Source organism: Streptomyces sp. RKAG290 (genome assembly GCF_023701695.1).
GTDB lineage: Bacteria > Actinomycetota > Actinomycetes > Streptomycetales > Streptomycetaceae > Streptomyces.
On the sequence record NZ_JAJOZC010000001.1, the window covers coordinates 7,753,823 to 7,811,493 of the forward strand.

Genomic DNA, 57,671 nt, shown 5'->3' on the forward strand with positions numbered 1-57,671 from the left:
GTCGTAGCGACCTTCGTTCAGGATGCGGTCGACCGTACCTGTCGTGAAGGCCGCAGTCCCCTGCTCCAGGACGGTGGAGACCAGTCGCATGTACGGCGGCATCACGCTCGCGATCAGCAGACCACCGGGTCTCAAGACTCGATGAGCTTCTCGTAAAGCCCGGCGACGGTCGGCGCTGGTGGGCAGATGGTAGAAGGGCCCCAGGCAGAGTAGGGCGTCGAACGCATCATCCGCGAAAGCGCTCAGGTCACGCGCGTCGGCCTCTGTAACTGCCTCCACATTCGCAGCATGCTGCTGGCGAGCCCGCGCAATGCGATCACGGGCGAGACCCAGCAGGGCCGGCGACAGATCGGTGAGTGTCACCCGGTAACCGCGCTCCGCGAGCCATAGGGTCCATGTGCCGGGGCCCCCGCCGTTGTCGAGAATCCTCGCGGGGCAGGAGGCAAGTGCTCCTCAAGCGCCCGCGCATGCAACTCCTGCTCGATGGCGCCGTCTGCCGGCCGGCTCAGCCTCTCGGCCTCACGCTTCGCTGACTGCTCGTAGTAGTCGCGCACGGCGGCTACCGAGTCGGGTTCCGACGCTCCTGTCATGGCTCTCATGATCGGTACCTGACGGTGCGGCTGTCACGGCTTTCGACCAGCTTTCATGCCGTGTACATCATGCTCTCGCAGATCCAGACGAAGCTGCCTGGGTGTTGCGGGTCGGGGCGTTGTTGACGGTTGACCGCGAGGCGGGAGATACCGATGACCTTGAAGGCCGGTCCTGCTGTTCAGCCTCGCCGGGGCAGGATGGTGTCGAGCAGGCCGGGGCGGCCGTGTCGAGCTCCTCTTCTTGGTCGAGCTCGTCTTCTTGGAGGACGTTGAGGGCGGCGGTGCTCTCGCGGTGAGTGGCAATCACTCCAGCATCCCGGAGTGTCTTGAAGTGGTGGGACAGGGTGCGTTCGAACATTAGATGCGGAACGGCGCGTCGACCCCCGCAACCTCACCCCTGCCCGAAACACGCCCCACCACGACCGGCCCCTGACACACTGGGACCGGCCTCGCCGCCCCCGTCAGCGAGGCTAACCACGGGAGGCACGATGCAGTGCGGAAACTGCGGCGCAGCAGCAAGCCAGGGCTCCGACGGCTCCTGGATCTGCGCCAACCAATGCGGCTGGTTCTCCACCACCCCCGCCTTCACCATCCCGGAGATCACCACCACGCGGTGCCGAGGTTGCGAAGCCGAAGTCCACGGACTCGACGGACGCTATGCGTGCGGACTCTGTTCCTGGTCGAACCACTGGGACGAAGGACACCGTCCCCTCCCCACCGCCGACACTGACCCGGACGTCAGGGCCGCCAGAACCATGCACTGAAGCGTAGAGAAGATCTTTTCCGGCCCCGGTGCAACTCCCGGAGTCGTCCATGCTGAGCCAGCGAGCAGCGAATAAGGGCGAGTCCGTCACCGTTGGGCCTTGGCCCGTGTTTTTCATGGTCCATGCCGCACGAACTCGAACCGGCAACCCAGGATCCGGTCGGCAGCTCGCCGGCGATCCGTGCCTGGCTTCAATTCGCCTCGCCAACACCCAGGCAGGCCCGCAACACCTGCCAGGTCCGCCCGCACCCGGACGGCCTGGCCGCCACGTATCCGGCAGCCGGAGGAGTGACCGTCACAGGCGCCGGGAGCGTGGGCGTGGCAGGAGCCCGAGCTCGGAGCTCCGACGGACCTCGACGAACTCCAGCGGAGGCTGACCAGGCTGGAGCAGCAACAGGTCGAGCTCACCTCCGAGCCGGGGGAGTCCCGGTCGGACCTCGCTGCCGCGTGAGCGGCGAACGGGATCCGACCGTGGCCCTCAACCAGCGAGTCCGGGGCGCTCTTTCGGCAGTGCCTCTTGCGTGCGACCTGCCCGATGGCTGAGGCCACGAATGCCGACAGCCATCGCCCACAACAGGAGAGGGAAAGCGGCGACGCGTTCCATGCCTCCCATCCCCAGTGCGAGGTAGTGGTGGGAAAGGAAGAGCCCGAAAGCCGTAATCGCTGTGACTCCCAGCAGGCTGGAGCCCCACCGCAAGGGCGCCGGAACGTGTTCGGCCAGACCGGACCCCGCCAGGACGAGACCGATGTTGCCCGCTGCCATGATGAGGAGGGCGCCCAAGACATGCTGGTCCTCGTTGACGTCCGCAGGAGCCAGCCCCGCCAACACGAATCCCACGCCGGCACCGGCGAGCAGCAGACGGGCCACGGCAGCGGCCCGTCCCCTGCGCCACAGGACACCTCCGGTCAGGGCGGCGCCAACAATGAGCAGTACTCCCAGGGCAACGAACGACACGTTCATCAGGTCGTGGCTGGGAGAACAGATGTACCGCGGTTCAGGATCGGACTGGAGAGCGCACTGAGCGTTACCCAAGTCGCTGATGTTGTTCCGCGCCCAGCTATATGGTCTCGCCCAAGCCGACTCGGCGAGCGCCTGGACGACGAAGAACTGCACCACGCCCACGATCCATGCCAAGTACCCGAGCCTGACTCTCACTTGTCCCACCCTCCGTCACGCGAATCCCGTGCGGACAGCCGATCATGCGGCGCCGGACTCAGGCACTCCGACGAGCCCCTGAACAGGGTGGGGCAGACCCTAGCTAGTGCTGTGACCGCATAGGTCCACCGGGTTGGAAGGTGTGTCCGTGCACTAATAAGACTGATCAGCAGTCGAGAGCGGTTCGGTACGATAAGTCGCTTCGGCTGCGCATCAGATGGCGCATGGCCTGCGTCATTTCGAGGGGGGACTCGCTGTGTCACCTGCTGTCGTCCATCAAGGACGTGTACGACGGGCGTTGTGAAAGACACTCTTCTTCCGAGATCACGACGACCGCGAGACCGGGCACGCGCGCGCATTGCGACCTTGGTGCTCGCGCTCAGCCTGTCCGCTCTGACCGCGCCTCTGGCCGCAGCACAAACGGCTGGGGGCAGTGAGGTCCTGGCGTGGGGCCGTAACACCTTTGGGCAGTTGGGCAACGGGACTACCGCTCCCAGTACCACGCCGGGCAGTACGGTGCCCATCCCGGCCTCGCTGCCGCAAGGCACCCGCGTCACGGCGGTGTCCGGGGGCTACGGCCATTCCGTGGCCCTGACCTCAACGGGCAAGGTCCTGGCGTGGGGACAGAACACCGAGGGGCAGTTGGGCGACGGGACGTTCGCCAACAGCACTGTGCCGGTCGAGGTGCACCTGCCCGCAGGCGTCACGGTCACGGCGATCGACAGCGGCGACGACTTCGTCCTGGCTCTGACCTCCACGGGAAACGTCCTGACCTGGGGTTACAACGAGTGGGGTCAATTGGGCAACGGCACCACCGGCATCGACAGCGATGTGCCGGTCGAGGTCGACCTGCCCCAGGGCACCACGGCCACGGCGATCAGTGCCGGAGCCGGTCACGCCCTCGCGGTGACGTCCACCGGCGATGTCCTGGCCTGGGGGGACAACGACTTGGGCCAGCTCGGCGACAACACCAGCACCGCCCACAACGTCCCGATCGAGACGCAAATCCCCGCCGCCAGCGGCACCGTCACCCGGATCGCCGCAGGCGACGATCACAGCCTGGCGCTCACCTCCACCGGAGAGGTCCTGGCCTGGGGATACAACGCCGAGGGGCAGTTGGGCGACGGCACTACCACCACCCGCAGGCTGCCGGTCGAGACACACATCCCCTCCGACGTCACAGTCACCTCGCTCGCTGCCGGGAGCGGCTTCCAGAGTTTCGCGCTGACCTCCACGGGCGGCGTTCTGGCCTGGGGAGACAACACCTACGGTCAGTTGGGCGACGGCACCAACACACGCAGGACCCAACCGGTCGAGGTTCTGCTCCCCGAAGGCACAGTCGTGACCGCGCTCGACAGTGGCGATGACCACGCCGTGGCTCTGACCTCTACGGGCGGGCTTCTGGCCTGGGGTATAACCGCTACGGCCAGCTCGGCGACGACACCACCACCAACAGCAATGTCCCGGTCGAGGTCCACTTGGCCCAGGGCACCACTGCTGTCGCCGTGGGCACCGGGAGCTACCACAGCCTGGCCGTGGCCGAGGGGCCGTCGAGCACCACGACCCTGACCGCCGCACCGACCACGACCCGCCCCGGTGAGCCGGTCACCCTTACCGCAAAGGTGACCTGCACCGCCGGCACGCCTGGTGGCGAGGTGACCTTCACCAACGGCAACGGTGCAGAGATCGGCACCGCCCCGGTCAACGACGGCACAGCCACCCTCACCGTCAGCGACCTCTCCGAGGGCACGCACACCATCACCGCCCACTACGGCGGCGAAGACCGCTGCCCCGCTCCATCTCCGAGCCGGTGACCGTCACTGTCGAAGCCAACGATGACGGCGGCGACGGCAACGGGAACGGAAACGGCGACAACGGCGACGGCAACGGGAATGGGAACGGCGACAACGGCGACGGCAACGGAAACGGGAACGGCGACAGCGGGAACGGCAACGGAAACGTCGAGGGCAACGGGGGCGATGTCAACAACAACGGAGGAACCAACGACAACACCGTCACCGGGTCCGGACAGAACTGCTCCGTGACGAACTCGGGCACGTCGCTGCTGACACTGGCTTCGCCGACCATCGTCAACTGCGTCAACGCGCCCAAAAACACTTCCGGCTGAGCCAGCTCTACCTTGCCGCGCTGTCCTGCATGGGGCAACGCGGCAAGGCATATGGTTCAGGCGGATCGTCACGGCAGGATGACGACTCCGTGCACCTGTAGCCACACGGCAGAAGCCCCACCGGGTCGAACTGTGCTTCGCCCCGACCTACGCCTCCTGGGCCAATCCCATCGAAGCCCACTTTGGACCGCTGCGGCAGTTCACCATCGCCAACTCGAACCACCCCAACCACCCGGTGCAGACCCGGGCCCTGCATGCCTACCTGCGCTGGCGCAACGCCAACACCCGCCACCGTGATGTCCTGGCCGCCGAACGCCGCGAGCGCGCCCGCATCCGCAGTGAGAAGGGCATCCGCTGGGGCGGCAGACCAGCCCTCGCCGCCTGATCAGACAGCCGGATCTGAACTCTTCTCCGCGAGGCTGATTCCTACCCGCCGTCTCAGAGCGCGCCGCAACTCCCGAACCTGGTCTTCCGTGCGCGCAGCACCTCGCACCGCCTGCTGCAACGTGCGCTCCGACTCTTCGAGGGACCTCTGAAGTCTGGCAGCTTCCTCTCGGACGACAGCGCTCCAATCCCTGACGGGACCGCTGGACCTGACGAAGTCGGCCAGCGCACTCCGCTCCCCGTAAACCGATACCTGAAGAACCACGAGAGCATCCGGCACCTGCATGGCGACATCCTGACACGCGACAGAACGACAGCCCTGCCCATCGCTCAATCAGGCAACCCGGCGAACCTATGCGTTCACAGCACTAGTGCGGTCGGCGAGGTGTTTGCGGAGCGAGTCCCATCACGTACAGCGCCGCAGGTGTTGCGCACGATCTGGTCGCGTACTCCGGCGCGGATCGACGCAGAGCTGTCCCCACTCGCCGGGCGTCACACGGTTGCCCCAGAGAACACGGCAGGCAGCCATGGCTTCCTGCTCTGCGTTCTTGGCGAGAGCTCAGCGCCCTCCGCGTCGGTCGACCAGCCAGGTGGCAGCGTTCACGGGCTGCGCCCATTTCCGCGAAGGTACGGCGGGCACGGCGGCCGGCTTTCGTGGCCCGGGAATCGCTGTCGGCCACGGGGTGGCGGACGGGCCGGGAGCTGTTCGTCCTCAATCGCCGGACCGGCTGGTGGAAGGAGTCGGTCTCGTCCCGCTCCGGGCCGCGCTGGTTGTCGCCGTCGTCCTCCGCGTTGCTGTCGAGGCCGTCAGCCGGGGGAGGGGATGGTGCGAGTCATGTGCTGGGCATCAAGTCTTCCGAGCCAGGCTCTGGACAGTCCCGGGGCCGTGAATCCCTGGGCTTCTCGCATTCACGTCCCAGCCGCACTCACCTGCCGTATCCCTCAGTGGTCCCGGACAGCGGCCCTCGAACGCCCCGGGGGGTTGCCCTGCGCGTACCAGCCCCACGGACGCGCACCTACCCGTTTCAAGCCGCGTGACTGAAAGTGATATTCCGATGACGTTTTGTCAGTGGCGACTGCTTTGATGGAGTGGTTGCGCAAGGGGGCGCGGCCGGTGGGGGAGGGGACGTTCGTCATGCCATGGGTGAGAACGTACGTGCGCAGGGACGGAACGAAGGTGCGGGGCTATTCCCGGTGGGCAGCGGGCGGGCGCCGGGAGATGGCGATCCTGGTCACGGTGGGGCTGGCGGTCGTCGTATTGGGTAACCCCTCGAGTTCGGCTGACGGAACGGGCACCTCGCCGCGTCCGGCCGCCAGCGCGGCGTACCCGGTGAAGTTCCCTGAGTTGCGTAAGGGGCAGCCCCGGCAGGGGCCCAAGCCCTCGGTCTCGTACCCGATCAGATTCCCGGAGGCACGGAAGACACCATCCCGGCCACGGCCCGGGCCGACGGTGACGTACCCGATCCCGTGGGACCGGAGCGCACGATGAAAGCGCGCCGCCCTGCCCGGCGACGCCGCCCGGCTCGCTCACGCAAGCGCAAGCAGGCGTACACCGGTGGCGAGATGCTCGTGGGCATCGCCGTCCTCGTGTGGTTGCTCTCCCGGCTGGCGGACTGGCTTGCCGCGCATCCCTGGGTCCTCCCCCTCACCCTGCTGACGGCGGTGGCCGGCGCGATCCTCTGGTTCCTTCCCCGCGTGCGGCAGGGGCTCCAGCGGCAGACCCACGCCCCAGCGCTGCGGTATCCGCTGGACCGCCTGGACGGTCTGCACCACCGCGAGTTCGAGCACGCGATACGCGACCTCATGCGGCGTGACGGCTGCCGGAATGCCGTCCAGGTCGGCGGCACCGGCGACAACGGAGCCGATGTCAAAGCCACCGACCCCTTCGGCCGTCGCTGGGTCATCCAGTGCAAACACCGCCGCGCCGGCCTCGCGGGAGCCGCCGTCGGAACACCCGACCTGCATGTTCTCAACGGCACCGGACGCCCCGTCCACAAGGGCGACGTCATCGTGCTGGTCACCAACGGCCGCTTCACGAAACCCGCCGCCGACTTCGCTCGATCCCAGCACCTGCACCTCGTCGACCGCCACACCCTGGCCGCATGGGCCGGCGGCTCACGACCCCTGTGGGAGCTCCTGCGAGCGGTGCCACCTCCCCGTAGACCGTCGCCGCTGTCGTGAACACCGGCACGAGACAGCGCCCCTGCCGGATAGCGCCCATCCACCACTTCTCCGGAGGGACTCGTGATCGCCAAGTCGCGCCCGCCACCACTCCAGCAACGCGACTGTCGCCGCACTCATGACGCTTGGCAAGGGCGACGGCTACCGGAGATGAATCGCAGTGCACCGGGCTTTGGCCCGGTGGTGAAGCGATTCTGAGAAGTGCTCTGACCCGCAGGTCAAAGCGGACGATTCTGCTGCTCGATGTACGGACGGTCGACAGCGGAGCGCCGCCTATCGACCCGGCGAAGTGCGAGCCGGACCACAGGCGCTGCGCCTGCCAGTAGTGCTGGACCAGTTCCGGGTATTCCTGGCGGAGCCTGCGCGAGGACACGCCCTTGAGGGAGTTGACCAGCTTGGACAGGGGGGCCTTGGGTGGGAAGTTCACGAGCAGGTGGACATGGTTGTTCTCGCCGTTGAACTCGACCAGCTCGCATTCGAAGTCGGCGCACACCGCCCGCATGATCTCCTCCATCCGTTTCAGGTGGGCGTCGTTGAAGACTCGATGCCGGTACTTCGTCACGAAAACCAAGTGCGCGTGAAGGGCGAAAGCACAGTGCCTACCAGTGCGGATATTCTGCATATCAGTCATAAACCAAGTGCAGTACGATCACGATATGCAGCTCCGGTACAACTTCCGCATCAGCCCGACGCCGGGTCAGCGCATCGCGCCGGCCCAGGCGTTCGGCTGTGTGCGGGTGGTGTACAACGACGCCCTGCGGATCCGCGAGGACGCCCGCAGGGCGGGGCTGCCGTTCGTGTCCTCGGCCCTGCTGTCGAAGATGCTCACCGCGTCGAAGAAGACCGAGGCCCGCGCCTGGCTCGGCGAGGTGTCATCGGTGATCCTCCAGCAGTCGCTCCGCGACCTGGACACCGCGTACAGGAACTTCTTCGACGGCCTCAAGGGCAAGCGGCCCCGCATGGGAGCACCGCGCTTCAAGTCCAAGCGCGACAACCGGCAGACGATCCGCCTCACCGCCAACGCCCGGTGGAGGATCACGCCAGGCGGAAAGCTGTCCCTTCCCAAGATCGGCGACGTCCCGGTGAAGTGGTCGCGCACGCTGCCCTCGGCGCCCTCCACGGTGACCGTGACTAAGGACGCGGCAGGCCGGTACTTCGCCTCGTTCGTCGTGGAGAGCGACCCGGCCGCGGACCTGGACCGGTTCGAGGACACCGGCCAGGCCGTGGGCCTGGACCTCGGCCTCACCCACTTCGCCGTGCTCTGCGACGGACGGAAGGTCAGCGCGCCGAAGTTCTTCCGCCGCGCCGAGCGCAAGCTGAGGAAGGCGCAGCGGAGCCTGAGCCGGAAGGCGAAGGGCTCGGCAAACCGCAAGAAGGCCGTGATCAAGGTCGCGCGGGCTCATGCCCGTACCGCCGACGCGCGCAGGGACTTCCACCACAAGCTGTCCACGACGCTGATCCGCGAGAACCAAGCGGTGTACGTCGAGGACCTCGCGGTGAAAGGCCTCGCACGCACCCGCCTGGCCAAGTCGGTGCATGACGCCGGATGGGCGGCGTTCGTGAGCGTGCTGGAGTACAAGGCCGCCCGGTACGGACGGACCTTCGCGAAGGTGGACCGGTTCTTCCCGTCCTCGCAGCTCTGCTCCGCCTGCGGGGTGAAGGACGGACCCAAGCCGTTGGCCGTCCGTGAGTGGATCTGCGGGAACTGCGGGACCGTCCACGACCGCGACATCAACGCCGCACTCAATATCAGGACCGAAGGACGCAAGGTCGCCGCCGGACAGGCGGAGACCGTAAACGGCCGTGGAGCGCAGGTAAGCCCGGTACCCGTACCGGCATCGCGCGACGAAGCAGCAACCCACCCGAAGCAGCCCACCGCCCCGCGTGGTGGGAGCAGACGGGAATCCCCGGCCTTTAGGCCGGGGAGGAAGTCAATGGCCCGACAGCAACGAGCCCACCGTCCGTTTGATCAACGGGCTCCCCGCTGGCCCCCTGAGACTGCCCATAGCTGGGCGTCCAAGAGGGCGGCAACCGGTTACGCCAGTGCACGGCTCCGGAGTACTCGATTCGTTTACCGCGCCGGGGCCCGACCACCGCGCGATGCGCCGGGGACGCGCGTGATCGAGCACGATCTCATGCGGCCGGCGTGACCGAAGTCCACACGCCGAACCACTGCTCGGCGCCGTAGTCCTCGTACCGCTCCACCTCGGTGAACCCCAGCTTCTCCGCGAGGCGCATCGAGCGCTCGTTTGCCGTCTGGGTGCGCAGCACGACCGCCTCGCCGGGAAGTGCCTCAGCGAACCAGCCGAGCGCCGCTGCGCACGCCTCAGCGGCGTACCCGTATCCCCAGACCTGCGGCAGGATCAGGTAGCCGAGCTCGGTCTTCCCGATGTCCGGACGGACGTGTCCCGGACGCTCTTCGTGCGGATCGAGCATGATTGTGCCGATCATCGCCCCGTCGAGATCGATCACGAAAAAGCCGGGGCGTCGCCCGGGCCACTCGGGCACCGCGCGTTCGAGTTCGGCGCGTGTCGGGGAACCGCCGAGGTAAGTACCCACCTCGGGAGCCGCGTTGAGCTCAATGACCGCCGCACGGTCCTGGGCTTCCGACTCGCGGAGTACGAGCCGCTCGGTCTTGATCGGGGCAGGTGGCCAGGCGAGGGCTCTGGGGTCAGGCATGCCACCCAACCTATCCAGCAGATTCAGCAGCGATCAAGGCGCGTGCTTGAGCACTTCGACCAGCGTCCCCTGCCGCCCCCCCCGCTCCCCCCGCCGTCGTGGCGGGCTGCCGCGCGTGATGCCACCCCGCCGTCCCGAGAGTAGGCGAGGCCGCTTACCGGCGGCGGCGGGTCAGCGAGCTCTCGACACCGCCGGCGTGACTGGCCGCGGGGAAGGAGCCGCCCGATGGCCAGCGAGCGGTACGTCAGCTGGGTTCAGCGGCGCCGGCGTCGAGGGTTTTGCGCATCAGTTCGTCGATGGCTCCGTGCCGTTCGGCCATGGAGTCGAACAGGTCTGCGAGCAGCCACAGCACGAAGCTGTGCACCAGGGCTTCCTCCGGAGGGATCTGTCCGAACTGGTCGCGCCACGCCACAGTGTCCATACCCATCGCCGCGGCCATGAGGACACCCGTGACCATCGGCACCTGAGCCGGATCGGCCATCTCGAAGGCAGGGAGCCTACGGATCACAGCGGGGATCAGATCACTGAGCGGGTCAATACGATCCTTCCCACCACTCTGCTCAACCATCAGGAATCCGGTCAGCACGCCCACCAGGAAGACCGTGCCCCGGGACACCTCCTCACGCCCGCAGGCATCCATCGCAGCCTGGACCCGCTGCTGAGCCTGCCGGCGTTCCTCGGGGTGGTCCGCTTCTCCAGGACCCGATACGAGTCCCACGCTGCCCGGATCGCCTCATCCGCGACTACACCATCATTCGTCATGAGCCGACCCTACTGAGCCGGGCCGAGGGTGCCTGCCCGGTTCTGGCCTGGACAGCGGTCGGGGGTGCGAGGGTGTCGTTATGTTGATCGTGATGGCGGGGTTGCCCGGTGCGGGGAAGAGTTCGGTTGCCGAGGCGTTGGCGCGAAGGCTGGCTGCCCCGGTCGTCTCTGTCGACCCGATCGAGGCGGCGATGTGGCGTGCGGGGGTGGCGCGTAACCAGCCCACCGGCCTGGCCGCGTATGTCGTGGCCGAAGCCGTGGCCGGCGGTGTTCTCGCCCTTGGCCAGACGGTGATCGCCGACGCTGCCAACGCCGTGGAAGCGGCGAGGGAGCAGTGGCGGTCGCTGGCGGTCGTCATGGCGTCCCGGTGGCGTTCATCGAGGTGGTGTGTTCGGATCCGGTAGTGCACCGTCAGCGGCTGGAAGGCCGCTCCCGCGGGATCGAGGGCTTCCTGGAACCGACGTGGGACTCGGTGGAACGGCTGCGGGAGGAGTTCGCCCCGTGGACCGATCACCGCTTGGTGCTGGACGCGATGATCGACGTGTCGTCCAACGTGGCGGCGGCTCTGAATTTCCTGGCGGGGGCTTCCTGAGCTCGGCGGACTCACGACGGGAGCGTGGGTCCATCATGTGGCAGTGGCCTGCTCCTCGCGCTCGATCAAGACGCGAGCATCCGTCGGGCGCCTTCGCGGACGATCTCGTCGATCAGGGAACCGGACTCGGCGGTGCCGCCGGCATTCACTACGCTGAACACGGGCGTGGCTTACCGGCCCGCGCGCCAACTCGGTGACCATCACAGGATCATTCGGGAGGGTACGCCCTTCGCGTCCCGCCCGGAGCTGATCCACAGGTTTTGGGCATTGCTCGATGAGATCTGCGTCCACCCGCATACGAGAGGCTGATCAGGCTGCCGCGGTCGTGCTCGACTACTACTTGTCCCTGTGCGCGCCCTGATCGAAGTATCCGGCCGCAGCGGCGACGACGCGAAGCGCTGCTCCCCACCGCGTCGGCTGAAACAGCCCCCGACGTACCGCTCTGCCGCACCCGGCACCGGGCGGCGGAGCGATGGTGTGCACCGCGACATCCTGAGTGGACGCCGCCCACCCCGGTGCGGCGGTGAGCGCTTTTCAACCTGCGGTAGAGCGCGCGGGTCGTTGCCTGTTGTGCACGACTGCTACTTGGGCAGTATTGAGCTGGCTGCCAACGCCTCGATGCCGATGAGGCAGCCCTGCCAGTCGAAGTCCAGGTTGATCATGCCGTCGACAGATCGCTCTGAGAGAGCAGTCGATCGTGCGTGGTCGCGGTCGGTACTCTGCGCCCATGGATCAGGGACAGCAGTCGATCTACGCCAGGGAGCTCTTCACGTCCTTGCGTGACCACGTGGGCCACGATCCCTACGCTGCTGTGGTGGTTCCCTGGCTCAGTCGGGCCGAAGTCGGCTATCGAGGCAGACTGGCGGACGCCGCCGAACGGTTGTGCGGCGAGACCTTCGACGGGCCCGCCACCGTGCGCGCAGACCTGAGCTGGGAACTGTACGCGCTGAGCCGGGTCAGCGACGTGTTGCTGCTGCCCTTTCAGCCGCCCGCCGCAACGGCGGACGAGGCGCCTTGGGCTCGGAGGCTTCACCCGCTCGATCAATGGCCGGGCTTGGATATGACGCAGTACCTGCAGATTTTCACCCACCTGGGGCTGGCGCCCTTCGACGAGACGGGCACGTTCGACCCCTTTCTCCACGAGGTCGTGGAGGTCGAACAGGCTGAAGACCCCGACGAACCCGCCCGCGTCACCGGACTCGTCTGGCCCGGGCTGTGGCTGGGAAGGTTGCTCTTCAGTCGTGCAGGTGTGCGGATTCGAGCCGGGATCCACCATGCCGAACGCGGCGTGGCCGACCGGTCCCCGCTCTACTGGACCTTCGTGCGCCGTCACCGGCCCACGGTCGACTTGTCGCACGGGTGGGGCCACAACTCGCAGTGGCGCACGGAATTTCGCCTGGACTACCGCACAGAGACTGGCGAACTCCTCAACGCCGACGGGTGCGAGGACATCGACGCGAACGAGGACGTCGATTCCCCCAGCGCGCTGCTGACTCCTGAAGAGCGGCGTCACCTCGTTCGAAACCGATGTCTGTTGCGGACGCCGGTGAACGCGGCTGCGTTGGCGGCTACTTCCTCTTGGGAGATGGAACTCTTCCCGTTCGACTGGCGGCTGCCGGCCTCGGAGGCGAGACATTCCGCCTGATCGCCGGGTCCTGGCCTGCGTTGTGCTCCTCGCCGACGGCGTAGTGGAAGGCGGCATGGGTGACGTAGCCGTGGCGGGAGCTGGATGCTCACCGCGAGTTGCTGCCCCAGTCACCGATCCAGATCAGGGAAAGTACAGGCCGGACTTCTCCAGTACATGACTCGTGAACATGCCGCCCCAGACGACCCCGCCCCGGTACATCGTGGTCCGGACAGTGTCGTCCGGGGCGGTTTCGACAGTAAGGGGACGGCTGATCAGCTTCGTGTCGAGGATCCGGGCGTCCTGCGCGGCCCATTTGGCCGCCTCAGGTCGGACGCGCGCACTTGCCAGGGCCGGAAGTACCAGCGCCGCGTTGCGGGCACCGGGTATGCCGCCGCGCAGGCTCTTGGCGAAGCGCATCGCCCACGCTGTGAAGTCCGCCAGAGCTGCCGCGTCGATCTCGGGGACGGCGGTCGCGAAGACGAACAACTCTGCCTTCGTTCCGAACCAGCGGACCTTGCGGTCGGCGCGGCACCCGGCTATTACACTGCGGTCGTTCCAGCGCGGCGAGGTCACCGTGCAGCCATCGGCCGTCAGCCGGTCGTGGAGCGCTGTGAGGTAGGTACCCGCCGCGTCGGCGGTCGGAACGCTCGCATCCGGGTTCATGCATGAATTCTTCAACACCCTTGCTGAATAAGGGAAGAGGAGTGCAGGGTGCCGTGCTCCCCGGGCCGTGCCGAAGGGCGACGAGGGGTGATCGCCGGTACAGCCCGGAGATGGTGGCGGTAAGGCGTGGTGTGAGCGGTCCGGCGGGAGATGGGGTGTGGTCAGGGGACCTTTACCCAGTCGAGGGTGCGTTCCACGGCCCGCTTCCAGCCTGCGTAGCCTTGCGTGCGCTGTTCGTCGGTCCACTGCGGCGACCATCGTTTCGACTCATGCCAGTGGGTGCGCAGTTCGTCGGTGTTCTGCCAGAATCCGGTGGCGAGTCCTGCGGCGTATGCGGCGCCGAGAGCGGTGGTCTCCGCGACGACGGGGCGGCTGACCTGGACGCCGAGGACGTCGGACTGGATCTGCATGCAGAGATCGTTGGCGGTGACCCCGCCGTCGACCTTGAGCACATCGAGGTGGACGCCCGAGTCCTGTTCCATGGCTTCGACGACGTCACGGCTCTGATAGCAGATGGCTTCCAGTGTGGCCCGTGCCAGGTGGGCGTTGCTGTTGTACCTGGCCAGGCCGACGATCGCGCCGCGGGCGTCGGAGCGCCAGTACGGAGCGAAGAGGCCGGAGAATGCGGGAACGAAGTACATGCCTCCGTTGTCCTCGACGCTGCGGGCCAGTTCCTCGCTCTCGCCCGCCGACTTGATGATCTTCATCTGGTCGCGCAGCCACTGCACTGCGGATCCGGTGACCGCGATGGAGCCTTCGAGCGCGTAGACCGCGGGGCTGTCGCCGAACTGGTAGGCCACCGTGGTGAGGAGGCCGTGCTGCGAGCGGACCAGCTCGGTGCCGGTGTTCAGCAGCAGGAAGTTGCCGGTCCCGTAGGTGTTCTTGGCCTCGCCGGGGGCGAAGCAGACCTGGCCGACGGTGGCCGCCTGCTGGTCGCCCAGAACACCGCCGATGGGGATGGCGGCACGCAGCGGCCGGGAGGTGCGGGTGGAGCCGTAGGCCTCGGGGTGCGAGGAGGGGTTGATCTTCGGGAGCATCGACCGGGGGATGTTGAAGAACCCCAGGAGTTCCTCGTCCCAGTCGAGGGTTTCCAGGTTCATCAGCATGGTGCGGCTCGCGTTGGTCACGTCGGTGGCGTGGATGCCGCCGTCGGGGCCGCCGGTGAGGTTCCACAGGACCAGGCATCGGTGTTGCCGAAGATGGCGTGACCGGCCTCCGCCGCTTCCCTGACGCCGTCGACGTTCTCCAGGATCCACTGGATCTTGCCACCGGAGAAGTAGGTGGCCGGCGGCAGCCCGGCCTTGCGGCGGATGATCTCGCCCTGTCCCGAGCGTTCGAGGTTCGCCGCGATGGCGTCGGTACGGGTGTCCTGCCACACGATGGCGTTGTAGTAGGGCCGCCCGTTGCGCGGGTCCCAGACCACCGTCGTCTCGCGCTGGTTGGTGATCCCGATGGCCGCCAGGTCGCTCGGCGACAGACCGCCGTACCGCAGGGCGTTCTGCATCACCGAGTTGGTGCGCTCCCAGATCTCCACGGGGTCGTGTTCCACCCAACCGGAGCGAGGCAGGATCTGCTCGTGCTCCAGCTGGTGCTTGGCGACCTCGTTGCCGCCGTGATCGAAGATCATGAATCGGGTGCTGGTGGTCCCCTGGTCCACCGCGCCGATGAAGTCCGCCATGATGTGCTGCCTCTCCGGCCGGTGTCGTCAGTCCGTGGGTGCCGGGGTGCGTCCCGGCGGTTCGGGAACGGCGGACGGCAGGAACCGACCGACGAAGCCCTTGTAGAGGCCCGCGCCGAGCAGGCCGCCGACGAGCGGGCCCACGATGGGTACCCAGAAGTAGAGATTTCCGTACTGGTCCCGCCATGCAGTGTTGTAGCCGGTGATGAAGCTCGCCAGCCGGGGGCCGAAGTCACGGGCCGGGTTGATCGCGTAACCCGCGTTGGTTCCCCAGGCCATACCGATCGCGACCACGACCAGGCCGATGATGAACGGACCCATGTTCGAGCCGGGCGGGGTGTTCAGCAGGTCCGTGATGGCCATGATCAGCAACAGCAGGATGGCGGTGCCGATGACCTGGTCCCGGAACGCGCCCCACTCATGGACCGGCAGTGCCGGATTGCCGTTGGCCGGCAGCGTGGAGAACACGGTCTGCGTCTTGAAGGTGTGGCCGGGGTCGGCCTTCGCCAGCGCCTCGCTGTAGTTCCATCGGACCAGGAGTGCGGCCACGAACGCGCCGGCCGTCTGCGCCGCCGCGTACGGAGCCACCTTGCTCCACGGGAACCCCTTGAACGCGGCCAGCGAGAGAGTCACCGCAGGATTGAGATGGGCCCCGCTCAGCCGCGCGGCCACGTAGACGCCGAGCGTGACACCCAGCCCCCACGCCCATGCGATGCTGTCGTGGTCCCCAAGGCCGCCGGCCGGATCCGTCAGCGCACCGCCCGCCACCACTTGGGCCACGACACCGCACCCGAAAAGGATGAGGATCATCGTGCCCGCGAATTCGGCGGACAATTCGCTGACCAATCCGGACATTCTGCGTGGCTCAGCCATGGAAGCTCCCTCCGCCGACGGAGCCGGCTGTCAACTTTCCGAGCAGGTGTCAGCAGGCTAAGACACTTCACAAAAATGGGCATATCGGGATGACTTGAATGCCGAGGCTGAGCGCGCAGGACCCATCACGGCGACAGACGGCCGAGGGGCGGTGCGTCGGAAGGTCGACGGACTGCTCGGGCGGGGTGGATCCGCCCGGCTGCGGACGGCGAGAGCGCTGACCCGATCGGGTGAGATCGGGGGCACCTCGCAGAGGTTCGGTCGCCTTCTGAGTCGGACCCCTGAGCCGTGCCTCCGTGCTGGGGCGGCGCTGTGACGCTGCTGGGGAATCTGCACCCCCGTCCCCTTCCCTCTGCGGGTTCCTGCCCCGCTGAGCACGTTCTGGCGCCGGTGAGACTCTCCCGGACCGGCTCGAAGGACGTTGCTGCGCGCGAGTGAGTGGGGGCGCTGCCCAGCGAGACGTGCGCGTACGTTGCGCCGGTGTAGGGGGGCATGCGCTGAGCCAGTACGAAACGGGGCTGTCGATGGCGCGTGGGGTTCAGCTGCGGAGGAGCTCCTGCGGGTGGCTGGGGTGTGGCGGTCGTGTCCGGGCCCTGCCCGGGCCGGGCCGGGCTGGGGTCGGGCAATTCGTGGTGCCGCCGCCCGCCCATGCCCGTCCCCTCCCGTCCGGACTTGGGTGGGCGGCGGAAGCCGGGGGTGAGGGTGCCCTGGCTGCGCGGTTTCCTACACTCGCGGGATGAATAGCTACGCGTGCACGCATTGCGGCACTGTCGGCCTGGTGGATGGTTTCGTCGAGGATGCCGGGGAGTACTCGCGCGGGTACGCGCGCTGGATCGAGGGTGCGTTGGAGCGGGGGGTTTTCGGGGCGCCAAGCGGATGGGCCGGCCTCGGCGACAGATAGAGGCGTTCCGTTGCCCCAAGTGCGGGCACCTGGAGCTGTTCGCCACCGGCGAGGTGTAGGTGGGGCCTTGTTGTCCGAGGCCGTCTGCGCGAGCGTCCGCACAGACGGCCTCTTCGGGTTCCTGATCGTCTCAGCGTGCGTTGGGGTGTCGGTCACTCGTCGTCGGGTCGCTGAAGTACGTGCCTGAAGTCACCGGCGTAGAGGAGGCCGGCCAGCAGTACCTGGATCATGGTGGCGATGCCGGGATCCCGGAGGGTCAGCCCGTCAGAGCACCATAAGCAGGGCCGTCCAGGATCCTCATGTTCCGCATACGACCCGTCACATAACCTCGTGCGGGGAGACCTCACATGAGGGCGTCTGTCTCCACTCAGAGGAGGCGAAGGTGACCGGAACCGGCGCGCGGTGGCTCGCTGGCGCGCTGATCATTGCCTGCGTGCTGCTCGCCGGCTCCAGCGCACCGAACGGTGCCCACATTGCCAAGCCGCTGCCGGCCGACGCCCCCAAGGAGGTCGTGCCTAACCGGGTCATGACGTGGAACATCTGCAATCCCTGCAAGGGGAGCGGCCAGAACATCGGCCGAGCGGCGGAGATCGCCACGTACGCCCCGCAGGTCATCGGCCTGCAAGAAGCGTGCGTGGGCGATGTCGAGAAGATCCGGGATCATCTGCAGTACTCGTACGGGCTGATCTACCACGTCGAGTACGGATCGGTCCTGCAGAGTTGGAGCCGCTGCGGGGGAGCGCCCTGGGATCCGGGCGGCTTCGGCCAGGCAATTCTCTCGGCCGCTCCGATGACAAATCTTGTGAACGTGGAGTACCCGAAGGCGGTTCCGAGGACCGCGGGTACATGGCCGTCACCACCGTCGTGGACGGCCGGCCCGTGCGGGTCTTCAACACGCACCTGGCCGAGCGGAGGCAGGAGTCAGTCCGCGTGAAGCAGGCCGGCGTACTGGCGAAGGCGGTCGCCGGGCATGAAGGCACGATAGTTCTCGGTGACTTCAACGCGGTGCCGAACGCCGCCGAACTCACCGGGATGTGGGGCCTGGCCGCAGACGCGGACCCCGAGTGCGGTCCCTCGGCGGCGGGTACGTGCGAGCCGACCACCGATTGGCGCAGCAAGTTCGACTACATCTTTCTGCGTGGCTTCGACCCGCTCGACCAAGAGGTGCATCTCACTCCGTACTCGGACCACGATCTGGTGCAGGCCGATCTGAGGCGGGCGTAACGAGGTCCGGCGCTGTCAGCGCGTTCTGTTGGCGCCCTTGGCGCCCAGGGGAAGGAAGCGAGCGCCTACCTGGTTGGTGTCACGGTCGACGGCGAGCTACCGGCCCGGTCACCCTTTCCCTGCCGCTGATCGCAACTCCTACCAGGACGCCCTAAGCGCCTGGAAGGAACAGGCAGAACGGATGGCCGTGTGGGTCGCGGAGGACCCTCACGTCCTTCTGGGGCTGGTGCTCCTCCAACGTTGCTCCGAGGGCGCAAGCCCGCTCCGTCTCCGCTTCCAGGTCATCGACCTGTACGTCCAGGTGCGCTTGCATCTGCTGCGTGCCCGAGCGCTGCGGCCACGTCGGAGGAACGTGATCGGCTTCCAGCTGGAAACTGAGGCTGGGGCGTTCCTGGCCGAGAGCTTTCAGCCGGACCCACTCCGGACTGCGCTCCACTTCTTCCCAGGCGAGGAGTGCCCGATAGGAGTCGGCCAGCGCGGGAGGATCGGGCGTACCGAGGACAAAGGCACCGAGTGACGTCGTCATTGCTTCCGCCTTGCCCGGATGCTCCATCTCAGGCATCCGTAGCCAACTATCCGCCCGTGGCGCAGCGGATACCGGCAAGGGTGCCCGGCCGCCTGCCAGGGCGAACCCCGGGGCGGGACCCTGGCTATAGCCGGGTCAGCGCCCGGCCTCCAACCTCAAGTCCGGCGGGGGAGTGCGTGGCCGTCCAAGTCTACGGCGAGGGTGCGCGGCCTGGCGCCGGCGCGCGCTCGGCGTGGTGAGGGCTCAGGTCCCTGGAGCCGTGCCGGAATCCGGTGGCCGAGCTGCACCTGGAGGACTTCCTGCCCGCGGACCCGGCCACCGGCGAACTGCTCCGCCGCCGCGAGGACGCCCGGGGGACAGGCGGTCGTCACGTCGGCATGATCAGCCCGGCGGACCCGTGGAGCCGGTTCGGGCCGAAGCTCCGCCACCGTGCAGTCGGCAGTGGAAGCCCAACTCGCGGCCGCTCCGAGGAACACCCATGAACTGGAGGAGGAACGCGAAATCCTCGCACGCCGGTCCGGCATTGCTGGCCGAGAGAACGTGCTCGTGAGCCGTTGCCCGTCCGTTGACGATCACCAGGGCCGTTTTGGCTCACGCAGTTGTGCTACTTGATGAGGGCGGGCAGTTCACGCATGTCGTGGAAGACGACGACGTCGGGACCCTCAAGTCGTTGCGCCGGGGTCAGCCCGCCTGCGTAGCCGAAGGCCCGCATGCCGGCGGCTCGGGCGGCAAGGACGCCGGGCCGGCTGTCCTCGACCACCACACAGGCGGCGGGATCGGCGCCCATCTGTCGCGCGGCGTGCAGGAACAGGTCAGGTGCCGGCTTCCCGCGGGAGACCTCGGAGGCGCTGTAGATGTGGCCCGCGAAGCGTTCGTAGAGTCCCGTGCGACCCAGGGTGTGCCGCATCTTGTCGTGCGAGCCGCTGGAAGCCACACACATCGGCAGAGTGAGCGCGTCGAGCGCTTCCGGCAGACCCGGGACGGGGGTGAGCCCGGCGTCCACGGCCTCCTTGTGCAACTGCTCGAACTGTTCCGACCAGATCGCGGCTGTCTCCTCGCCAAGCCGTGCGGCGACCTGCTCGCGGATGTCGGCGTGCGAGCGCCCTATGAACCGGTCGACGACCTCGTCCTCGGTGAGCGGCCAGCCCAGCTTCTCTCCAAGGGCGACCTGTACGCGTGCGGCGATGCGTTCACTGTCGACCAGCACGCCGTCGCAGTCGAATATGACGAGTTCAATCGGCTTGATCATCCCGCAGCATATGACTTGACGCGTCACCGGCAGCATGGAGATGACCGGTTCGCCGACTGCCACTTCCGGGGCACGCCGAAGGCGCCATGCCACGCAGTGGCGGGGCATGGCGCCTTCGGCGTCGTGGCCAGGATGCTGAACGAACAGGTCAGTAGATGTCGTCGTAGATGTTCCAGCCGTAGCCGATCTCCACGCGCTTGTTGATCTTCCCGGTTCCCGTGGACGTGTAGCGGTACAGGTCGCCCTTGACGGGACGTCCCACCGCCTACCGTGCACGAGGTCGTTCGGCTCAGCTCTTCCTCGGCACTTCGATGTCGTAGGCCAGCGCATAAACGATGTCCCGGGCTTGGCGTAGGTCGTAGCCAGTCGCGTCCACGATCACCTTGAGCGCGCGGAAGGTGTCGCCGCCCAGCATGAACATGCGTGCGTCGGCCTGCGCCTCGGCCGGCACCGGCAGGGCGCGGGCTCGCCGTGGATCCACGCTCCGCGGGATCTTTGGCAGCCCGCCTCCTTTTTCCTGCCCCGAACACCTTCAGCCCCTAACCCCTCTACCGCACGACCAGTTCGTGGACCGCATCCTATCCGGACGGTGAGCGGGTTCCGCTCGACCGTCTGACCCGGCCCCCGCCCCAGGTCCCGGCTCCGTCCTCGTCCGCTCATTGCGCGTCAGAGCCGGGCCGGCGTGGCGGCACGTGCCGGCAGCTGGAGCCCCAGGTTCTCGCGCAAGGTGGTGCCGGTGTAGTCCTCCGCGACGATCTTCCGCCGGCGCAGCTCGTGGAGCAGGCCGTTGACGGCGAAGTCGTGCTGCTGCGGGTCCGCGAGGCCGTTGAGCGAGATCACGTCGAGGACACCTGCCCGGAAGCGTTCCTCGACGGCGTCGGCCAGCTGCTCGGGTGTTCCCGCGACGGCCCAATGGCCCGTGTCCTGGGCCGCGATGACGAGCTCGCGCAGCGTGTAGCCCTGTCGCGCGTAGCGGGCGAAGATGTCCACCCGGCCGCGGCGGCGGTTCACCGAAGTGACGTCGGGCAGCATGCTTTCCGGCAGTTTCGAGTCGAGCGGTAGCTCCGACAGGTCGACGCCGCCGCCGAGCATGTCGGCCACCTGCGTCCGGCCGCGTTCGAAGTCGATCGCCTCGCGCCTCTCGTGTACGAGCCGCTGGGCCTCCTGCTCGGTGGCGCCGTACGTGGCGTGGAACGAGCTGAAGATCAGGGGCAGACCGCCGGCCCGCCCCAGCTGCGCGGCCCGGTCGCGGATCTTCCGGGTGAAGTCCACCGCGACGTCGAGCGTGGGGAGTGAGGTGAAGACGATCTCGGCGTAGCGGGCGCCGAGTTCCGTGCCCGCCTCGGACTGCCCTGCCTGGATCTGCACGGGGCGCCGTTGCGGCAGCGGCGGGATGTTCAGCGGACCGGCGACAGTGAAGTAGGGGCCCGAGTGGTGGATCGGACGCACGCGCTCGCGGTGCAGTACGGCCCGGCCGTCCGGCCCGACCGTCAGCGCACCGGGTCCCCAGCTGTCCCACAGTGCGTTGACCACCTCCAGCGTCTCCGCTGCCCGGGCGTAGCGCTCCTGCGGGCTGGGCAGCTCGCCGGGGCCGAAGTTCTCCTCCCCGAGGGAGGAGGTCACCAGGTTCCAGGCCGCCCGGCCGTTGCTGACGTGGTCGAGGGTGCCGAAGAGCCGGGCAAGGTTGAACGGGTGGTGGAACGTCGTCGAGACTGTGGCGATCAACCCGATTTGCGACGTCACCTGGCTCAGCGCCGACACGAAGACCAGCGGCTCCTGCGATCCGATGGCGCCCTGGGCGTGGAAGCTGAGCAGATCGGCGGTGAACAGGGCGTCGATCCGGGCCTTCTCGGCGAGCTTCGCCACCCGTACCGCGGTGTCCAGTGTGGATCGCGTCGGGTCGACCGCCAGGTCGTACGTCTCCGACGTGCCGCCTGCCGCGGTCACCGTCTTGAGCGTTCTGGGCCGTACTGCGCTCACAACTTTTCTTCCCTTCTCGCCAGGTTGGGGTGGTAGGTGCGGCAGGCGGGCCCCGCGCCCAGGTCGTGCGCGGCGGGGCCCGCCCGGTGGAGTGGGCAGTGCTGGTGCGAGGCGTCGTCCGTTCGGGTGGCGGCGCGCCTCGCGGATCGCTGCCGGACCGTTACGGAACGAGCCGGAGCAGCTTGTTCGGTGAGCCCGCACCGATGCCGCTGAGGACGCCGTTGGTCGCGCCGTTCACCACTGCGGCGGCCACGGTCGCGGGAGAGGCGCCGGGGTGGGCCGTCAGGTAGAGGGCCGCCACGCCGGAGACGTGCGGAGCGGCGAAGGAGGTGCCGTCGCCCGTGTAAGTGGCGGTGTCGGAGGTGTTCCAGCCCGCCGTGATGCCGGAGCCGGGGGCGAAGACGTCAACCCTGGGACCGTAGTTGGAGTAGCTGGCCCGCGCGTCGGTTCGGGTGGTGGCACCGACCGTGATCGCGTTCGCCACCCTGGCGGGCGAGGAGTTGGACGCCAGGGCGCCCGAATTGCCCGCGGCGATCGAGTAGGTCACGCCGGAGGCGATCGACTTGTCCACCGCGCTGTCGAGCGTGGCGCTGACCCGCCGCCGAGGGAGACGTTGGCGACGGAGTTGGCGACGTGGTGGGCGGTGATCCAGTCCACGCCCGCGATCACGCCGGCCGTGGTGCCGGAGCCGTCGTTCCCGAGGACGCGGACGGCCACGATCTTGGCCTTCTTGGCGACGCCGTACGTGGTCCCGGCGACGGTGGTGGCGACATGGGTGCCGTGGCCGTAGCCGTCCTGCGCGGTGGCATCGTTGTCGACGAAGTCGTAGCCGTACGAGGCGCGACCGGCGATCTGCTGGTGGGTGATGCGCACACCCGTGTCCAGGACGTAGACGGTCGAGCCGCCGCCACCGCTGTCGGGGTAGGTGTAGGTCCCGCTCAGCGGAAGAGCTGCCTGGTCGATCCGGTCCAGGCCCAGGGCGCGTTGGCCTGGGTACCGAGCGCGCGGACGACCTGGTCCTGCTCGACGGACGCGACCGCGGGGTCGGCCGCCAGCCGCCTGGCCTCGGCGCCGGTGAGGGCGGTGGCGTAGCCGTTCAGGGCCGAGGTGTAGGTCCGCTTCACCGTTCCGCCGTAACGGGATATGAGGCTTCTGCCCTGGGAGGCCGTCGCCTTGAAGCCGGCGCCGCTGCGCAGTGTGACGAGGTAGCTGCCGGGTACGGCGTCGGCGGCATTGGCGTTCAGCACGGTGCCTTCGGCCGGTGCGGCCGCTGCGGGAAGTGCCGAGACGGAGCCGGCGACCGCCGCCGCCGCGGCCGTGGTGGCGATCGCCGTGGCGATCCGCCGCTTCATGGTGCGTAATGCTGACATGGGGAGGGTCCTCCTCGAGCGGCACGCGCCATGAGGTTCGGACGCATGCTCAGCCGGACGCGGCACACCGGATCGGTGCCGCAGAGCGACGATGCGCCGACGCCGAGTAGCGCGGCAAGGATTTCCCGCCGCATGTCATGGACAAGACACAGAGGGCCATCATGCGCAGCACTGCGGCAACATGGGATCCGCGCGCGACACAATCACCACCGCGTCGGCGGCCGCCGAGCGGCCCGGTCGTGGAGTTGGTGAAGTACGTGCCCGTGCGTTCCTCCCACCGGACCTGTGATGGTCGAGGGCTGATACCGCAAGGCCGCTGCCCATACGCGGCCGAGGGGGCAGCGGCCTTGCGGTATCAGCTGCAGTTGATGACCGGTGAGGTGACTGGCGGCGCACGTGCAGGCGGCGGTGTCGGTGGTGGGGTTGGTGTCGATCGGGGTGCTGCCACTTCCCTCCGCGGTGACGGTGTACGGCAGTGCGGTGCAGGGCAGTGTCAGGGTGAGCCGGCCGATGGCTACGGAGGTACGCGTGGTTCTGGCGCCGGAGCCAAGGCGCCCGACGGTGCGGGCGAGGTGGCCGCTCGTGGCGATGCAGGAGTTGCTGTGAGGTGTCATCGAGCCGGGAGGGCGGCGGTGACGCTGGTGGACGTCAGGCCCGAGGAGTCGTTGTTGGGAATGGTGACGCTGCAGTCGATGCGGCCGTGAGCACGGTAGGGCCTGCGTAAGCGCGTGGGAGGGGCCGTGGGGCGGTGGGGCCGGGGATCCTCGGGGCCTGCCGGACGGAGTCGTTGCAGTTCACTGTCCAGAGGCCCGCCCAGAGGCTCGCCATTCCGGAGCAAGGACCGCCCACAGCTGCTTGTCGTAGCGTGTGCCTTCGTACGGCCATGCCTCGCGCCGGACACCTTCCAGTGTCATGCCGAGCCGTTTGGCCACTGCGGAGCTGCGGTCGTTGTCGGCCCGGCAATGCCACTCGGCCCGATGCAGCCCCCGGGACGTGAACGCCCAGTCCAGCAGTGCGCCACACACCTGCGTGATCAGGCCGTGGCCCTCGGCGGACGGTTCCAGCCAGCACCCGATCTCGCACGAGCCCAGAGCGGCATTGAAATCCGTGAACATCACGCCGCCGGCCAGCTCTCCGTCCCGCCAGATGCCGTACAGGCGAGCGCCGTCGTCGGCCTGACGTCGGGCATACCGTTTGAGTGTGGCCTGCGCCCCGTCCACATCATGGGTGACGAACCCGGACCCGACCCATGGCCGGATGTGCTCGCGCGCCCGATCCAGATGAGCCGCGAACTCCTTGGCGTGCCAGACCTCCAGTGGAGCGAGGCGGCCAACTTCGGTCGCCTCCTGCGGTCCAGGGTGGGCGCCGTGGGGCAGCGAGAGTGAGAACATGGGACCCCCATTTACATAACAAGTGTTATGGCAATGTAGCGTGGCGGGATGCCACGTACCAAGGGGGATCACGAAGCCCGTCGCCGCGATGTCTCCGAAGCGGTCTGGCAGGTCATGGCCGCGCGCGGCTTCGCCGGCCTCACTCTGCGCGCCGTAGCTGCCGAGCTCGGCGCGTCCACCGGCCTGCTCACGCACTACTTCCCCACCAAGCGTGCCCTCGTCGCGTACGCCCTCGACCTTCTCGAACAGCGGACCCTCGCCCGCCCGCGGCGCCCCGAGGGCAAGGGGCTGACTGCTCTGAGGCACACGCTGATGGACATCCTGCCGCTGACCGCTGAGGCCGCCGACAGCAACCGGATCTGGGTCTCGTCCTGGGATGCCGCGCTCTGCGACGGCGAACTGAGCGCCGACTACGCCCGCAAGTACGCCCGAAGCCGTGACAGGCTGCGCGACCGGGTGGCCGCGGCTCAGGAACTCGGCGAGCTCCTTCCCGGCGATCCCGCGTACATCGCGGCCGGTGCCCAGTCCTTCGCTCTCGGCCTGGTGGTCCAGGCGCTGTTCGATCCAGCGGCGTTCGCGCCGCAGCGGCAGGTCGAGCTGCTGGACGGCTACCTGGCCACCCTGACCGCCCCGAGCTCGCCCGGCAACGACCACTCGGCCCGATCCTGACGGCGGGGCGGGGTCGGCCCTGTTCCTGTACCGCGGGGCATGGTGTCCTGCGGTGGCCGGCGCCGCTCACGTCATGGTGAGGCGGGAACAGCAGGCGTGGTGACAGTGACAGCGACGCGCGTTCGGCGGTTCTGAGCGGCGGCGGCGGCGGCGGGCCGGGCGGGTGCGGCGAGCGGGGGTGCGAGCCTCGGTTGCCTCCACCCGGTCCTGATCGCGTCGGCCTACCCCGATCGGCACCGAAGCGTTGCCGGTGACCCTGAACAACGCCGGCGACACCTCCGCCAGCTCCCGGGACGAGTTCCGCGGGGTCCTCGGACATCCGCGGAACCATCGGGACCTCCGCCGTGATCGAACGTGTACGTGCTTCCATCGTTGTCTCCTCCACATCGCGGGCGGCCGGCGCGCTTGTTGCTGTGCCGGTCAACGTCCGTCACTGCATGGCCGGATCGCGGCGCGAGGATGTGACAGGTGAGCGCCGGCTCCTTCCCGGGAATTCGAACCGGGCATGCCGTGGTGACCGAATCGTTGCCGCGCCGCGTACAACCGTGTGCAGGTCTCTGCTGTCCCACAGTCAGCCGAGAGGGTAGGCCTCCGGCCGGTGCGCCTACGCGTATCGGCCCAGGCTGCAGGGGAAGGGGCGAGCTTGAGAATGGGCAAGACGATGTGGAGAGCGGTGTTCGCCGGTGGAGCGGCGCTCGTGTTCACAGGGGTGGCGGCGGTGCCGGCGGGGGCGGCGGAGGGAGGGGTCTCCTTCTCCCGGGTCTCGGTGAACGGCGGGAAGCCCCTCGTGATCGGAATCCAGGAGGAGGTCGAGGTGCATGCGACCTTCCGGATGACGACCACACTCAAGTACGAGTACGGGCCGACGGTGTTCCCTTACCGGGGGAAGCTTGATAACACCGATACCATCCAGAGCGCCATCATCAGCAGTGACTGCGAGGTTGTGGACAGGGCGAAAGGGATCTGCGACTTCGAGGAGTGGCTGTACATCGACCCGCGGCACATTGACTTCGGGAACGAGGACGCAGGTACTTGGCGGACCGCTGCTGAGATCGCGATCCTCGCAGGTGGCGCCCACGACATCGACGACATGAACATCCCGTTGCAGGTCCAGCGGGCCACGCGCGTCACGGTCAACGCCTCGCCGGAGCCCGTCGTGAAGGGGAAGACGATCACCTTGACGGGCCGGGTCACCCGGGCGAACTGGGACACGCACACGTACCAGGGGTACGCGGGCCGGACGGTCAGCCTGCAGTTCAAGGCGGACGGCGCGTCCTCGTACGCGACGGTCAAGAAGGTGACGTCGAGTGCGACGGGGGCGCTCAGGACCACCGTAAAGGCCGCCAAGTCGGGGACATGGCGGTGGACGTACTACGGGAATTCCACCTCCGGGGCGAAGGCGTCGACCGGGGACCGCGTCGTCGTATGGTCCGGGATCCGCGTGATGCACGCGGCGTAGAACCCTGAGCGCGCTACTTGACCAGCCTGGCCGGGTAGCGCGCTCAGGCACAAGTGCGGACGGCGGCGGTGACCGCAGCCGTCGTGGCCGCCGACGGCGCGTCGTTCACCGACCACGAACGCGGGCCGATCCCGCTCAGAACCTTCCACGGTGGCTACGGCCTCGACCCACCCACGGGCACTGGCTGGGGTGTCGGTAGCGTCCGTGCCGTGATCGCCCTCGATGCGCTTGTCCGACTCTGCCCGCCGCCCGCTGATCCGCCGCCCGTGGTGGACTGGGCGCAAGTCGAGCGAGCGCTCGGGCTGGCTCTGCCTGACGACTACAAGCGGCTCGTTGAGACATACGGCGACGGCACCTTCGACGAGACGATCTGGCTGCTCGTTCCCGACTCCGCCTACGACGACTGCGACCTGCTGGCGCAGACTGCGGAGCGGGACGAGACCCTGGCCGGCCTGTGGGAGTTCGAGGACAAGCCCGTCGGCCTGCAGGAACCGGGGGCGAGGGTCCTGCCGTGGGCATTCGAGGAGGGCACGGGGGCGTTCCTGTACTGGCTCGCGCGGCCCGGTCAGCACCCCGACGAGTGGACCGTCCTCTACAACGAAGGCCGCGGTCCGCTGTGGGAGCACCACGACACGGGGTGCTTGGCCTTCCTGCTGGCGGTGCTCACAGGAACGGCGGAAACGGAGTACTTCGGCCACCTCTACGAAGTGCTGAAGCCGACGGAGCACCGCTTCGCGACGGCCGGCCAGACCCTCGGAACAACGGGGCAGTGACGCCGTCCAGCGTGGCCCGGACGCATCCTGCGTATCGCCGACGGCAACCCGGCCGAGTGCGCCTGGGTACCCGTCAGTTCAGAAAGTTTCTGCCGGCCGTCGGCCGTTCGCACAGCTCATCCGGGCGGGAAGTGGTCTAGACCACTAATGAAACGGGAAACTATTTACTACGCGTGTACTCCTGTGGCTCACTGTGTCGTGTTCGCGACAACTGGACGCGCGTAGACCGTCGCGGACCCGCATCCCCCCACAAGCAGGAGGCCGCCTTGTCGACCCGGAGCATTTCCCTCCAGTCCGTCCAGAAGAGACTCACCGTGGCCGGTGTCGTCGGTACGACCGCTGCACTGCTGGTCGGTCTGATGTCCGGCACCGCGTCGTCGACGCCCGTGCCGGACAATCCCGTGTCCTACGGCAAGGGGTACATGGGCGTCGGATACATCCAGGACAGCAAGGACTTCAAGCCGGACACCCGCCAACTGCACCTCGGCGCCCAGGCGGGGGCCGGCCTCAAAGCGAACCCGAGGGTGTCGACGTCTCCAGCTGGCAGGGCGGCATCAACTGGAGTTCCGTCCGCGGCGCGGGCATCGAGTTCGCCTGGATGAAGGCGACCGAGGGCCTGACGTACAAGGACCCGACCTTCAGCGACAACTACCTGAACGCCTACAACGCCGGTGTGATCCGGGGCGCGTACCACTTCGCGCGGCCGGACGTCTCCGGTGGCGCAGCGCAGGCGGACTTCTTCGCGAGCAACGGTGGCGCCTGGTCCCGCGACAACCTCACGCTCCCCGGCGTGCTGGACATCGAGGGCACCTGCTACGGGTACTCCCAGGCGGACATGCGGCAGTGGGTCCTCGACTTCTACAACACGTACAAGGCCCGCACGGGCCGTGACGTGGTGATCTACACCAGCCCGAGCTGGTGGAACTCCTGCACCGGGGGCTGGGACGGCATGTCCGCCCTCAGCCCGTTGTGGGTGGCGCACTGGACCTCCGCCGGCAGCCCCAGCATTCCCTCGGGCTTCCCGTTCTGGACGGTCTGGCAGTACAGCTCCACCGGCTCGGTGAGCGGCGTCTCGGGCAACGTCGACCGCGACCGCTTCAGTGGTGACCGCTCCCGCCTGCTGGCTCTGGCCAACAACACCCCGTGACGTCGGGTACCGGACCACGGTGACCCATCCGCGTGGCATCCGCGCGAGTGCGGGGGCCGGAGCGGCCGCCTCGGCCGCTGCGGCCCCCATGCTCCGGCCCCCATTCCCTGCCGAGGTCCGGCCCGGCCCCACGACCGTTCGCGAAGGAGTAAGTCATGAGTGCGACACCTCCCCTCAGCAGGCGCGGCGCCCTGATCGCCGGAACGGCGGCCCTGGCCGGAGGCCTGGGACTGGCGGGCAGTTCGGACGCGGCCGCGCGGATTCCCGAGGGCGCACGCCTCCACGCCGCCGCCCTGACCTCTGAGCAGCGCGCCGGGCAGTGCGTCATCCACTCCTACCCCGGACACACACCACCCGCCTCCCTGATGAGCGCCATCAAGGAAGGCCGCACGGCCGGTGTGATCTTCTTCGGGGAGAACATCGAGAACCTGAGCCAGATCGAGAGCGTCATCCAGTCGATGAACGCGGCGCACGCCTCTTCGCCCGTGAAGAAACCACTGCTCCTGATGACCGACCAGGAAGGCGGCCTGATCCGCCGCCTGCCCGGTGAGCCCGTCATGTCCGCCAAGGACGTAGGCGCCTCGGCCGACCCGCACCAGTGGGCCGACTTCACCGGCAGCGGCGCGGGCATGAACCTCGCGGGAATCGGCATGAACGTCAACCTCGCGCCGGTCCTCGACGTCTATCGCAAGGACGGCGACTTCACAGACCAGTACGAGCGGTCCTACAGCAAGTCCGCCGCAGCCGTGGCCAGTTGCGGCTCGGCCTTCATCGCCGCTCAGCAAAGCGTCGGTGTCGCCGCCACCGCCAAGCACTTCCCCGGTCTCGGTCCCGCAACCGCGAGCCAGAACACGGATCTCCGTTCCGTCACCCTCACCACATCCGCGGCGACCCTCCGCAGCGTGGACGAGGCACCGTACCGGGATGCCATCGCCGCCGGCAGCAAGCTCGTCATGCTGTCCTGGGCCGTCTACACCGCCCTGGACTCCAACCGCCCCGCCGGCCTGTCCGCGGCCGTCGTCGGTGAGCTGCGCAACCGGCTCGGCTACACCGGCGTCACGATCACCGACGCCCTGGAGGCCGGTGCCCTCCAGTCCTTCGGCAGTACGTCGCAGCGTGCCGTTCTTGCCGCCTCCGCCGGCATGGACCTCTTGCTCTGCTCATCGCGCAGCGTCTCCCAGGGCGACGAGGCGGTGACCGCGCTGAGCGAAGCCCTGGCATCCGGCCGGCTCGACGGCACCGCCTTCGACGCCGCTGCCGCACGGGTCAACACCCTCCGCGGCGGGCTGTGACGGGCCGGGAGACGCAGGACACAAGCCCTTGTCTATCGGTGCCGGCCGCTCCGCCCACTTCCGTGGCGCGGTCATCTGGCTCCGCATGCCCACACGGAGTCCTCAACTCGGCGGACGCCCTACGCCGGGTGGGGGCCGCGTCCGGAATCGGGCTCGGGGACTGAGCCATCGGTCACCTCCCGGGCGGGGCCGGCTTCGGTCCCGTCCGGCGCGGCAGGCGGGTTCATTCGCGGGTCGTCGCCAGCCACGCGTCTGAGTAGTGGGGCGGTGGCTGCGGTGGTAACGAGGGTCATGATCACCATGAGGGTGAACAGGGGCTCGCTGATGAGGCCGGCTTCCAGGCCGATGCCCAGCACGACGAGTTCGGTCAGGCCGCGGCAGTTCATGAGCGTGCCGACGGCAGCCGACCAGCGCCAGTCGGAGCCGGTGAGGCGGGCGGCGCCGGCCGCGCCGCCCCACTTGCCGATGACGGCGACTGCCAGGATTGCCGCTCCCCATCCCCACTGCTCGGTAGGCAGCCTGGTGAAGTCGGTGTGCAGGCCGGTGTCGACGAAGAACAGCGGCAGCAGGAGAGGCAGGGCGACGGCGCGGATGCGGGCGGCGCTGCGCTCGACGGCCGCAAGGCCGCGGGGGGTGGCGGCACCGAAGAGGAAGGCGCCGAAGGCGGGGTGCAAGCCGATCTGGTCGGTGGCGTAGGCGCTGAGGCACAGTCCGGCGAAGAGGAGGACCAGGACGAGTTCGTCGGATGCTCGACCGGCGTTCACAAGCAGGGTGCGCAGCACGGGGCGCAGGAGGGTGAGGGAGCCGGCGAAGGCGGCGGTGAGGGCGAGGGCGGTCAGGGCCGACAGCGCGGTACCGGAGGTGGAGAGGGCGACGACGGCGGTGAGCAGGCACCAGGCAAGGGCGTCGTCGGTGGCGGCGCAGGCCAGGGCGAAGGATCCCAGGGGCGTGGTCTCCAGTCCGCGGTCGGCGAGAATCCGTGCGAGGACCGGGAAGGCGGTGATGCTCAGGGCGACGGCGACGAACAGTGTGAAGGGCAGTCGGCCGACCTCGGCGGGGGCGAAGTGCGGGTAGAGGGCGGAGGCCAGTGCGGCGCCGAGGGCCATGGGGAGCAGGATCCCGCTGAGGCTGACGGCGGCGATCGCCCCCCGGGTGGTGCGCAAGCTGCGGAGGTCGAGTTCCAGTCCGATCAGGAAGAGGAATGCCAGGAGGCCGAGGTTGCCCAGGGCGGAGGTGATGGGCAGGACGGAGGGCGGCAGGAGGTGGTGCTGGAGGCTGGGGGCGAGCCAGCCGAGCAGGGATGGGCCCAGCAGGATCCCGGCGAGGATCTCGCCGATGACTGGAGGCTGGCCGAGTAGCCTGACGGCCCGCCCAGCGGCCTGGCAGGCGAGGATCACGACCGGCACGGCGAGGAGTACGGGCAGCAGCGGGTCGGACACGGCAGCTCCAGGAGTCCGGCATTGACCGCTCGGTGGGACGGCGCCACAGGCGGACAGGGGAGTGGTTCAAGCGCGGGTCGGGGGCAGAGCGGTGTTGCGAAGCGGGGGCCGGGAATATGAGCGGCCGAAGTCGTCGACGGTCAGAACCTGGTTGATGCGGGGGCGAGTTGCGCGGCAATGGGTCCTCGCCGGGGGCGGGACGACGCCGCAGTGGCTGGCTGCCGTCCTGGGCGGCGACGGTGCCGTGGTCGTTCAGGCAGAGCACGGTGTCGGCAGCGAAGGGGATCGGGCGGACCTCGTGAGTGAAGTCGTGCTGATTCGAGGCCCGTTGCGGCATCCTTACGCTCGTGGGGGAGGTCCTTCGCCGTGGCCGACCGGGACGGTGCCGGTCTGCAGGATGTCGTCACCGCCTTCGATGGTGCACGGACGTGTCGATCCATGACCCGGTGCAGACGATCGCCCGGTCGTGCGTGGGGGTGCGTACGCCGGTTCCGAAGCGCATTCCGACCCCGGGCCGGCCGGTCCGTTCGGCGATCTCGGTGACCAGAAGGTCGAGAACCGCGCTCTGCTTTTTTGTGGGGTAGGTGTCGCGAAAGTCGTTGTTCACGGCCCGGAGCCGGTGGACGAAATGATTGTGCAGGTAGGTCTGATAGGGGTGGGTCCGGCGATGTAAATGGCGATGGTGTCGACAGTGGATTCTCTGCTGTGGTGGTCGAACTTCGCTTGTCCAGGATGAAGACGCGCTCCCCGATGATCGCGAAGCGGTCCACCGCCACCATGGCGTGCTTTTCGGCTGGCTCGAGCCATGGATGTCCGGCAGATTCGACAAGAATCCGATTCGGACGACGGTGCGGCGGGCCCGGTGCATGGTGCCGTCTTGGGCGACGGCGATGAATCATTGACTGTTCTTCGAGATACGAGCGGCGTGGTGTTCTTGATTGATTCAGAGTCCGAACTTCGACGTCAATTCGGTCATATGTCGGGCAGTGGGTTTTTGTCGGCCTATTGTTGAACGAGTGAAGAAATAGCCCGTGATCTTCGGACAGGCGAGGGTTCCAGCTCATCTTCATATTGAACTCGGGATCGTCACTGCCGGTACGGGGTTTGTTGGTTGGGATGAGGTGACGGCGCCAGGGACGCATTGCGTAGAAGCCTTCCGGCGCCGCGCCCTCTTCCGGGGCCGGAAGGCATGACCCTTTCACTCGAGGAGGTGTGCCATTGCCGATCAGGTGGGACCTGCGCCTGAGACCAGGTAATCCATCGTCGTGGCCGTGGTGCCGGCTGGAAATGTCCGGCGAATCGGGGAAGGGGGCGCAGCGGGATCAGGAGGCGGCGTCGTATTCAACGGGCAGCGAGACCAGATTGCGTAGCGTCGCGGAACTCATGTACTTTTCGCCGCCGATGAGGCGCAGTCGGGGGCCGTGCTCCACGAGGAACGTGATGAGTTCCATGATCCACGCCTGTGCCAGGCGGGCGCCGAGGCAGATGTGCGGCCCCCAGGCGAGGGCCAGGTGCGGGTTGGGCGAGCGGTCCAGCACGATCCGGTCGGGGTCCTTGAACTGCCGGGGGTCACGGTTCGCCGCCGCGAGCATGGTGACCAGGGTGTCTCCGGCCTCGATCCGCACGCCTTGGATCTCGGTGGGCGTCGTGGCGACGCGCGCCGTGGCCTGAGCAGGGCTCACATATCGCAGCAGTTCCTCGGTCGCCAGCACGAGGGCGGAGTCGTTGGGCAGGGGTAGTTCCCGGAGGTCCCCCAGGCCCGCACCGAGCAACTCCATGGTCACGGCGCCCGTTGACGCGTAAAGCGTGCTGAAGCCCGCATTGTAGGTTGCGGCCATCGTATTGATCACGTAAGGCCGGGGCATCTGCGCCACGTCCGCGTTGCCGTACAAAGCGCCGAACATGCCTGACGTGCCGAGTCCGCGCTCGTACCAGCTGGTCACCTCGGCAGCCAAGGACTTACCGGCGGCTCGGCCCGGCGCGAGCCGTTTCGGGTCGAGTCCGCTATCCATGGCCTGGGTCAGGCCCTCGTAGATCGGGGCGTACGAATTTTGCGTGTACTCGTCAACTCCGAAGACCCGGTTGATCACCTGCATGGCAGCCGGCCCCGCGACGTCCCCCATCATGTCGAAGGGACCGGAGCCGGCCAATGCGGACAGCCGCTCCTCCATGAGATGGCGGGCGTCCACGCAGTGCTTCCGGAGGCGTTGGGCATTGAGCGCTTTGGCGGTGATGCCGCGGAGCAGCGCCTGTTCCGGCGGGTCCTGTGTCTGGATGTTGAGTTTCTCGTCAGGTATCTCGACACCGACGCGACGCCGGTCGCGCGCGAAAGTCGTGTAGTCGCGCAGCACCGTCTGGCAGTCGTCGTACCGGGTGAGCACCCAGGACGACATGCCGGCATGCCAGTACACCGGGAAATTCTCGCGCAACTCCTGGTAGACGGAGTGGGGATCGCGGATCGAGGCCGGGTCGAGCGGATTCCAGTCCAGTGTTGTCGTCACGATGGCAGAACCATTTTCGAAAGAGTGGGAAAATGCGCTTACCGGGCGACGGGCCGGAGAATGCTACGCACATCCGGCCCGCCTTCGGTTGAACCGGCCAACTAGGAGATGTGGTCGTAGCTCATGGTTATCCCCCCTTCATTTGAGCGGAAATCCAGGCGCCCATGGTCCGGCCAACTGTGGCCGGTCTGCAGGGCAGTTGGATTGTGGTGCGGCCTCCCCGCCACTGTCAACAGGGGGAGCGAAGTGCCCGATTCGTTGCGGGAATCAGCAGTTCGGCCCTGGTTGTCTGACTGCCCGGATTGCGTCCGGTGTGCTGGTGCGATCCTCATCTTCTTCTCTAGTTCTATGGATAGTCCTTGACAGATGAGCTGTACATGCCGTGTGCTGGCTGCGGAGACTTCCTGGCATCCCTGGACACCGCGCATCAGTGTTTCGCGGGTGTTACCGGTGAGGCGGCGTCCATATTTCGGCGGCCGGGCGTAAGCCGCCCCCACCATATATTTCCTGTGTTTGAAAACGGAGAATGATGGAAATGGACGACCAGCATTCTGGCTTCGCGCTGACTCCCGAACAGGTGGCACAATTCCACCGCGACGGATATATCGGCCCCTTCGACCTTTATGAGGAAGAGGAGATGCAACAGCGGCTCCGGGCGCTGCGGCCCAAGCTCCTCAGCACCAAGCGGGCGATCTACAGCCAGGACAAGGCGGTGTCCGGTGTCACGAACCTGGCCAACTACGACCGCCATCTCGACATCGAGTTCCTGGCGAGCCACATCACGCGGCCGGAGATCGTCGACCGCGTCGCCTCGATCCTCGGCCCCGACGTCCTGTGCTGGCGCAGTGAGTTCTTCCCCAAGTACCCGGGCGACGAGGGCACCGACTGGCACCAGGCCGACAACTTCGCGAACGTGGCCCAGTCGAAGAAGCCTCAGATCGAATGGCCCAACGACGCGGAGTTCGGCGGCACGATCACGGTGTGGACCGCCTTCACGCCGGCCACGGAGGAGATGGGCTGCCTTCAGTTCATCCCCGGCACCCACGACGTGATGAACTACGACGAGTCCAAGACCATGGACTACGACCCGGAGTCCATCAACGAGAAGGAGAAGTCGGGCGTGCGCCGGGGCTTCTTCGGCTACGACTACCGGCAGCTGCAGCATGATCCCGACTGGGTGCCGGACGAGTCGTCCGCGGTGTCTCAGGTCATGCGACAGGGGCAGTTCATCATCTTCTGGTCGACGCTCATGCACGCCTCCCTTCCGCACGCCGGACTGACCGACCAGATGCGGCTGGGGTATGCCGGCCGGTATCTGCCGACGTCGGTACGGGTCTACCCGTACTCCGACGGGCTGGAGGAGTTCGGCGGCAGCGCCACGTTGGAACGGTTCGGCAACGTCCTGGTCTCCGGTTCCGACGAGTTCGGGCACAACCGCTTCGTCCAGGAGACCGTTGAGGGGTACCGCTTCTCCGTGCGCAACCCGAAGGGCGCCTCATGAGCGAGACACAGCAGCCGTCCCGGTCCGGTACGCCCGAGGCCGAGCGCATGGAGAAGTGGGTCATCGACGCCTGCCAGGCAGTGGGGCTCCCGATCACGAGCGCTTCCGACGACTTCTTCCAGGCCGACGGGACGTCGTTGACGGTCATCCGGCTCATCGCACGGGCGGAGGCGGAGTTCGGAGATGACTGCCTCCCACCCGAGGACATCTATGAGCGCAGTACGGTCCGGGGGATCGCCGCGTCGATCATCCGGAACAGCGCGTCCGCGACGAAGGCCGGCTCGAAGGGCTCCTGAAGTCTCCTGAGGGCCAAGACGCAGGGCCTCTCTTCCCGTCCGGCTCCGGAGTCGTTCACCAGGGCTGGTCGCACACGCCGGGCACGCGAGCCCGGCGTGTGCCGCACGAGAAGCCCGAGCTGAGCCGCCAGGCCATCGACATCCGAATCCGTGAGGACAGTGAACAGACTGCACGTCAGTGAGCGCGCGGCGGGAGCACATCGGTCGCTGAACCGGACTGCTGTCGCCTACCCGGAGGACAGCAGTATCCCTGCCGTGTTCCAGGAGCGCGCCGCCCGGCATCCGGAGCGCATCGCGGTAATCCACCGGGAGCGCTCGGTGGCCTTCGGGGCCCTGGACCAGATGTCCACCGCGATCGCGGCGAGGCTGAGGGATGCCGGGGTCGCGCCTGGACAGGTGGTCGGGGTGTGCGTGGCACGCAGCCCCGAGTTGATCGCGGGTCTGCTGGCTGTACTCACGTGCGGTGCGGCCTATCTGCCATTCAGCGCGCAGTGGCCGGACGGCCGTCTGCGGGACCTGTTCGGGCGGGCCGACTGCTCGGTGGTCCTGACCGACCGTACCGCGTCCACCGCGGCTCGGCTGCCCGGCTTCCGGGTGGTCGCCGTAGGGGAGGAGGGAGGTGCGTCTGGTGTCGCTCGCGCCACCGGCAGCGACGGTGCCTCAGTCCCTGACGGCGTACCGGCCGTCGGTGACGCCCGCGCCGCGCCGGTGCGCCGGACGCCCGTGCCCCCCGAGGCGATCGCCTACATCAACTTCACCTCCGGCTCGAACGGGCAGCCCAAGGGCGTCCTGGTCGAACACCGCGCCGTCCTTCGGCTGGTGTCCGGCGCCGTCTACGCCGAACTGGACGAGTCGTGCCGTCTGCTGCACATGGCGCCGGTCACCTTCGACGCGGCCACATTCGAGATCTGGGGGCGCTGCTGCACGGCGGTACCTGTGTGTTGTTTCCCTCGGACCTTCCAAGACTCTCCGAGCTCAAGCGCGTCCTGGTCGACCACGCGGTGAACACGGTCTTCCTCACCACCGCTCTGTTCAACTCGATCATGGACGACGCACCTCACACCCTCGACACCGTGGACCGGATCCTCACCGGTGGCGAGGCACACTCCCTCACCCACATGGGCACCGCCCTGTCCCGCTTCGGCCCCGGCCGGGTGACCCATGTCTACGGGCCGACCGAGAGCACCACGTTCGCGACCTACCACCCGGTGCTCACCCTGCCCCCGGCCGGGCGCCCGCTGCCGATCGGCGTGCCGATCCAGAACACCCGGGCCTACGTCGTCGACGGCGACCGGCTGTGCGCGGCCGGGGAGAGCGGCGAACTCCTGCTCGCCGGACCTGGCCTGTCGCCAGGTTACCTGGGCATGGCAGAGCGGACCGCGGAGAGCTTCGTCCTGCGGGACGTCGCCGGCACCATCGAGCGCCTCTACCGCACCGGCGATCTCGTCCACATCGACGGCGAAGGGAGGCTGGTCTTCGGGGGGCGGCGCGACGACCAGGTGAAGGTCAACGGCTTCCGTATCGAACCGGGAGAAGTGGCACACCACCTGGACCGGCATCCGGAGGTCCGGCAGAGCTTCGTCATGGCGCACCGGAGTGCAGGCGGAGCGACATCGCTGCTGGCCTTTGTCGTTCCCGCGACGGACCGGTGTACGGCAGCGGTGCTCCAGGACTACCTCAGGGGGGCGTTGCCCTCCTACCTGATCCCGGCCGGCATCCACCTGTGCGAGGCGCTTCCTTTGTCACCGACGGGCAAGGTGGACCGACAGGCGCTGGTGGCCCGGACATCCCGAAGCAAGGAGCGGCCATGACGCTGAGCAAGTGCGCCCACCAGTTCCAGGAGTTCGTCCGTCAACAAGGCCTGGCCCTCAGGGCGCAGGAACTGCCCGACTCCACGCGCCCCGCGTACGAAGCGGCGCGCGCCCTTGGCCGCGCCAGGGAACAGATCGTCAAGTCGCCCGTCCCGCTCCGCGATGAACTTCTCGTCGACCCGGTCGGGCCCGCTCGCCAGCACGACTACGGCCCGGCAGGACGCCCCTTCGCAGAACTGACCGGCATCCTGCCCGAGCACACGGCGCTGAGCATCAAGTGATTCCTGACAACTCCCCGTCGGCCTGCGCCGTCTCCCCCCTCGACCTCGCCTCCCACCCGTTTCGCGCCCAGGTACGCACGGCGCTGGAGGAAGCGGTGCTGCCGCATGCGGAGACATGGGAGCAGCAAGGTCACATCCCGGCCGAGGGATGGCGGGCGCTGGCCGATGCAGGTCTCTTCGGGCTCGCCGCCGGTGGCCCCGGCTTCGCCAAGAGCGCGATACTGCTGGAGGAACTGGGCCGGACCGGCTTCGCAGGAGTGCGTGCCGCCGTGTCCGTGCACGCCTACATGGCCTCCTCGTACATCGACCGGTTCGGCACAGTGATGCAGCAGGAGAAGTACCTGCCGGCCGTCCGCACCGGCAGCCGCGTCGGCGCCCTCGCGCTGAGCGAGCAGGACGCGGGGACCGCCCTGGACGGCATCACCACCCGGGCTGAGCCCGACGGCACCGGCGGATACCGCGTGAAGGGCCGCAAGCTCCATGTCGCCAACGGGTCCCAAGCGGGCTTCTACATCTGTCTCGTCCGGCTGCGTGACATCGCCGGACGGCCCCGCACTCTGGCCGGCTGCGGCCTGCTCATCATCGACGCCGACACCCCCGGAGTGAGCGCGCATCCCGAACCGATGCTGGGGTGGCGCGCGGCGGACGTCTGCACGATCACCTTGGACGACGTCCACGTACCGGGCGACCGGCTGATCGGCAAGGCCAGCCGCACCCTGTCCTACCTCATGGCGGCGCTGGATTTCGAGCGGCTGGTGGCCGGGCTGCTGGCGGTCGGAGGCGCGGACCACTGCATGGGCGTCACCGGCGCCTTCGTCCGCACCCACCGGATCGGGGAGGCCCCTCTCGCCACCCACCAGGCCGTCCGGCACGCTCTCGCGGACCTGACGGCCGAACTCGACCTGGTCCGGGCATACGCCCACCGGGCCGTGATCCTGCACACCCAGGACCGGCTCGACACCCGCACCGCGTCCGTCCTCAAGCTCCGTGCCACCGAACTGGCGGTCGTGGCGGCCCGTGCCTGCATGCAGTACCACGGCGCACTGGGATACCTCGACGACTCGGTGCCGGCCCGGATCTACCGTGACGCGGTGGCCGGGACCGTCACAGCCGGCGCAAGCGAGCTGATGCGGGATCTCATCTTCGAAGCGGCGGACTGAACCTGACATCGTCAGAAACCGGGCGACACCCGGCTTGCACCGAACTTCCGACAGCCAAGAAGCGGATAGGGAAATCATGCACATCGTCCTGCTGGGAGCGCGGCCCGAGGTAGTGATCGAGCTCCACGACCTCGGCCACACCCTTACCTCCCTCTACACCGAGATCAACAAGGCCAACACCGAGAAGTACGCCGACCGCCTCGCGTACAGCGGGTTCATTCCGTCGTACGACGTCCCCGAACTGGCGTGGTCGGTGCTGCTCCACCTCGGGGTGGCCGACGAGGTCGATCTGGTCATCCCCAACCACGAGTTGGCGGTGGTGACGGCGGGCTTCCTCAACCGGCTCATCGGCGCCGAGTCGGACCGGCTGGACTTGCCGATCGCCATGGCCGGGCGGGACAAGGCTTATCAGAAGTCCCTGTGGACCGCGCACGGCGTGCCCACCGCCAGGTACGTCACCCTCACCAACACGCCCCGCTCGCTGAAGGAACTGCAGGAGGATGTGGGTGATCTGCGCGCCCCCTTCGTCGTCAAGCCGCCGGCCCTGGGCGGCAGTCGGCTCGTCACCGCGTGCGCCACGCTCGAGGACGTTTTCGAGACTCTGCGTGACAACGGCGAACTGCGCCACGCGGTGATCGAGGAGCGGCAGAGCGGCGACGAATGGCACCTGGACGGATCGGTGGTCGACGGGCGCGTCGAACACCTCATGGTGTCCCGCTATCTGGCACCGCTGATCGAGACGAAGCACGGATCGACGCTCCGCTCGGTCGCCTATCCGCCCAAGCACCACGCGGAACTCTATGGTCAGGCGCTGGAGTTCGCCCAGTCGGCGGTGGACGGCCTCGGCGGCCGTTGGGGCGTCTTCCATCTGGAGGTCTTCGGCGAGCCGGGGAGCTTCACCGCCGGGGAACTGGCCTGGCGGCCGGCAGGGGTACTGGCCCCGGAGTCCGCGGAGCGGACGATCGGTGTCAACCTGTGGGTCGCCCACGCCCGGCTGCTGGCCGGTGAGGAGCTGACGGTGCGGGCGCCGGAAGGTGACTCGGTCTTCGGCTTCGTCTGCCTGCCGGTCAAGCCCGGCGCGGTGAACGGAGTGACTCGTGAGGATCTGGAGAAGCTGCCCGGTGTCCGCCACATCCAGATGGTCGTCCAGCCGGGCCGGACCATGCGCGAGATGCATGCGAGCACCGTGTGTGTGGCGATGGCGCTCATCGAAGGCAAGGACATCGCCGACTGCGAACGGCTCATCAACGAGGCCGTCCAGTTGACCAGGGACCTGCACGACGCCAAGAGCGTGTGACGTCCCACGGACAGCGGCCGGGCGACCGGTGGAGAGGACCCAGGAGCCGATCATGAAGCGTGCGTGCCCTGATCCGTCACCCGAGGACGCGGCGCAGCCGTCCCCGGAGGAGGAGCGGTCGCACCTCGACCACTGGCGCGCCACGCTGGCAGGGGCCAATCCGTACCCCATCGCCCGGCCGTCACAGCCCACCGACGCTGCGGACACAGCCGCGCGGGACCGCCTGGCGGACCTCGGCGCGACGGGGCGGGGCCTGCACCGGCTGGCCCGGGAGACCGGGATACCGGTGCGGGCGCTCCTGATGGCTGCGCACGTCCGGGTGCTCGGCTCGCTCACCTCGCACCCGGAGGTGGTGACCGCGGTCGGCCGCGCCGCGTGCGGCGTCAAAGCCGGCGGCCTGGCGCCGATGCGGATCCGGTCGGCGGACCTGAGCTGGCTCGACCTGGCGCGCGCGGTGCTCGAGCTGGAGCGGGAGGCCGTCGGCCACACCGTCCCCTACCGGCACATCATGGACGTCGCGCCGGGCCTGCTGGTCGACAGCCGACTGTGCGTGACCGAGATCGGGCCGGAGGCGATCGCGGAGGGACGTGCGGGGACCGGGGCGACGAGTTCTCGCCCGACGCAGTCGACACCGCCCTGCCCGCGGACGACTTCCCGCCCGACGAGGACGGCTTCGCGCTGTCCGTGGACGTCACCGTCGACTCCCGCACCGACGCGGTCCTGGTGGACCTGGCCTGCGACCGACGGCAGGTGCATCCCGCGGTCGTGGCCCGGTTGGCGCACTACTACACGGGCGCGCTGACCTCCCTCGTGGCTGATCCGGCGGCGGTCGCCTCACGGGCCGATGTGCGTCCGTCGGACGAGATGGCCGAGATACGGACCTGGAGCACCGGACCTACACCGAGCGCGGACGATGTCGTGCCCCTCCACGCGCAGTTCCGGGAGTGGGTGGACATGCAGCCCGACAGTGTCGCCGTCTGTGACCTCGAAGGATCGCTGACCTACCGCGAACTCGACCGGAGAGCCGGCCGGCTGGCACACCGGCTGCACGCGATCGGGGTGCGGCAGGGCGACCGCGTCGGGGTGTGCGTCCCGCGTGGCATCGACCTCGTGGTCGGCCTCCTCGCGGTGCTGGCGACCGGCGCGGCCTATGTTCCGCTGGACCCCGAATTCCCGAATCAGCGCCTGGAGTTCATCGCGACGGACGCAGATCTGCGGTGCCTCGTGGTCGGTCCGGGTGTGGTGCCGCCCGCTACCGAAGTCCCCCTGGTGCCCGTCGCGGAGCGGGGCGGGCCGCCGTCGGGTGCGCGGGACGCCGCTTCGCCCCCGGCCGGGACCGATGGTGATGACGTGGCCTACGTCATCTACACGTCCGGCTCGACAGGTCGCCCGAAGGGCACCGTCATCGAGCACCGAAACCTGGCGAACTTCTTCCTCGGTATGGACCTCGCGGTCGGGATCTCCCCGCAGGACCGCGTCCTGGCGCTCACCAGCGTCTCGTTCGACATCTCCGTCCTGGAGATCATGTGGCCGCTGGTGCGCGGGCCACCACCATCATCGGCCCGGAACGCATGGTGGAGCAGATCTCCGGGACGGAGCGCTCTCTGGAGTCCCTGATCCGCAGGTTCCGCCCCACCCTGTTCCAGGCGACCCCGTCGTTCTTCACGGCCATGACCTCCCACCCGACGACCCTGCGGGCCCTGAGCTGCCTGCGCGCACTTCTGGTGGGGGGCGAGGCCCTGCCGCGTGGACTTGCCCGCCAGTTGATGGAAGCCATACCAGGAGTGCGTGTCCTGAACATGTACGGCCCGACAGAGACGACGATATGGTCCCTGACCCACGAGTTGGGCCAAGCGGACGTCCGAGACGCCTCACCGCCGATCGGGCGCCCGATCGCACATACGCGGCTCCGCCTGGTCGACGGGCTCGGCAATGACGCCTGCATCGGTGTCCCCGGCGAGCTGTGGATCGCTGGTGAGGGCGTGGCCCGCGGATACTTCCGCCGCCCGGAGCTGGACCAGGAGCGTTTCGGCGCGGTGGACGGGGAGCGCGTCGTCGCCGGAGCGGACCACGACCGCCTCACCGCTGTCGGGCACCGACCCGACGAGCGCACCTACCGGACCGGCGACCAGGCACGGTGGCGGGCGGACGGTGCGCTGGAGTTCCTCGGCCGTAACGATCGCCAGCTCAAGCTGCGGGGCCACCGGATCGAGCTCGACGAGATCGAGAGCGTGCTGTCCGAACACCCCGAGGTGGAGGCCGCGGCAGTGGTGGCCACGGAGCACGCCACCCGGGGGTGGAACTCGTGGCCTACGTACGCCCCCGGCCGAAAACACCCACGGAACCCCAGCTCGGCCAGTGGCGCGAGGTGTGGGACGTGCAGTACCGAAGGGACGGCGGCCCCTCCGGCGACGAGTCCTTCCCTGGCTGGATCGACAGCTACACCGGCGCACACCACCCCGAGCAGCACATGCGCGCCTGGCTCGATGCCACCGTCGCGCGCGTCCGGCGCCTCTCGCCCCGCCGCGTCGTCGATGTCGGAGCCGGCAGCGGCCTGCTGATGCGGGATCTACGCGCGGGAGTGGAGCACTACCTGGCGGTCGACATCAGTCCAGCGGCACTCGTGGCGGCCGAGGTGACCGCCGCAGCTCTGGGGAAACCGGGCGCTGACGTCGACTTCCTGGAGGGCGACGCGCTCATCCTGCGTGAGCTCCCGGCCGCCTCGGCGGACCTGGTTCTGCTCAACTCCGTCGCTCAGTACTTCCCGGACAGTCGCTACCTGACGCAGGTTCTCGACGAGGCTGTCCGTGTGGTCGGCCCACGGGGGGCGGTGTTCGTCGGGGACGTACGGGACGTACGGCTGCTCCCGATGTTCCACGCCGACGTGCAGGTGCAGCGCTCACCCCGCCTCACGACCGCCGCCGACCTCTCGGCCACCGTCGGCCGCCTCGTTCGCTCGGAGGAAGAACTCTGCCTGGCACCTGCGTACTTCACGCTGTTCGCGACACGGCACGACGGGTTCACCGCCCGCGTCGAGTGCAGGGCGGAGTCACCCTGGACGGAGATGTCGCGGTTCCGGTGGGACGTCACGCTCCTGGGCCCGGCACATCCGGCGGTGCGGCCCTGCCACTCGCAGCCGAAGGCCGTTGACTGGCAGGAGTCCCGGAGGCCGGCCCCGGAAGCTCTCGACGCTCTCCTGGACACCGCCCGTGCGGGCTGCGGTGTCCGGGTGACCGACGCGCCCAACTCCCGTCTGGTACGTCCCGAGGCCGCGCTTCGGCTCCTGACGCAGGCGCGGCCGACCGACACCGTCTGGGAGATTGCGCGGTCGCTGTGGACGGTCGGGACGGACCACGCCGTTGACCCCGCCGACCTTCACGCGCTCGGCCGGGCGAAGGGCCTCGACGTGCGGGTGGAACCCGCACGCTCGGGTCGGCTGAACTGCCTCGACGTCACCCTTGGATGATCTTCTGATGGGAAAGGTATGAACGAACCGTCCTCACTCGCACAGTCCCCGCTCGCGAACGACCCCTCGCGCACGAGGCGCGAGGCAGCCCTGCGCGCCGACATCCAGCGGTTCGCAAGAGGACACCTCGCGTCCCCCATGGTGCCGTCGCGCATCGTGGTCGTCGACGAACTCCCACGCCTTCCCAACGGGAAGACGGACCGTTCCCAGCTGCGTGCCCCGGAGACGCCCGAGAACCCACCGGACATCCCGGCCGGCCGGCCGGCCCCGGCCGACTCGACCGAGGCCGCCGCGTGTGCGCTGTGGGCCGACATCCTGGGCCTGGAGTGTGTCGATCCGGCGGCCGACTTCTTCGAGCTGGGCGGCACCTCGCTCACAGCCGTCCGGATGGTGGCCCAGTGGGCCGCCCGGGGTGGCGCACCCTTGGACCTCGCACACTTCCTGGAACATCCGACACCGCAGCACATGGCGCGCCTGACCGACGGGTACCGGGTGCCGGGCTTCTCCTGGCTGACGGACCCGCAACAGCTGACGACGCTCGCTGTCCTCCCCGCCGACATCCGCCCCTCCGACGCCCCGCCGCAGGCGGGACGAGCCGACCCTCACGGCAGCGTGCTCGTCACCAGAGCGGACGCCTATCTGGACCTCCTCCTCCTCCGTGAGCTCCTGGACCGGTCGGACGCCGTCGTCAATGTCCTCTTCCAGTCGGGTGAAGTGGCGGACACGACCCAGCGGCTTCACGACCGGATGAGGTCTTCCGAGCTGTGGCGTCCGCAGGACACGGGGCGTCTGCGCGCTGTCCCGGGCGACTTGTCACAGCCCTACCTCGGCGTGCCGCCCGCCTCCTACCGTGCTCTCGCGCGCGAGGTCGACCTGATCGTGCACACGGGCGAATGCTCGGACACGCGGGCCTCGTTCGAACAGCTGACACCGGTCAACGTCCTCGGGACGCAGGAAGTGCTCCGCTTCGCCGCCGCGGAGAAGCTCAAGCCCGTCCACTTCCTCTCGCAGCTGAGCGTGGCGCACCCGGCACACGAGACCGCGCCATCCCAGGACCAGCTCCTGCCGGCGAACGCCGTCAGTGGGGCGCTGCGCCAGAGCAAATGGATCGGCGAGCACTACATGCACCAGGCCGCCGCCCGGGGAATTCCCACGCGGGTCCACCGCCTCGGCCAGGTCGCCGCGCCCCGCGGACAGCACGTGGAGCTCGGCGACGCCTTCCTGTCCGCCCTCATCAGGACCTGCGTATCCCTGCGCGCCGCCCCGGACCTCGACCTCTCGTTCCCCGTCACCTCGATGTCGACCCTGTCCGGCATCCTGGCCCGACAGCTGTCCCGTCAGGAATTCCTCTCCCGGGCCCCCGGACGGGACGCGGAGGCCGGCGACCGCCCGTCGACGACGTACACCGCGGACACGAGCGACGTGGGCGAGATCGTCGACGGCCGGCCGGTGTCCTGGGGGGAGATCGTTTCCAACGTCCGCTTCACCGGTCGTGCCCTCGACGTCGTCCCGTACGACCACTGGCGGCAGTTGCTCCTGGCGACCGTCGAACGGTCCGAGATCCACCCCCTCACCCCGTTCCTGGCCCTCGTCACCGCCGACGGCCTGTGCCCCTCGCTGGGCTACCGTTCCTGGCCCGCTCTTCCCGGACAGGAGGAAGAACGGGCGGCGCCGGCGCCGTCCTTGGACCACGTCGCCGGCCGGGACCTGCTGCGGACCTATCCGTCGCGCGCGGACAACCTCCTTGTGACGACGGCCGCGGGTCTCGTCGTCCGCGAGCACACGGTCACCGTCCCGTTGGATCACGCCCGGCCGGACGGCCCGACGATCGAGGTGTACGCGCAGGAGGTGGTGTCCGCGCACCGGGAGGGTGACGACCTGCCGTGGATCCTCTTCCTCCAGGGCGGACCCGGTGCCCCCTGCCCGACACCGACCTCTGCCATCGGCTGGCTGGCCACCGCCCTTGAAGGGCACCGCGTCCTGCTTCTCGACCAGCGTGGCGGCGGGCGTAGCGCCCCCATCACGGCAAAGTCGACGGAAGGACGAAGCCCCGAGGAACTGGCTTCCTACTTGCGGCACTTCCGGGCGGACAGCATCGTCGCGGACGCCGAGGCGTTTCGCAAGCAGCTGGCCGGCAGCCGCAGATGGTCGATCCTGGGACAGAGCTACGGCGGTTTCATCGCCCTGACCTACCTGTCCACCGCCCCCGAAGGCCTGGACGCAGTGTTCGTCTCGGGAGGGCTTCCCGGTCTGTCCGCGTCCGTCGACGAGGTCTACGACCAGGCCTATACGGAGCTGCTGACGAAGAACGCCGCCTACTACACGGAGTATCCCGAGGACGAGGCGAAGATCCGCCGACTGGCCGCATACCTGGACGACCACGACGTCAAGCTGCCCGACGGCGATCGTCTGACCAGCCGTCGCCTCCGCCTCCTCGGCCGCAATCTCGGTATGAGCAACGGCTCCGAGCGGGTGCACCGGCTCTTCGAGCAGGCCTGGGACGGGGACAGGATCTCCGACGTCTTCCGCCGTGCGGTGGTGACCGAGACCGGGCTGGCGGACATGCAGCTCTACGCGCTTCAGGAGTTTGTCTACGCCCGGGCGGGGAGCAAGACGGGATGGGCCGCGCACCGCGCTCTGGCCCGCTTCCCGGCCTTCGCGGCCGACGGCGACGGACCGCTTCTTCTGTTCGGGGAGATGATGTTCCCTTGGATGTTCGAGGAGATCTCCCCCTCAAGCCGTTCAAGGACGTCGCGCATCTGCTCGCCGGCATGACGGACTACCCGGATCCTTACGACCTGGACGTGCTGGCCGCCAACGAGATACCCGTCGTCGCCCTGGTGTACGCGGGCGACCTCTACACGCCCGTGGAACTGCAACTGGCCACGGCGGCGGTCGTCGGGAACACCCGGCTCCTGATGACTGAGGAATTTCACCACAACGGCCTGATGCGCAACAGCGGGCTGTTCGACCGACTACTGGAGATGGCGAGGGCCGACACGGCGAACTGACGAGACTGCCGCGAGCTCCGGCAGCATCACCCCGCGGCCCACCTGCCGGCCCGCATCGTCCATACCTCCGCACCCGGGCTCCTCGATGCCACGGGTTCCACGACTTCACAATCCTGCAGATGAAAGTCAGAGCTTTGATATCAGGTAAAGGCCAGCCGACCGAAGCACCGGCACCACTGAGCGAACCCGGATTCCGATGGTTCTTCACCGGGCGGTCAATCTCGCTCCTGGGCAGCTCGATGGCACCCGTCGCGCTCGCCTTCGCCGTACTGGGCTCGTCACACAGCGCGGGTGACCTGGGGTCATCCTGGCGGCCCGCAGCATCCCGATGATCGTGTTTCTGCTCGTCGGCGGCGTTGTCGCGGACCGATTCTCCCGCAGAACAGTGCTCATGGCATCGAATCTGGGTGCGGCACTGACCCAGGGCGCTGTCGCGTGTCTGCTGATCTCGGGATCGTTCCACCTGGCGACGATCGCCGCCCTGGAACTTCTGAACGGTGCCATTACGGCCTTCACCTCACCGGCGTTGCGGGGAATCGTGCCCCAGCTGGTCGGCAGCGACCAACGGCAGCGGGCCAACTCGCTGCTGGGCTCGTCGAAAAACGCGATCTCCATCCTGGGACCGTCACTGGCCGGCGGCATCGTGATGAGCCTGGGCGGAGGCTGGGCCATCGCCATGGACGCCGCCACCTATCTGGCCGCGGCCTTCTTCATGGCCCGGCTGACGCTGCCGGACCGGGTGAAGAGCAGCCCAACGAGTTTCCTGAGCGAACTGCGCGAGGGCTGGACCGGGTTCCGCTCTCTCACCTGGGTCTGCGTGATCGTGGGGGCGTTCGCCATCACCAACTGCATCTACGTGGGCGTCTGGAACGTCCTCGGGCCCGCCTTGGCCAACGTCTCGCTGGGGGCCGCCGCCTGGGGCGCCGTGCTCAGCGCCCGGGCGATCGGCGTACTGGTCGCGAGTGCCGCGATGTACCGACTCACGGCGTTGCGTTCCCTCACGACAGGGCTGGTGCTCTTTGCACTCGGTGCGTTCCCGATGATCGTGCTGGGTCTGAACGGCAGCGTCTACCTGCTCGCACCGGTCGCGTTCGCAGCCGGTCTGGGCCAGGGGGTGATGGGCATCACCTGGGAGACCTCACTGCAGGATCATGTCCCCAACACCCTGCTGTCCAGGGTGGCCGCCTACGACGATCTGGTCTCCTACATCGCGGTCCCCGTCGGCCAGATCAGCGTCGCGCCGCTCGCCTCCGCGTTCGGCGACACACAGGTGATGGTCATCGGCGGCATCCTGTTCGGCCTGGTGTCGGTCGCCCCCGTGCTCTCCCGCTCGGTACGCCGGCCCGGCCCGCCAGCTCCCGAACCGGCCAGAGCTGCCGCGTCTTCCTGAGCGGCGGCGCGGAAGCAACGGTCCGGTGGCGACGGCGCGCGACCACCGGGCAGCCGCCAGTCTCCGCATACCGAGGATCAGCGCTGGTCGCCCGCGTCTCCTCAGCGACCCGCGAGCAAGACCACGATCACTGCTGTGAAACGGCGTGCGCAGGCGGATACTGTCGGGGCTCATGCGAATCCTTGTACTTGGCGGCACATCGTTCGTGGGCCGGGCCGTCGTGAACGATGCTCTCCGGACCGGCGCGGAGGTGACCCTCTTCGGTCGGGGCCGGACGGGACCCGAACTGTTTCCGAATGTGCCCAGGCGAATCGGCGACCGGGACACCGGTGACTACACAGCCTTGCGCGACGATCGTTGGGACGCGGTGGTCGATGTCAGCGGATACGTGCCGCGCCATGTCAGGCAGGCGATGGGGGCGCTCGGCGACCGAGTCGGAAGATACCTGTTCATCTCGAGCCAAGCGGTGTACGTACGGGCAGGTGTGGGGCCGGGCTCGGACGAGGACACACCGCGTCGGCCACCGGTCCGTGATACCGAGGAATTGACCGAAGAGACCTACGGGCCGCTCAAAGCGGCCTGCGAGGATGACGTGTCGGCCCGATACGGTTCACAGGCAACGATTGTGCGGCCAGGCAAGGTGGTAGGGCCGCACGATGCGCAGAATGGGCTTACGTACTGGGCGCGCCGGGCCGCGCGTGGCGGCCGGGTGGCCCTGCCGGGCAGGGCCGAGCAGCCGGTCCAAGTGATCGACTCGCGTGACCTGGCCCGCCTTGCGGTGCAGCTGCTTGTGGACGACAGACCTGGTGCGTTCCATGCCGTCGGTCCGGCCGAGCCGACCACGATGGCCGAATTGATCAACACCTGCGCGAGAGTCGCGGGCAGCCAGGTCGAAGTCGTTCCGGTGCCCGCCGAAGCGGTGCCCCCTTTCTTCCCTCTGATCCGACCCGAGTCGATGTGGTCGACGCAGCAGCGCAGTCCGGCTCGCGCCCGAGCCGCCGGCATGCCCGCGACTCCGTTGGCGGTGACGGTCGCTGACGTGCTGGCGTGGGACCGCGAGCGCGGCGAAACACCGCTGGGGCACGGGTTGTCCCCAGAAGAAGAGGCGAAACTGCTCGCCGGAACGTGATCACCGGAGCGGGCCATGTTGCCCAGCCACAAAACGATCTGAGGACCCGTTCATCAGCGACGCCCTGGCGCGCGCATCCAACTGACCATGCGGCAGGGCAGGGCGTGGCCCGCTTCGACTGCGCGATATCCCGGCACGACTTCGGCAAGAGCGGAACCTGGCCTGACCGAGGCGGACGAGGTCACCGCGACCGCCGACGGCATCCGGGTCGTTCGCAGCATCAACGCCTCCCGCATCACCCAGGTACTCACCCTCACCGAGGGAAGCCGCCGTCTCGACATCGACACGGTCATCGACTGGCGGGAGTGCGAGAAGATCCTGAAGGTGGCCTTCCCGCTCGACGTCCGGGCGGCGGAGTCCAGCGCCGAGATCCCCTTCGGCCATGTCCGCCGGCCCACGCACACCAACACCAGCTGGGACAGCGCACGGTTCGAGATCTGCGCCCACCGCTATCTGCACCTGGGGGAGCCCGGCTGGGGCGCGGCCCTGGTCAACGACTCCAGCTACGGCCACGACGTCACGCGGGACGTGCGCCCCGACGGTGGAACCACCACCACGGCACGGATCTCCCTGTTGCGTGCTCCGCTCTTCCCCGACCCGGACTCGGTCCGGGGCGAGCACCGCCTGCGGTACGCGCTGGTACTCGGCGCGGACGTCCAGGACGCCGTTCGCGAGGGCTACCACTTCAATCTGCCCGAGCGTGCCGTGCCCGGCAGCGCCGTCGTCGACCCGCTCGTGCGGGTCGACGGAGAGGGCGTCGTCATCGAGGCGGTCAAGCTCGCCGACGACCGTTCGGGTGATGTGGTCGTCCGCCTCTACGAGTCGGCCGGAGGCCGGGCGCGAACCACTCTCTCGGCGGGCTTCTCCCTCGCCGCGGCGCGGATCACGGACACTCTGGAGCGCCCGCTCAACGACGAACCCACGCTGTCCTGTGCCAGCACCGACCTGGCTCTGTCACTGCGGCCCTTCCAGATCCTGACGGTCCGTCTGACCCCCATGGCCTGACCGTTGGAGAAGCGGCTGGACTGAACAGTGGGTAGCGCGCGTCGTGCCGCCGGGGCGGCTCGCCGGTACGACGCGCCTACTTGCCGGGCCTTTCCACAACCGATCCATCCGGCCGCTCCTGGCACGCCTGCGACCTCGATCTCACAGGCGTCACTATCGACCGCACCCTGAACCGCCGCGCGGAGTTCTCCGGCGACCAGGCAGGTGTGCGATGACTTCTGCCCACTCAAGCAGTCTGTAGAGGAGACACGCGACTGTGGTTCGAGGAAAGGTGGCGCTCATGGAAATCGGCCGCGTATTGATGGTTGCGCCCGTGGGGAACGTGGAGACTGCGGTGGCGTGGTACGAAAAGCTGCTGGGACGCCCGGCGGACACCCGGCCGATGCCGTCGCTGGCAGACTGGCACCTCACTACAGGGGGCTGGCTCTCGGTCTTCGAGGACGCCGAGCGTTCTGGTTCGGCGCTCCTCAATCTGGAGGTTCCCGATCTGGACGAGGCGCTTGCGCAACTCGAGGAACGCGGTCTGGCTGCGGGGCCGGTGCAGGCCGGCGGTACGCGTACCCGGTTCGCTTCCCTCGAAGACCCGGACGGCAACCGGGTCACGCTGCTGGAGAACCCCGCGGCCTGACCTCAACTCAACTCACCGCTGGGACGGACGCCCGAACCGCCGACCGTGATCCTTCGGCCCCCATTCAGTCACTTCGGCAGATCAGCGGAGAGAAAGGGAGCAAGGAGCGCGAACAACGCGTCGGGGCGTTCGAGGGGAATGATGTGGCCGCAGTCCTGGAGATGGTGTCCGACCAGTTCATCGGCGATGGGACGGAGCTGGCGTTCGAGCCCGGTGCCGACGGGTGAGAGCCGACAGTCATGGTGGGCATGGTCAGCCGAGCCGTCGCGACGGCGTCCTGGATCTGCTGCGCGCTGGTGGGCAGGGCGCGGTAATAGGAGAACGCGCAGCGCAGGGCCTCACTCCCGGCGTACGCGTGGATGAAGGCCGCTCGGATATCGTCGGGTACTCCTCGCCCGAGCGTCCCCGAGTTGAGGAACCAGTCGATGTACGGGGCCTCGTTGCCGGCGAGGACGGTCTCAGCGAGGCCGGGGACGGCGTGGAAGCCGAACCACCACGGAGCACCGCCCGCGACGACGTGCTCTGCTCCGGGCAGGCGGCCTAGCAGTGCCTCCATCACGACCAGGCGCCGAACGAGACGGGGCCGGCGCAGCGCGAGCAGGACGGCGGGGCGGTGCCCGCGTCGATGCCGACCACCGCTGCCGAGGGCTCGCCGAGTGCGTCGAGCAGCCCTTCGGCGTCGGCGGCGAGGGTGCCGGCGTCGTAGCCGTCGACGGCACGTTCGCTCGCGCCGAAGCCTCGCAGGTCCGGGGCGATAACCCGGTACTGCCCGGCCAGCCGGCCCATGATGCCGCTCCAGAGTTGCCAGGTGTGCGGGAAGCCGTGCAACAGGAGAACCGCAGGCCCGTCCCCGGAGATCGCGACGTTGAGGTGGACGCCGTTCGTCGCGATGCGGCGCAGGTGGTGTGTGGTGGTGACGGACATGACGGCTCCTCCGGCTGGTTACCATTGGTGACTACAGAACGATAGGTAACTGCCTGGCCGGTTCCTAGACGGCACTTTCAGGGAAGGTGGTGAGCCACAGGTGACCACCCGAGAAGCCCAGGCCGCCGGCCGTGGGGTCCGCGGCGATCTGTTCGATCCAGATTGTCCGACGCGGAAGTTGCTGGACCGCATCGGTACGAAGTGGACGTCCATGGCCGTCAAGACGCTCGCCGATGCCGCACCGGACGAGGTGCGCTTCGCGGAGCTGAGACGCCGGATGCCCGGCGTCTCGCAGAAGATGCTGTCCGTGACGCTGCGAAACCTGACGCGCGACGGGCTGGTGAGGCGCCGGGTCGAACCGGCCGTGCCGCCGCGGGTCTACTACCGGCTCACCGGACTCGGGCTGTCCCTGGAAGCCGCGCTCGCGGGGCTGCGGACCTGGGCGGAGGAGCACATGGCAGAGATCGACCGCGCCAACGAAACCGCCGACCAGGAAGATGAGGGGTAGACAGGCCGGTTCCGCGCTCGGCAAGGGTCGCTGGGCACTCGATGTAGCCGGCGCCGCCGCCCTGATGCCGAGTCGGCTTGTCAGATCGACGTCGGAGGTGGACGCGATGAAGCGGTACTGCGGACTGCTGGGCGAAGGAGAAGGAAGGGATATCGCCGGGGGAGTGGCCGATCCTGCCACCCGGCCTGTGGCCAGGATCGCCGGCGGCCTGGACGTGCCAGTGTCCGGATGGACCACATGTCGCTGACCCTGTCCGTCGAGGCTTGGTTCCCTTCTGGTGATGCGCGGGCCGGGCGCAGTCGGATCACGTTGCCCTCGATGATCGGCAGTGACCCTCCGTGATCGCCCCCCGCCGCCCGGTGGGTGAGCCGGGGATGCGGCCGGTCCCACGCTTGCGCCATCGCCGTGTTCGGGCACGGCCATCGGGTAGCCGTGCGGCTCCGACGTGCGGATTCTCGACGAGGGCCGCAACCTGGGAGGGAAGTGAGCGCGCCGGCACAGCCATGTGGCCGGGTGGGGCCGTCGGGGGAGACCGGAGGCGATCCGTCCAATGGCATCAGACGTCGCGCTGCTGGTCGTGGACGTGTCGGGAACAGTGCTTGAGTGGACTCAGGGCGCCGAAGAGGCATTCGGCCGGACCGCTTCACAAGCGCTGGGGCGACCGGCCTGGGAGCTGCTCCCCGCCACGGCGCGGCCGGACGCCGAGAATCTGTGGGCGCGGATCGGCGGTGCGGAGGCCGAAGGGCTGATGTTGCGACCGGTGGTCCGCGGGGACGGCTCCAGCGCCTGGGGTGTGTACCGGGCGGCGTCCGGTGAGGGCGACGACCCGCTCGGCAAGGCTCTGCTGAGGGCCCTGTTCACTCTGTCCCCGATCGGAATGCAGGTCGTGGACCCCGACTTGCGGATCCTCCGGGTGAACACGGCAGCCGGCGGCATCCGTGGGATACCTGCCGAGCGTCTGGTCGGGCGTCGGCTGGACGAGGCATTCCGGGTCACGAGCCCCGAGGCGACGACGGCCATGGTGCGAGAGGTGCTCGCCACAGGTGAGCCCGCGATCGACAGGATCGTGGGGGCGAACCCGCCCAGCGACCAGGACCGGGAGCATTTGTACGAGGTCTCGGTGTTTCCGCTCCATGATTCCGACCGGCAGGTGCTCGGTGTCGCGAGCTCGGTGGTCGACGTCACCGAACGTGAGCGAGCCCTGTCGCGTACCCGGATCCTCAACGCCGTACGAGAACACGTCGGCCGCACGCTGGAAATGGACACAACCTGTACGGATCTGGTTCGCGTGCTGGTGCCCGCCTTCGCGGACGAAGCAGAGGTGCACCTTCTCGACCCGGTCATCCGCGGGGACGAGCCCCCGTCCGCGCCGGTGGCGCCCGACGTGCCGCTACGGCGTATGGGGTTTGCCTCCACGGAGCGCCTTCCTTCATCCGAGGACCCGGACCTGGGGCCGCTCCGCTTTCCGACAGCCTGGTCGCAGTCGCTCACCGACCTGCAGCCACACCTCATCGTCCACTCCCCGCCCCAGGCGCCGGGCGCGCCCCAAGCGCATTCCGCCATCATCACCCCCCTGACCCTGAGGGGCGGAGTGCTCGGGACGCTGAGTCTCCACCGATCCACCGAGCGCCCGGTATTCGAGCAGAGGGACCTCGACCTCGCTCTGGACCTGGCCGCACGCACTGCCCTGCACATCGACAACGCCCGGCGCTACACACGTGAACACACCATCGCCCTCACGCTGCAGCGCCACCTCCTCCCGCAGAGCACTCCCGTTCGCGCTGCCCTGGAAACGGCCCACTTCCTCCGGCCGGGAGCGGTGGGCGGCGGTTGGTTCGACGTCATTCCGCTCTCCGGTGCGCGTGTGGCCTTCACGGTCGGCCGTGTCGCCGGGCAAGGGATCCAGGCGACCACAGCCATGGGGCAGATACGAACCGCCATCCATACCTTGTCCTCGCTGGACCTCGAATGCGACGAGTTGCTGGCCCGGCTCAACGACACGGTCGCGCGCCTCGCCACCGAGCGTTCCGCCCTCGACCCCGGCCACACCCCGCCCGAAGCGGAGCTGACCGCGGGATGTGTGTACGGCATCTACGACCCGCTGTCCCACAGCTGCACGGTCGCTCTCGCCGGTCACCCGCCCCCGCTGCTCGCGCACCCCGGCGGGGCCACGGCCATCCCTGATTTTCCCCAGGCTCCGTCTCTCGGCACGGGCACGGACGGCGCGGTGTTCGCATCCACCTGTTTCGACCTGACTGAGGGAAGCATCATCGGGCTCCACACCGATACGTTCCTGCCTCCGGAGGACCCCCGCACCGGTGCACGCCGGGAGGAACTCCGGGAGGTCCTCGCGGACACCGGCCGCTCACTGGACGCGATGTGCGAGGAAGCAGTCCGGAAAGCCGCTCCCGAGGGGCACGCCACCGACGCCATCCTGCTCCTCATCCGTGCCCACGCGCTGGAGGCCGACCGGGTTGCCAGGCGGGACCTGCCGGCGGACCCCGCTGCCGTGGCCACCGCACGTGCCTGGGCCCGTCGGCAGCTGGCCGACTGGAGGCTCGACGAACTCACCTTCGGTACGGAACTCATCGTGAGCGAACTCGCCACCAACGCCATCCGCTACGGCAAGCTCCCCTTCGAGTTGCGTCTCATCAACGGCCCGGCTCTGACCTGCGAAGTCCGCGATTCGAGCCTCGTCGCGCCGCACCTGCGCCACGCTCAGGCCACGGAAGAGGGCGGCCGCGGGCTGTTCATCTGTGCCGAGCTCGCCCACCGGTGGGGCGCCCGCTTCACAAGCGAGGGCAAGACGATCTGGACGGAGCAGGAGATGCCCCCGTCCAATCAGTCCGCTCAGGTGTAGCGGAACGCCTTCCCCGGCGGGCATCCTGCGTAGTGCTCATCGACCAGCCTCGGTCACCAGGCCGTCCGCGTCCCTGAGCTCGCGCTTGAGGACCTTGCCGGTGGCATTGGTGGGCAGGGCTGCGCGGAAGTCCACAATGCGGGGGTACTTGTAGCCGGCCATCTGCTCCTTGCACCAGGCGATCAGCTCCTCCTCGGTGAGCGTCGCCCCTGGGGCGCGGACCACGCACGCCTTGATCTCCTCGCCGTGGCGGTCGTGGGGCACACCGATGACGGCCGCCATGCTCACGGACGGGTGGGTGAGCAGAACTTCCTCGATCTCCCGCGGGTACACGTTGAAGCCACCACGGAGAATCATGTCCTTGGCCCGGTCCACGATGTAGAACCATCCGTCGGAGTCGCGGCGGGCAAGGTCACCGGTACGGAACCAGCCGTTGCGCATCACCTCGGCGGTCGCCTCGCGGCGGTTGTGGTACCCCTTCATGACGTTGTGGCCGCGGACGACGACCTCACCGACAGCGTCGGCGCCCTGTACCGGTGCCCAGTCCTTGTCGACCAGGTCAACCTCCACCCCCAGACGGGGCGGCCGATGGAGCCTGGGCGAGCCTTCTCGCCGCGCGGGGCGAAGGTGGCCACCGGGCTGGTCTCCGAGAGGCCGTACCCCTCCATGATGGTGACCCCGAAGCGTTCGCTGAACCGGCGGTGGATCTCGACCGGCAGCGCGGATCCCCCCGACCCGGCCATCCGCAGGTTCTGCGCGATCCGCGACGAGTCCAGGTCGGGCGCCTCGGCCTCGAGGAGGGCCCAGTACATCGTGGGAACACCCGCGAAGAAGGTGACCGCATGACGCTGCATCAGGGCCAGGGCGGACAGGGGGTCGAAGCGCGGCAGCAGAACCAGCGTCGCCCCGAGGCGAGACCGGCGTTCATCTGCGTGACCTGGCCGAAGGAGTGGAAGAGCGGCAACGCGATCAGGTGCACGTCGTGCTCGACCTCACCGAACAACTTGTGGCAGGTCAGCACGTTGAGCATCACGTTGGAGTGGCTGAGCTCAGCGCCCTTGGGTCTGCCGGTGGTGCCGGAGGTGTACAGGATGACCGCCGTGTCACCGGGCTCCGTATGCACCGTCTCGAAGTCCGCGCTCCGGCCGGCCAGCGCCGCGGTCAGGGTCTCGGCGCCCGCGAGAGGTGAGTCCTCGCTGGGGGTGGCGGTCATCAGGAAGAAGTTCTCGCAGCCGGGAGTCCCACTGAATCCGGACCAGCCCTCCTGGCCCATCGGAAGCTCCGTGCTGCCCTCGAAGCAGAGTAGGCCTTGGCCTCGGAGTCGGCCAGATGGTAGGCGATCTCACGGCCCTTGAGCAGCACGTTGAGCGGGACGGCCACCGCGCCGGCCTTGAGGATGCCGTAGTAGATGATCGGGAACCACGGGAGGTTCGGGCAGGACAGTGCGACCTTGTCGCCCGGTCCGACCCCGCGCGAGTGCAGCAGGCCGGCCACGCGGCAAGCGGCCGCGTCCAACTCCGCATAGGTCAGCCGCTGTACACCCAGCACGACCGCCGTGCGCTCGGGCACGGCGCGAGCGCTGGTTTCCAGGAGGGTGGCAAGGTTGAGCATGAGGACTCCGTAGGGGTGCTTCGGCGGGTATGCCGACGGACGCGAGGCCGGCTTCAGCCGCGCAACGCGGCAGCGAAGAGTGCGGGCAGTTTCGCCAGGCTCGGCGCCGCCGTGAAGCGGGTGAGGCGCTTCACAGTGGTCAGCGCCGTGCGGTGGGTGACGAAGTACGGGGGGCGCGGGGACAGCGACGGGTCTCCTGTGACCAGCCCACGCGGGGCCGGTGTGAACGGGGCGCGCAGTACGGTCTTCTCGATCTCTTCGAGCATGAACGCGTTGTGCACGAAGCCGATGCCGCTGCCGATGTCCGCAGGAGTGTGGCCGGGGAAGGCACCCCAGGGAGTGAAGCCGAGCAGGAAGCCGACGGCCGACCAGCAGTTGATGCCCAGTGTGCCGTAGCGCAGTTCGGCGATGGCGGCGGCCATGGCCTCCTGGTTCGTCTTCTCGGTCCGCGGGTGGACGATCAGGGTTGCGCCGAGGGTGCCGGGCAGAGTGTCGTTGGCGAAGCCGACGGCGTGGCGGAGGAATTCGGCCGGCCCCGCGCCCGGCAGACGTACGACACCCAGGGCGCTGCCGAAGACCTCGTCGATCACCAGCAGGTCGTCATGGTCGGTGATGTCGGGAACGAGCAGTCGACAGCCGTCGCCGTGTACCTCCGCCGACGGATGGGCCGCTCGTACCGAGGCGAGGCGGTCGGCGGCGCCGGGGTAGTAGTCGGTGCGCGGCGGCAGTTCGCGCAGCACGCGCCGTATCTCGTCGAGCAGTCGCTCGGTGCCGTCCCAGTCACGAGGCAGGAGCA

46 protein-coding genes and 13 pseudogenes (2 of these 59 running past the window's edge) are annotated in these 57,671 nt (G+C 68.4%); 36 read left to right on the plus strand and 23 right to left on the minus strand.

The features are described from left to right. Both LNW71_RS34305 and LNW71_RS34310 read right to left on the minus strand, forming a co-directional pair. Positions 1-426, minus strand: the 5' portion of a protein-coding gene (locus tag LNW71_RS34305; protein WP_250972251.1) for a class I SAM-dependent methyltransferase. Its footprint begins 279 nt before the window's first position; the window shows 426 of its 705 coding nt (coding positions 1-426); it begins with the start codon at positions 424-426; its stop codon lies off the left edge, out of view. A gap of 1,405 nt (positions 427-1,831) precedes the next feature. Then, a complete protein-coding gene (locus LNW71_RS34310; RefSeq protein WP_250971743.1) occupies positions 1,832-2,488 on the minus strand; it encodes a DUF998 domain-containing protein in 657 nt (218 codons plus the stop codon). Between the two features lie 390 nt (positions 2,489-2,878). Between LNW71_RS34310 and LNW71_RS34315 the strand changes: the two are divergent. From LNW71_RS34315 to LNW71_RS34335, 6 genes and pseudogenes are all read left to right on the plus strand, one after another. Further along, positions 2,879-3,913, plus strand: a pseudogene (locus LNW71_RS34315) (RCC1 domain-containing protein); the annotation flags it as partial. A 2-nt stretch (positions 3,914-3,915) separates the two neighbouring features. Then, positions 3,916-3,987, plus strand: a pseudogene (locus LNW71_RS37140) (hypothetical protein); the annotation flags it as partial. 144 nt (positions 3,988-4,131) lie between these two features. After that, positions 4,132-4,323 carry an Ig-like domain-containing protein gene (locus LNW71_RS36285; RefSeq protein WP_250971745.1) on the plus strand — a complete coding sequence of 64 codons (192 nt, stop codon included), beginning with the start codon at positions 4,132-4,134 and terminating at the stop codon, positions 4,321-4,323. Further along, positions 4,320-4,637 (plus strand): hypothetical protein, encoded by a 318-nt coding sequence (locus tag LNW71_RS34325; RefSeq protein ID WP_250971746.1) that lies wholly within the window; start codon positions 4,320-4,322, stop codon positions 4,635-4,637. Before LNW71_RS36285 ends, LNW71_RS34325 begins: the two co-directional genes overlap by 4 nt. A gap of 118 nt (positions 4,638-4,755) precedes the next feature. Continuing rightward, positions 4,756-5,022: pseudogene (locus LNW71_RS34330) on the plus strand (IS630 family transposase); the annotation flags it as partial. A gap of 1,484 nt (positions 5,023-6,506) precedes the next feature. Beyond that, positions 6,507-7,202 carry a restriction endonuclease gene (locus LNW71_RS34335; protein ID WP_250971747.1) on the plus strand — a complete coding sequence of 232 codons (696 nt, stop codon included), beginning with the start codon at positions 6,507-6,509 and terminating at the stop codon, positions 7,200-7,202. Between the two features lie 247 nt (positions 7,203-7,449). On the opposite strand, the pseudogene tnpA reads toward LNW71_RS34335, so the two are convergent. Continuing rightward, positions 7,450-7,833 (minus strand): annotated as a pseudogene (gene tnpA, locus LNW71_RS34340) (IS200/IS605 family transposase); the annotation flags it as partial. Positions 7,834-7,858: 25 nt separating this feature from the next. On the opposite strand from tnpA, the gene LNW71_RS34345 reads away from it, so the two are divergent. Then, positions 7,859-9,352: an RNA-guided endonuclease TnpB family protein gene (locus LNW71_RS34345; RefSeq protein ID WP_374119495.1), complete on the plus strand. Its 1,494-nt coding sequence runs from the start codon at positions 7,859-7,861 to the stop codon at positions 9,350-9,352. Here the strand turns inward: LNW71_RS34345 and LNW71_RS34350 are convergent. Beyond that, on the minus strand, positions 9,336-9,881 hold the full coding sequence (locus LNW71_RS34350) for a GNAT family N-acetyltransferase (protein ID WP_250971748.1): 546 nt from the start codon (positions 9,879-9,881) through the stop codon (positions 9,336-9,338). The two genes, LNW71_RS34345 and LNW71_RS34350, sit on opposite strands and share 17 nt — an antisense overlap. 244 nt (positions 9,882-10,125) lie before the next feature. Continuing rightward, a complete protein-coding gene (locus tag LNW71_RS34355) occupies positions 10,126-10,473 on the minus strand; it encodes a hypothetical protein (RefSeq protein ID WP_250971749.1) in 348 nt (115 codons plus the stop codon). A 262-nt stretch (positions 10,474-10,735) separates the two neighbouring features. Here LNW71_RS34355 and LNW71_RS34360 point away from each other — a divergent pair, with 262 nt between their 5' ends. The 3 genes from LNW71_RS34360 to LNW71_RS34375 all read left to right on the plus strand — a co-directional run bounded on the left by LNW71_RS34360 (position 10,736) and on the right by LNW71_RS34375 (position 12,880). Further along, positions 10,736-11,047, plus strand: a complete 312-nt coding sequence (locus LNW71_RS34360; protein ID WP_250971750.1) for an AAA family ATPase — start codon at positions 10,736-10,738, stop codon at positions 11,045-11,047. Then, on the plus strand, positions 11,047-11,235 hold the full coding sequence (locus LNW71_RS34365) for a hypothetical protein (protein ID WP_250971751.1): 189 nt from the start codon (positions 11,047-11,049) through the stop codon (positions 11,233-11,235). Before LNW71_RS34360 ends, LNW71_RS34365 begins: the two co-directional genes overlap by 1 nt. Before the next feature lie 727 nt (positions 11,236-11,962). Further along, entirely contained in the window at positions 11,963-12,880 is a 918-nt protein-coding gene (locus LNW71_RS34375; RefSeq protein ID WP_250971752.1) for a hypothetical protein, read from the plus strand. A 123-nt stretch (positions 12,881-13,003) separates the two neighbouring features. On the opposite strand, the gene LNW71_RS34380 is transcribed toward LNW71_RS34375, so the two are convergent. The 3 genes and pseudogenes from LNW71_RS34380 to LNW71_RS34390 all read right to left on the minus strand — a co-directional run bounded on the left by LNW71_RS34380 (position 13,004) and on the right by LNW71_RS34390 (position 16,076). Beyond that, positions 13,004-13,525, minus strand: coding sequence for a hypothetical protein (locus tag LNW71_RS34380; protein ID WP_250971753.1), 522 nt, complete (start codon positions 13,523-13,525; stop codon positions 13,004-13,006). A gap of 161 nt (positions 13,526-13,686) precedes the next feature. Further along, a pseudogene (glpK, locus tag LNW71_RS34385) lies at positions 13,687-15,203 on the minus strand (glycerol kinase GlpK). Between the two features lie 27 nt (positions 15,204-15,230). Next, positions 15,231-16,076: an MIP/aquaporin family protein gene (locus tag LNW71_RS34390; RefSeq protein ID WP_250971754.1), complete on the minus strand. Its 846-nt coding sequence runs from the start codon at positions 16,074-16,076 to the stop codon at positions 15,231-15,233. A gap of 736 nt (positions 16,077-16,812) precedes the next feature. Here LNW71_RS34390 and LNW71_RS34395 point away from each other — a divergent pair. Further along, positions 16,813-17,036 (plus strand): annotated as a pseudogene (locus LNW71_RS34395) (hypothetical protein). Positions 17,037-17,359: 323 nt separating this feature from the next. After that, a pseudogene (locus LNW71_RS34400) lies at positions 17,360-18,201 on the plus strand (endonuclease/exonuclease/phosphatase family protein). A gap of 151 nt (positions 18,202-18,352) precedes the next feature. Here LNW71_RS34400 and LNW71_RS34405 read toward each other — a convergent pair. The 6 genes and pseudogenes from LNW71_RS34405 to LNW71_RS34430 all read right to left on the minus strand — a co-directional run bounded on the left by LNW71_RS34405 (position 18,353) and on the right by LNW71_RS34430 (position 24,717). Then, on the minus strand, positions 18,353-18,763 hold the full coding sequence (locus tag LNW71_RS34405; protein WP_250971755.1) for a VOC family protein: 411 nt from the start codon (positions 18,761-18,763) through the stop codon (positions 18,353-18,355). 568 nt (positions 18,764-19,331) lie between these two features. Further along, positions 19,332-19,976 (minus strand): HAD family hydrolase, encoded by a 645-nt coding sequence (locus LNW71_RS34410; protein WP_250971756.1) that lies wholly within the window; start codon positions 19,974-19,976, stop codon positions 19,332-19,334. Positions 19,977-20,265: 289 nt separating this feature from the next. After that, a complete protein-coding gene (locus LNW71_RS34415; RefSeq protein WP_250971757.1) occupies positions 20,266-20,457 on the minus strand; it encodes a hypothetical protein in 192 nt (63 codons plus the stop codon). A gap of 185 nt (positions 20,458-20,642) precedes the next feature. Then, positions 20,643-21,956 (minus strand): NtaA/DmoA family FMN-dependent monooxygenase, encoded by a 1,314-nt coding sequence (locus tag LNW71_RS34420; RefSeq protein ID WP_250971758.1) that lies wholly within the window; start codon positions 21,954-21,956, stop codon positions 20,643-20,645. 160 nt (positions 21,957-22,116) lie between these two features. Beyond that, positions 22,117-23,326: pseudogene (locus LNW71_RS34425) on the minus strand (S8 family peptidase). A 794-nt stretch (positions 23,327-24,120) separates the two neighbouring features. Next, on the minus strand, positions 24,121-24,717 hold the full coding sequence (locus LNW71_RS34430) for a GNAT family N-acetyltransferase (RefSeq protein WP_250971759.1): 597 nt from the start codon (positions 24,715-24,717) through the stop codon (positions 24,121-24,123). 48 nt (positions 24,718-24,765) lie between these two features. On the opposite strand from LNW71_RS34430, the gene LNW71_RS34435 reads away from it, so the two are divergent. The 5 genes and pseudogenes from LNW71_RS34435 (at position 24,766) to LNW71_RS34455 (ending at position 30,057) form a co-directional block, all read left to right on the plus strand. Further along, positions 24,766-25,386, plus strand: coding sequence for a TetR/AcrR family transcriptional regulator (locus LNW71_RS34435; protein WP_250971760.1), 621 nt, complete (start codon positions 24,766-24,768; stop codon positions 25,384-25,386). Positions 25,387-26,035: 649 nt separating this feature from the next. After that, positions 26,036-26,845: a hypothetical protein gene (locus LNW71_RS34440; protein ID WP_250971761.1), complete on the plus strand. Its 810-nt coding sequence runs from the start codon at positions 26,036-26,038 to the stop codon at positions 26,843-26,845. An 83-nt stretch (positions 26,846-26,928) separates the two neighbouring features. Continuing rightward, on the plus strand, positions 26,929-27,618 hold the full coding sequence (locus tag LNW71_RS34445) for an SMI1/KNR4 family protein (protein WP_250971762.1): 690 nt from the start codon (positions 26,929-26,931) through the stop codon (positions 27,616-27,618). 359 nt (positions 27,619-27,977) lie between these two features. Beyond that, a pseudogene (locus tag LNW71_RS34450) lies at positions 27,978-28,765 on the plus strand (GH25 family lysozyme). A 155-nt stretch (positions 28,766-28,920) separates the two neighbouring features. Then, complete coding sequence (locus tag LNW71_RS34455) at positions 28,921-30,057, plus strand: glycoside hydrolase family 3 N-terminal domain-containing protein (RefSeq protein ID WP_250971763.1); 1,137 nt, start codon at positions 28,921-28,923, stop codon at positions 30,055-30,057. Positions 30,058-30,176: 119 nt separating this feature from the next. Here the strand turns inward: LNW71_RS34455 and LNW71_RS34460 are convergent, their stop codons facing one another. The 3 genes from LNW71_RS34460 to LNW71_RS36640 all read right to left on the minus strand — a co-directional run bounded on the left by LNW71_RS34460 (position 30,177) and on the right by LNW71_RS36640 (position 33,997). Next, positions 30,177-31,496, minus strand: a complete 1,320-nt coding sequence (locus LNW71_RS34460) for a cation:proton antiporter (protein ID WP_250971764.1) — start codon at positions 31,494-31,496, stop codon at positions 30,177-30,179. 403 nt (positions 31,497-31,899) lie between these two features. Further along, a complete protein-coding gene (locus LNW71_RS34465) occupies positions 31,900-32,103 on the minus strand; it encodes a hypothetical protein (RefSeq protein WP_250971765.1) in 204 nt (67 codons plus the stop codon). A gap of 715 nt (positions 32,104-32,818) precedes the next feature. Further along, positions 32,819-33,997 (minus strand): cytochrome P450, encoded by a 1,179-nt coding sequence (locus LNW71_RS36640; protein ID WP_250971766.1) that lies wholly within the window; start codon positions 33,995-33,997, stop codon positions 32,819-32,821. A 535-nt stretch (positions 33,998-34,532) separates the two neighbouring features. Here LNW71_RS36640 and LNW71_RS34475 point away from each other — a divergent pair. The 10 genes and pseudogenes from LNW71_RS34475 to LNW71_RS37145 all read left to right on the plus strand — a co-directional run. After that, a complete protein-coding gene (locus LNW71_RS34475) occupies positions 34,533-35,498 on the plus strand; it encodes a chlorinating enzyme (protein ID WP_250971767.1) in 966 nt (321 codons plus the stop codon). Then, entirely contained in the window at positions 35,495-35,794 is a 300-nt protein-coding gene (locus LNW71_RS34480; RefSeq protein WP_250971768.1) for a phosphopantetheine-binding protein, read from the plus strand. Before LNW71_RS34475 ends, LNW71_RS34480 begins: the two co-directional genes overlap by 4 nt. A gap of 318 nt (positions 35,795-36,112) precedes the next feature. Next, positions 36,113-37,095: pseudogene (locus tag LNW71_RS34485) on the plus strand (AMP-binding protein); the annotation flags it as partial. 282 nt (positions 37,096-37,377) lie between these two features. Next, positions 37,378-37,605 (plus strand): hypothetical protein, encoded by a 228-nt coding sequence (locus LNW71_RS34490; protein ID WP_250972253.1) that lies wholly within the window; start codon positions 37,378-37,380, stop codon positions 37,603-37,605. After that, the gene (locus tag LNW71_RS34495) at positions 37,602-37,886 is read left to right on the plus strand and encodes a hypothetical protein (protein WP_250971769.1); all 285 of its coding nucleotides are present in this window, start codon (positions 37,602-37,604) and stop codon (positions 37,884-37,886) included. The genes LNW71_RS34490 and LNW71_RS34495 overlap by 4 nt, the downstream gene beginning before the upstream one ends. Further along, entirely contained in the window at positions 37,883-39,046 is a 1,164-nt protein-coding gene (locus LNW71_RS36645) for an acyl-CoA dehydrogenase family protein (RefSeq protein WP_250971770.1), read from the plus strand. Before LNW71_RS34495 ends, LNW71_RS36645 begins: the two co-directional genes overlap by 4 nt. A gap of 76 nt (positions 39,047-39,122) precedes the next feature. Continuing rightward, complete coding sequence (locus tag LNW71_RS34505; RefSeq protein WP_250971771.1) at positions 39,123-40,343, plus strand: ATP-grasp domain-containing protein; 1,221 nt, start codon at positions 39,123-39,125, stop codon at positions 40,341-40,343. A 52-nt stretch (positions 40,344-40,395) separates the two neighbouring features. After that, positions 40,396-41,145 carry a hypothetical protein gene (locus tag LNW71_RS34510; protein WP_250971772.1) on the plus strand — a complete coding sequence of 250 codons (750 nt, stop codon included), beginning with the start codon at positions 40,396-40,398 and terminating at the stop codon, positions 41,143-41,145. Next, positions 41,028-41,960, plus strand: coding sequence for an AMP-binding protein (locus tag LNW71_RS34515; protein WP_250971773.1), 933 nt, complete (start codon positions 41,028-41,030; stop codon positions 41,958-41,960). Before LNW71_RS34510 ends, LNW71_RS34515 begins: the two co-directional genes overlap by 118 nt. Next, positions 41,915-42,283, plus strand: a pseudogene (locus LNW71_RS37145) (AMP-binding protein); the annotation flags it as partial. The gene LNW71_RS34515 and the pseudogene LNW71_RS37145, both read left to right, overlap by 46 nt. On the opposite strand, the gene LNW71_RS34520 reads toward LNW71_RS37145, so the two are convergent. Continuing rightward, positions 42,215-42,628, minus strand: coding sequence for a hypothetical protein (locus LNW71_RS34520; protein WP_250971774.1), 414 nt, complete (start codon positions 42,626-42,628; stop codon positions 42,215-42,217). The pseudogene LNW71_RS37145 and the gene LNW71_RS34520 sit on opposite strands and share 69 nt — an antisense overlap. Positions 42,629-42,648: 20 nt before the next feature. On the opposite strand from LNW71_RS34520, the gene LNW71_RS34525 reads away from it, so the two are divergent. From LNW71_RS34525 to LNW71_RS34555, 7 genes are all read left to right on the plus strand, one after another. After that, complete coding sequence (locus LNW71_RS34525) at positions 42,649-43,809, plus strand: class I SAM-dependent methyltransferase (RefSeq protein WP_250971775.1); 1,161 nt, start codon at positions 42,649-42,651, stop codon at positions 43,807-43,809. 18 nt (positions 43,810-43,827) lie between these two features. Continuing rightward, positions 43,828-46,584: an alpha/beta fold hydrolase gene (locus LNW71_RS36650; protein ID WP_308294548.1), complete on the plus strand. Its 2,757-nt coding sequence runs from the start codon at positions 43,828-43,830 to the stop codon at positions 46,582-46,584. Next, a complete protein-coding gene (locus tag LNW71_RS36655; protein WP_308294549.1) occupies positions 46,581-46,820 on the plus strand; it encodes a hypothetical protein in 240 nt (79 codons plus the stop codon). Before LNW71_RS36650 ends, LNW71_RS36655 begins: the two co-directional genes overlap by 4 nt. Before the next feature lie 307 nt (positions 46,821-47,127). Continuing rightward, the gene (locus LNW71_RS34540) at positions 47,128-48,210 is read left to right on the plus strand and encodes an MFS transporter (RefSeq protein WP_285803268.1); all 1,083 of its coding nucleotides are present in this window, start codon (positions 47,128-47,130) and stop codon (positions 48,208-48,210) included. Between the two features lie 172 nt (positions 48,211-48,382). Beyond that, a complete protein-coding gene (locus LNW71_RS34545) occupies positions 48,383-49,339 on the plus strand; it encodes an NAD-dependent epimerase/dehydratase family protein (protein WP_250971777.1) in 957 nt (318 codons plus the stop codon). Between the two features lie 87 nt (positions 49,340-49,426). Continuing rightward, entirely contained in the window at positions 49,427-50,344 is a 918-nt protein-coding gene (locus LNW71_RS34550; protein WP_374119496.1) for a glycoside hydrolase family 38 C-terminal domain-containing protein, read from the plus strand. Positions 50,345-50,624: 280 nt separating this feature from the next. Further along, the gene (locus LNW71_RS34555; protein ID WP_250971778.1) at positions 50,625-50,972 is read left to right on the plus strand and encodes a VOC family protein; all 348 of its coding nucleotides are present in this window, start codon (positions 50,625-50,627) and stop codon (positions 50,970-50,972) included. 68 nt (positions 50,973-51,040) lie between these two features. Here LNW71_RS34555 and LNW71_RS34560 read toward each other — a convergent pair. Then, positions 51,041-51,896: pseudogene (locus tag LNW71_RS34560) on the minus strand (alpha/beta fold hydrolase). Positions 51,897-51,996: 100 nt separating this feature from the next. Here LNW71_RS34560 and LNW71_RS34565 point away from each other — a divergent pair. After that, positions 51,997-52,404 (plus strand): helix-turn-helix domain-containing protein, encoded by a 408-nt coding sequence (locus tag LNW71_RS34565; RefSeq protein ID WP_250971779.1) that lies wholly within the window; start codon positions 51,997-51,999, stop codon positions 52,402-52,404. A 550-nt stretch (positions 52,405-52,954) separates the two neighbouring features. Then, positions 52,955-55,264 (plus strand): SpoIIE family protein phosphatase, encoded by a 2,310-nt coding sequence (locus LNW71_RS34570; RefSeq protein WP_250971780.1) that lies wholly within the window; start codon positions 52,955-52,957, stop codon positions 55,262-55,264. Positions 55,265-55,300: 36 nt separating this feature from the next. Here the strand turns inward: LNW71_RS34570 and LNW71_RS36660 are convergent, their stop codons facing one another. The 4 genes and pseudogenes from LNW71_RS36660 to LNW71_RS34580 form a co-directional block, all read right to left on the minus strand. After that, positions 55,301-55,834, minus strand: a complete 534-nt coding sequence (locus LNW71_RS36660; RefSeq protein ID WP_308294550.1) for an AMP-binding protein — start codon at positions 55,832-55,834, stop codon at positions 55,301-55,303. After that, positions 55,744-56,537 (minus strand): annotated as a pseudogene (locus LNW71_RS37150) (AMP-binding protein). The gene LNW71_RS36660 and the pseudogene LNW71_RS37150 overlap by 91 nt, the downstream one beginning before the upstream one ends. Then, positions 56,477-56,875 carry an AMP-binding protein gene (locus LNW71_RS36675; protein ID WP_308294553.1) on the minus strand — a complete coding sequence of 133 codons (399 nt, stop codon included), beginning with the start codon at positions 56,873-56,875 and terminating at the stop codon, positions 56,477-56,479. The pseudogene LNW71_RS37150 and the gene LNW71_RS36675 overlap by 61 nt, the downstream one beginning before the upstream one ends. Positions 56,876-56,928: 53 nt before the next feature. Beyond that, a protein-coding gene (locus tag LNW71_RS34580) for an aldehyde dehydrogenase family protein (protein ID WP_250971781.1) crosses the window boundary here: on the minus strand, positions 56,929-57,671 show its end. Its footprint extends 823 nt past the window's final position; 743 of the gene's 1,566 nt are visible here — the last part of the coding sequence; its start codon lies beyond the right edge, outside the window — the gene reads right to left on this strand; it ends in the stop codon at positions 56,929-56,931.

Coding starts and splice junctions, on each gene's coding strand:
- LNW71_RS34345 (WP_374119495.1), top strand. CDS start 7,859: ATGCAGCTCCGGTACAACTTCCGCATCAGCCCGACGCCGGGTCAGCGC.
- LNW71_RS34335 (WP_250971747.1), top strand. CDS start 6,507: ATGAAAGCGCGCCGCCCTGCCCGGCGACGCCGCCCGGCTCGCTCACGC.
- LNW71_RS34495 (WP_250971769.1), top strand. CDS start 37,602: ATGACGCTGAGCAAGTGCGCCCACCAGTTCCAGGAGTTCGTCCGTCAA.
- LNW71_RS34490 (WP_250972253.1), top strand. CDS start 37,378: ATGGCGCACCGGAGTGCAGGCGGAGCGACATCGCTGCTGGCCTTTGTC.
- LNW71_RS34455 (WP_250971763.1), top strand. CDS start 28,921: ATGAGTGCGACACCTCCCCTCAGCAGGCGCGGCGCCCTGATCGCCGGA.
- LNW71_RS34405 (WP_250971755.1), bottom strand. CDS start 18,763: ATGCCTGAGATGGAGCATCCGGGCAAGGCGGAAGCAATGACGACGTCA.
- LNW71_RS34480 (WP_250971768.1), top strand. CDS start 35,495: ATGAGCGAGACACAGCAGCCGTCCCGGTCCGGTACGCCCGAGGCCGAG.
- LNW71_RS34350 (WP_250971748.1), bottom strand. CDS start 9,881: ATGCCTGACCCCAGAGCCCTCGCCTGGCCACCTGCCCCGATCAAGACC.
- LNW71_RS36655 (WP_308294549.1), top strand. CDS start 46,581: ATGACGGACTACCCGGATCCTTACGACCTGGACGTGCTGGCCGCCAAC.
- LNW71_RS34555 (WP_250971778.1), top strand. CDS start 50,625: ATGGAAATCGGCCGCGTATTGATGGTTGCGCCCGTGGGGAACGTGGAG.
- LNW71_RS34550 (WP_374119496.1), top strand. CDS start 49,427: ATGCGGCAGGGCAGGGCGTGGCCCGCTTCGACTGCGCGATATCCCGGC.
- LNW71_RS34570 (WP_250971780.1), top strand. CDS start 52,955: ATGGCATCAGACGTCGCGCTGCTGGTCGTGGACGTGTCGGGAACAGTG.
- LNW71_RS34440 (WP_250971761.1), top strand. CDS start 26,036: ATGGGCAAGACGATGTGGAGAGCGGTGTTCGCCGGTGGAGCGGCGCTC.
- LNW71_RS36675 (WP_308294553.1), bottom strand. CDS start 56,875: ATGCTCAACCTTGCCACCCTCCTGGAAACCAGCGCTCGCGCCGTGCCC.
- LNW71_RS34375 (WP_250971752.1), top strand. CDS start 11,963: ATGGATCAGGGACAGCAGTCGATCTACGCCAGGGAGCTCTTCACGTCC.
- LNW71_RS34380 (WP_250971753.1), bottom strand. CDS start 13,525: ATGAACCCGGATGCGAGCGTTCCGACCGCCGACGCGGCGGGTACCTAC.
- LNW71_RS34435 (WP_250971760.1), top strand. CDS start 24,766: ATGCCACGTACCAAGGGGGATCACGAAGCCCGTCGCCGCGATGTCTCC.
- LNW71_RS36650 (WP_308294548.1), top strand. CDS start 43,828: ATGAACGAACCGTCCTCACTCGCACAGTCCCCGCTCGCGAACGACCCC.
- LNW71_RS34410 (WP_250971756.1), bottom strand. CDS start 19,976: ATGATCAAGCCGATTGAACTCGTCATATTCGACTGCGACGGCGTGCTG.
- LNW71_RS34545 (WP_250971777.1), top strand. CDS start 48,383: ATGCGAATCCTTGTACTTGGCGGCACATCGTTCGTGGGCCGGGCCGTC.
- LNW71_RS34360 (WP_250971750.1), top strand. CDS start 10,736: ATGGCGGGGTTGCCCGGTGCGGGGAAGAGTTCGGTTGCCGAGGCGTTG.
- LNW71_RS34430 (WP_250971759.1), bottom strand. CDS start 24,717: ATGTTCTCACTCTCGCTGCCCCACGGCGCCCACCCTGGACCGCAGGAG.
- LNW71_RS34475 (WP_250971767.1), top strand. CDS start 34,533: ATGGACGACCAGCATTCTGGCTTCGCGCTGACTCCCGAACAGGTGGCA.
- LNW71_RS34505 (WP_250971771.1), top strand. CDS start 39,123: ATGCACATCGTCCTGCTGGGAGCGCGGCCCGAGGTAGTGATCGAGCTC.
- LNW71_RS34390 (WP_250971754.1), bottom strand. CDS start 16,076: ATGGCTGAGCCACGCAGAATGTCCGGATTGGTCAGCGAATTGTCCGCC.
- LNW71_RS34510 (WP_250971772.1), top strand. CDS start 40,396: ATGAAGCGTGCGTGCCCTGATCCGTCACCCGAGGACGCGGCGCAGCCG.